The organism is Bradyrhizobium sp. USDA 4461 (genome assembly GCF_054055655.1).
Genome location: NZ_JBSRXM010000001.1, coordinates 1255920 through 1313590, shown reverse-complemented (window position 1 = coordinate 1313590; position 57671 = coordinate 1255920). Strand labels below are relative to the sequence as shown.

General features: G+C 65.5%; 48 protein-coding genes and 1 pseudogene (2 of these 49 cut by a window edge). 27 read left to right on the top strand and 22 right to left on the bottom strand.

What is annotated here, in order from left to right:
• Positions 1–1379: the 3' portion of a PepSY domain-containing protein gene (locus tag ACVINW_RS06215; RefSeq protein ID WP_456750482.1), read on the top strand. Its footprint begins 121 nt before the window's first position; the window shows 1379 of its 1500 coding nt (coding positions 122–1500); its start codon lies off the left edge, out of view; its stop codon occupies positions 1377–1379.
• A gap of 6 nt (positions 1380–1385) precedes the next feature.
• Here the strand turns inward: ACVINW_RS06215 and ACVINW_RS06210 are convergent, their stop codons facing one another.
• Positions 1386–1913, bottom strand: coding sequence for a tetratricopeptide repeat protein (locus ACVINW_RS06210; protein WP_456750481.1), 528 nt, complete (start codon positions 1911–1913; stop codon positions 1386–1388).
• Between the two features lie 22 nt (positions 1914–1935).
• Positions 1936–4248 (bottom strand): type II secretion system secretin GspD, encoded by a 2313-nt coding sequence (gspD, locus tag ACVINW_RS06205; protein ID WP_456750480.1) that lies wholly within the window; start codon positions 4246–4248, stop codon positions 1936–1938.
• A gap of 397 nt (positions 4249–4645) precedes the next feature.
• Here gspD and ACVINW_RS06200 point away from each other — a divergent pair, with 397 nt between their 5' ends.
• Genes ACVINW_RS06200 through ACVINW_RS06155 form a run of 10 tightly spaced genes read left to right on the top strand, consistent with a single transcriptional unit; the run spans position 4646 to position 12862 of the window.
• Positions 4646–6322: a GspE/PulE family protein gene (locus ACVINW_RS06200; RefSeq protein WP_456750479.1), complete on the top strand. Its 1677-nt coding sequence runs from the start codon at positions 4646–4648 to the stop codon at positions 6320–6322.
• 4 nt (positions 6323–6326) lie between these two features.
• Entirely contained in the window at positions 6327–7538 is a 1212-nt protein-coding gene (locus ACVINW_RS06195; protein ID WP_456750478.1) for a type II secretion system F family protein, read from the top strand.
• Between the two features lie 17 nt (positions 7539–7555).
• Positions 7556–8074, top strand: coding sequence for a type II secretion system major pseudopilin GspG (gene gspG / locus ACVINW_RS06190; RefSeq protein ID WP_456750477.1), 519 nt, complete (start codon positions 7556–7558; stop codon positions 8072–8074).
• A gap of 22 nt (positions 8075–8096) precedes the next feature.
• A complete protein-coding gene (locus ACVINW_RS06185; RefSeq protein ID WP_456750476.1) occupies positions 8097–8561 on the top strand; it encodes a pilus assembly FimT family protein in 465 nt (154 codons plus the stop codon).
• The gene (locus ACVINW_RS06180; RefSeq protein ID WP_456750475.1) at positions 8536–8946 is read left to right on the top strand and encodes a prepilin-type N-terminal cleavage/methylation domain-containing protein; all 411 of its coding nucleotides are present in this window, start codon (positions 8536–8538) and stop codon (positions 8944–8946) included. The genes ACVINW_RS06185 and ACVINW_RS06180 overlap by 26 nt, the downstream gene beginning before the upstream one ends.
• Complete coding sequence (locus tag ACVINW_RS06175; RefSeq protein ID WP_456750474.1) at positions 8943–9653, top strand: PulJ/GspJ family protein; 711 nt, start codon at positions 8943–8945, stop codon at positions 9651–9653. Before ACVINW_RS06180 ends, ACVINW_RS06175 begins: the two co-directional genes overlap by 4 nt.
• Complete coding sequence (locus tag ACVINW_RS06170; protein ID WP_456750473.1) at positions 9653–10585, top strand: general secretion pathway protein GspK; 933 nt, start codon at positions 9653–9655, stop codon at positions 10583–10585. The genes ACVINW_RS06175 and ACVINW_RS06170 overlap by 1 nt, the downstream gene beginning before the upstream one ends.
• The gene (locus ACVINW_RS06165; protein WP_456750472.1) at positions 10585–11658 is read left to right on the top strand and encodes a PilN domain-containing protein; all 1074 of its coding nucleotides are present in this window, start codon (positions 10585–10587) and stop codon (positions 11656–11658) included. Before ACVINW_RS06170 ends, ACVINW_RS06165 begins: the two co-directional genes overlap by 1 nt.
• Positions 11655–12218 (top strand): type II secretion system protein GspM, encoded by a 564-nt coding sequence (gene gspM, locus ACVINW_RS06160; protein ID WP_456750471.1) that lies wholly within the window; start codon positions 11655–11657, stop codon positions 12216–12218. The genes ACVINW_RS06165 and gspM overlap by 4 nt, the downstream gene beginning before the upstream one ends.
• Positions 12218–12862, top strand: coding sequence for a hypothetical protein (locus tag ACVINW_RS06155; RefSeq protein WP_456750470.1), 645 nt, complete (start codon positions 12218–12220; stop codon positions 12860–12862). Before gspM ends, ACVINW_RS06155 begins: the two co-directional genes overlap by 1 nt.
• Positions 12863–12869: 7 nt before the next feature.
• Here the strand turns inward: ACVINW_RS06155 and ACVINW_RS06150 are convergent, their stop codons facing one another.
• Entirely contained in the window at positions 12870–13484 is a 615-nt protein-coding gene (locus tag ACVINW_RS06150; protein WP_456750469.1) for a prepilin peptidase, read from the bottom strand.
• 125 nt (positions 13485–13609) lie between these two features.
• Between ACVINW_RS06150 and ACVINW_RS06145 the strand changes: the two genes are divergently transcribed.
• The 4 genes from ACVINW_RS06145 (at position 13610) to ACVINW_RS06130 (ending at position 18854) form a co-directional block, all read left to right on the top strand.
• Positions 13610–14395: an EfeM/EfeO family lipoprotein gene (locus ACVINW_RS06145; protein ID WP_456750468.1), complete on the top strand. Its 786-nt coding sequence runs from the start codon at positions 13610–13612 to the stop codon at positions 14393–14395.
• Positions 14392–15768 (top strand): cytochrome c peroxidase, encoded by a 1377-nt coding sequence (locus ACVINW_RS06140; protein ID WP_456750467.1) that lies wholly within the window; start codon positions 14392–14394, stop codon positions 15766–15768. The genes ACVINW_RS06145 and ACVINW_RS06140 overlap by 4 nt, the downstream gene beginning before the upstream one ends.
• Before the next feature lie 235 nt (positions 15769–16003).
• Positions 16004–18061 carry an alkaline phosphatase family protein gene (locus ACVINW_RS06135; protein WP_456750466.1) on the top strand — a complete coding sequence of 686 codons (2058 nt, stop codon included), beginning with the start codon at positions 16004–16006 and terminating at the stop codon, positions 18059–18061.
• Positions 18062–18182: 121 nt separating this feature from the next.
• Positions 18183–18854: a hypothetical protein gene (locus ACVINW_RS06130; RefSeq protein WP_456750465.1), complete on the top strand. Its 672-nt coding sequence runs from the start codon at positions 18183–18185 to the stop codon at positions 18852–18854.
• 12 nt (positions 18855–18866) lie between these two features.
• Here ACVINW_RS06130 and ACVINW_RS06125 read toward each other — a convergent pair whose 3' ends face one another.
• Positions 18867–20216, bottom strand: coding sequence for a cytochrome c peroxidase (locus ACVINW_RS06125; protein ID WP_456750464.1), 1350 nt, complete (start codon positions 20214–20216; stop codon positions 18867–18869).
• Between the two features lie 384 nt (positions 20217–20600).
• Here ACVINW_RS06125 and ACVINW_RS06120 point away from each other — a divergent pair, with 384 nt between their 5' ends.
• Entirely contained in the window at positions 20601–22370 is a 1770-nt protein-coding gene (locus ACVINW_RS06120; protein WP_456750463.1) for an alkaline phosphatase family protein, read from the top strand.
• A 79-nt stretch (positions 22371–22449) separates the two neighbouring features.
• Here the strand turns inward: ACVINW_RS06120 and ACVINW_RS06115 are convergent, their stop codons facing one another.
• Entirely contained in the window at positions 22450–28710 is a 6261-nt protein-coding gene (locus ACVINW_RS06115; protein ID WP_456750462.1) for a DUF5801 repeats-in-toxin domain-containing protein, read from the bottom strand.
• Between the two features lie 478 nt (positions 28711–29188).
• On the opposite strand from ACVINW_RS06115, the gene ACVINW_RS06110 reads away from it, so the two are divergent.
• Both ACVINW_RS06110 and ACVINW_RS06105 read left to right on the top strand, forming a co-directional pair.
• Positions 29189–29845: a FecR family protein gene (locus ACVINW_RS06110; protein ID WP_456750461.1), complete on the top strand. Its 657-nt coding sequence runs from the start codon at positions 29189–29191 to the stop codon at positions 29843–29845.
• A gap of 74 nt (positions 29846–29919) precedes the next feature.
• Complete coding sequence (locus ACVINW_RS06105) at positions 29920–30786, top strand: tetratricopeptide repeat protein (RefSeq protein ID WP_456750460.1); 867 nt, start codon at positions 29920–29922, stop codon at positions 30784–30786.
• Between the two features lie 47 nt (positions 30787–30833).
• Here the strand turns inward: ACVINW_RS06105 and ACVINW_RS06100 are convergent, their stop codons facing one another.
• The 6 genes and pseudogenes from ACVINW_RS06100 to ACVINW_RS06075 all read right to left on the bottom strand — a co-directional run bounded on the left by ACVINW_RS06100 (position 30834) and on the right by ACVINW_RS06075 (position 36032).
• On the bottom strand, positions 30834–31700 hold the full coding sequence (locus ACVINW_RS06100) for an efflux RND transporter periplasmic adaptor subunit (protein ID WP_456750459.1): 867 nt from the start codon (positions 31698–31700) through the stop codon (positions 30834–30836).
• Positions 31697–31903, bottom strand: a complete 207-nt coding sequence (locus ACVINW_RS06095; protein WP_353699194.1) for a DUF1656 domain-containing protein — start codon at positions 31901–31903, stop codon at positions 31697–31699. Before ACVINW_RS06095 ends, ACVINW_RS06100 begins: the two co-directional genes overlap by 4 nt.
• Positions 31900–33951, bottom strand: coding sequence for an FUSC family protein (locus ACVINW_RS06090; RefSeq protein ID WP_456750458.1), 2052 nt, complete (start codon positions 33949–33951; stop codon positions 31900–31902). The genes ACVINW_RS06095 and ACVINW_RS06090 overlap by 4 nt, the downstream gene beginning before the upstream one ends.
• Before the next feature lie 2 nt (positions 33952–33953).
• A complete protein-coding gene (locus tag ACVINW_RS06085; RefSeq protein WP_456750457.1) occupies positions 33954–34442 on the bottom strand; it encodes a MarR family winged helix-turn-helix transcriptional regulator in 489 nt (162 codons plus the stop codon).
• 85 nt (positions 34443–34527) lie between these two features.
• Positions 34528–35668: pseudogene (locus ACVINW_RS06080) on the bottom strand (MFS transporter).
• 217 nt (positions 35669–35885) lie between these two features.
• The gene (locus ACVINW_RS06075) at positions 35886–36032 is read right to left on the bottom strand and encodes a hypothetical protein (protein WP_456750456.1); all 147 of its coding nucleotides are present in this window, start codon (positions 36030–36032) and stop codon (positions 35886–35888) included.
• A gap of 154 nt (positions 36033–36186) precedes the next feature.
• Here ACVINW_RS06075 and ACVINW_RS06070 point away from each other — a divergent pair, with 154 nt between their 5' ends.
• The gene (locus ACVINW_RS06070; RefSeq protein ID WP_456750455.1) at positions 36187–36399 is read left to right on the top strand and encodes a hypothetical protein; all 213 of its coding nucleotides are present in this window, start codon (positions 36187–36189) and stop codon (positions 36397–36399) included.
• Between the two features lie 48 nt (positions 36400–36447).
• Here the strand turns inward: ACVINW_RS06070 and ACVINW_RS06065 are convergent, their stop codons facing one another.
• On the bottom strand, positions 36448–37719 hold the full coding sequence (locus ACVINW_RS06065) for a GNAT family N-acetyltransferase (RefSeq protein ID WP_456750454.1): 1272 nt from the start codon (positions 37717–37719) through the stop codon (positions 36448–36450).
• A 189-nt stretch (positions 37720–37908) separates the two neighbouring features.
• Positions 37909–38466, bottom strand: a complete 558-nt coding sequence (locus ACVINW_RS06060; RefSeq protein ID WP_139486795.1) for an HNH endonuclease — start codon at positions 38464–38466, stop codon at positions 37909–37911.
• 190 nt (positions 38467–38656) lie between these two features.
• Between ACVINW_RS06060 and ACVINW_RS06055 the strand changes: the two genes are divergently transcribed.
• Entirely contained in the window at positions 38657–40417 is a 1761-nt protein-coding gene (locus ACVINW_RS06055) for a chloride channel protein (protein WP_456750453.1), read from the top strand.
• A gap of 131 nt (positions 40418–40548) precedes the next feature.
• Here the strand turns inward: ACVINW_RS06055 and ACVINW_RS06050 are convergent, their stop codons facing one another.
• From ACVINW_RS06050 to ACVINW_RS06025, 6 genes are all read right to left on the bottom strand, one after another.
• The gene (locus ACVINW_RS06050; RefSeq protein ID WP_456756313.1) at positions 40549–41880 is read right to left on the bottom strand and encodes an IS1182 family transposase; all 1332 of its coding nucleotides are present in this window, start codon (positions 41878–41880) and stop codon (positions 40549–40551) included.
• Between the two features lie 205 nt (positions 41881–42085).
• Complete coding sequence (locus ACVINW_RS06045) at positions 42086–43063, bottom strand: peptidyl-alpha-hydroxyglycine alpha-amidating lyase family protein (RefSeq protein ID WP_456750452.1); 978 nt, start codon at positions 43061–43063, stop codon at positions 42086–42088.
• A gap of 126 nt (positions 43064–43189) precedes the next feature.
• Positions 43190–44977 (bottom strand): flavin-containing monooxygenase, encoded by a 1788-nt coding sequence (locus ACVINW_RS06040; RefSeq protein ID WP_456750451.1) that lies wholly within the window; start codon positions 44975–44977, stop codon positions 43190–43192.
• Between the two features lie 100 nt (positions 44978–45077).
• Positions 45078–46163, bottom strand: coding sequence for a DUF2855 family protein (locus ACVINW_RS06035; protein WP_456750450.1), 1086 nt, complete (start codon positions 46161–46163; stop codon positions 45078–45080).
• A 102-nt stretch (positions 46164–46265) separates the two neighbouring features.
• Complete coding sequence (locus tag ACVINW_RS06030) at positions 46266–47783, bottom strand: acyl-CoA synthetase (protein WP_456750449.1); 1518 nt, start codon at positions 47781–47783, stop codon at positions 46266–46268.
• A 30-nt stretch (positions 47784–47813) separates the two neighbouring features.
• Positions 47814–48785, bottom strand: a complete 972-nt coding sequence (locus tag ACVINW_RS06025) for an NAD(P)H-dependent flavin oxidoreductase (RefSeq protein ID WP_456750448.1) — start codon at positions 48783–48785, stop codon at positions 47814–47816.
• Positions 48786–48961: 176 nt separating this feature from the next.
• Between ACVINW_RS06025 and ACVINW_RS06020 the strand changes: the two genes are divergently transcribed.
• Complete coding sequence (locus ACVINW_RS06020) at positions 48962–49849, top strand: LysR family transcriptional regulator (protein WP_456750447.1); 888 nt, start codon at positions 48962–48964, stop codon at positions 49847–49849.
• A gap of 107 nt (positions 49850–49956) precedes the next feature.
• Here ACVINW_RS06020 and ACVINW_RS06015 read toward each other — a convergent pair whose 3' ends face one another.
• On the bottom strand, positions 49957–51519 hold the full coding sequence (locus ACVINW_RS06015) for a glycoside hydrolase family 17 protein (RefSeq protein ID WP_456756312.1): 1563 nt from the start codon (positions 51517–51519) through the stop codon (positions 49957–49959).
• 169 nt (positions 51520–51688) lie between these two features.
• Entirely contained in the window at positions 51689–52342 is a 654-nt protein-coding gene (locus ACVINW_RS06010) for a DNA-3-methyladenine glycosylase family protein (protein ID WP_456750446.1), read from the bottom strand.
• Between the two features lie 112 nt (positions 52343–52454).
• On the opposite strand from ACVINW_RS06010, the gene ACVINW_RS06005 reads away from it, so the two are divergent.
• From ACVINW_RS06005 to ACVINW_RS05995, 3 genes are all read left to right on the top strand, one after another.
• Positions 52455–53321: a nucleotidyltransferase domain-containing protein gene (locus ACVINW_RS06005; protein ID WP_456750445.1), complete on the top strand. Its 867-nt coding sequence runs from the start codon at positions 52455–52457 to the stop codon at positions 53319–53321.
• Complete coding sequence (gene gluQRS, locus ACVINW_RS06000) at positions 53321–54193, top strand: tRNA glutamyl-Q(34) synthetase GluQRS (protein ID WP_456750444.1); 873 nt, start codon at positions 53321–53323, stop codon at positions 54191–54193. Before ACVINW_RS06005 ends, gluQRS begins: the two co-directional genes overlap by 1 nt.
• Positions 54194–54303: 110 nt before the next feature.
• The gene (locus ACVINW_RS05995) at positions 54304–55617 is read left to right on the top strand and encodes an ATP-binding protein (protein WP_456750443.1); all 1314 of its coding nucleotides are present in this window, start codon (positions 54304–54306) and stop codon (positions 55615–55617) included.
• On the opposite strand, the gene ACVINW_RS05990 is transcribed toward ACVINW_RS05995, so the two are convergent.
• Positions 55544–56488, bottom strand: a complete 945-nt coding sequence (locus ACVINW_RS05990; protein ID WP_456750442.1) for a YihY/virulence factor BrkB family protein — start codon at positions 56486–56488, stop codon at positions 55544–55546. The two genes, ACVINW_RS05995 and ACVINW_RS05990, sit on opposite strands and share 74 nt — an antisense overlap.
• Before the next feature lie 82 nt (positions 56489–56570).
• Here ACVINW_RS05990 and ACVINW_RS05985 point away from each other — a divergent pair, with 82 nt between their 5' ends.
• The 3 genes from ACVINW_RS05985 to ACVINW_RS05975 all read left to right on the top strand — a co-directional run.
• A complete protein-coding gene (locus ACVINW_RS05985) occupies positions 56571–56765 on the top strand; it encodes a twin transmembrane helix small protein (RefSeq protein ID WP_024584739.1) in 195 nt (64 codons plus the stop codon).
• 123 nt (positions 56766–56888) lie between these two features.
• Positions 56889–57461 carry a cob(I)yrinic acid a,c-diamide adenosyltransferase gene (locus ACVINW_RS05980; protein WP_456750441.1) on the top strand — a complete coding sequence of 191 codons (573 nt, stop codon included), beginning with the start codon at positions 56889–56891 and terminating at the stop codon, positions 57459–57461.
• Positions 57462–57578: 117 nt separating this feature from the next.
• Positions 57579–57671, top strand: partial view of an electron transfer flavoprotein subunit beta/FixA family protein gene (locus ACVINW_RS05975; protein ID WP_456750440.1) — the 5' end (the start) only. The gene runs 657 nt beyond the window's last position; the window shows 93 of its 750 coding nt (coding positions 1–93); it begins with the start codon at positions 57579–57581; the stop codon falls past the right edge of the window.

Genomic DNA, 57671 nt, shown 5'->3' with positions numbered 1-57671 from the left:
TGGCGTTTCCGCGCCTCACCGACAGCGAGCGGCTGTCTGCGCTCCCGGTCATTTCGTGGGGCAAGGTGCGAGTCGCACCCGATCGCGCGATGGCGATCGCGGGGATGGAGCGCTATCCCCGCGATCTCCGGCTCTCGATGATGGACGATGTTCCGGTCTATCGCGTGACCGGCTGGAAGGGAGGCTCCGTTACGATCTCGGCGATCGACGGTGCTGTCATCGACCATGTCTCGCCGGATCAGGCACTCGCGGTCGCTCGCCATCATCCGCATGCGGTGCGGCCGCAATTGCTCGATACGGTGACACGCGACCAATGGTCGGTCACCGCACGCTTCGATCCGCTGCGGCCGCTCTATCTGATCGGCCTTGGCGATCCCGATGGCACCGAGCTCTACGTCTCCTCACGCAGCGGCGAGATCGCGCTCGACACCACGCGGCGGGAGCGTGTCTGGAACTGGCTCGGCTCGATCCCGCATTGGATCTATCCGACCGTGCTGCGCAAGGACGGGGCGCTGTGGCGGGATGTCGTGCTGTGGATCTCGGGCGTCTGCCTTGTGGTCGCGGTCACCGGCTTCTGGATCGGCATCCTCCGCCTGCGGCTGACGCGCCGCTACGCCGACGACGCCGTCTCGCCCTATCGCGGCTGGATGACCTGGCATCACGTCGCCGGCCTGATCGGGGGCATCTTCGTCCTGACCTGGATGTTCAGCGGCTGGCTGTCGCTCAATCCCGGCGGCGCGTTCTCCGCTCGCGGCATCACCCGCGAGATCGCGAGGAACTATAGCGGCCACGACGCGCCGGACATCGTGGCCGACTTTCAGTCGACGCCGTCAATACCGGCGGTGGAGGCGCGCTTCGTCTGGATCGGCGGACGCCGGCTGATGCTGCTCAGTGACGGCAACGGCGGCCGGAGCCTCGCCGATCCCGTGACCGGTGCGCCCGCGACGCTCGCGCAGGACGAGATCATCGCCGCAGCGCGCCACGCCATGCCGGGCGCTGTGATGATATCGGCGCGACGGCTCGATGAGCCGGATGCCTATTGGTACACGCTGCACCAGGCGCGCGAGCTTCCCGTGCTGCGCATCGTCTTCGACGATCCCGCCCGCACCTGGCTGCACGTTTCCCCCATCACCGCCGAAATCCTCGATCGCAGCGACGACAGCCGCCGTTCCTATCGCTGGCTGTTCAATGCGCTGCACAGCCTGGATTTTCCGTTGCTGCTGCGCATCTCGCCGGCGCGCGATGTCGTGGTGTGGCTGTTGTCGGCGGTCGGCATGATCATCTCGATCAGCGGCATCGTGATCGGCTGGCGCCGGTTGCGGCGGCCGAAGCTGCAAAGCAGGCGCGTGTCTGCGAGCCCCGCGCGGTCGAGTTCATAGCCGCAGCTACTTGACCGTCAGGTGCACGTCCCGACCGGGCAGTTCGGGGGTCCATTCCAGTGCAAATCGCTGGGCGGCAATGATCTCATAGGTCGAAAGCTTGCCTGCGACCGCATCGCGGAACCGAACATAGGCCTCGCGTTGCCGCCCGCCAGTGCGGGCCGCCGCCAGATTGAGCCATTTGTAGGCCAGCACGTAGTCGTTCGGGACGCCGTGGCCCTTGTCGTACAGCAGGCCGAGCATCGCTTGCGCGAACGGGTCTCCCAGCATCGCGCCGCGATAGTAGCAATCGGCGGCGGCGGCGTAGGCCTGCGGCACGCCGAAGCCATGCTCGTACATAAAGCCGAGCAGGCCGAGGGCTCTTGCATTGCCGCGTTCGGCGGCCGGCGAGAGCTCGCGAAACGCCTGGGCATAATCGCCGCGATGGAAGGCGGCCGTCCCGCGCGCCGCGATGTCGGCGCTCGCGGCTGAAGCGGTCAAGGCCCAAAGCGCGATCGCGGCAGAGGCGCAGTAGCTGGTCCGTTGCGCACACATGCGGAGCATCCTGTCGTCCGGCTCAGTGATAGCTGGTGGTGATCGGTGCATTGGTCGATGTCGTGGCGATGCTGCCACGCAACTTCGATCGCAGCTCCTCGGCCACGACCTGGGCGTCGGTGCCGTTGCGGATGATCTGCGGGCGGATGAAGATGATCAGCTCGGTGCGCTGGGTACCGTTGCTCTGATGTCCGAAGGCATCTCCGAGGCCGGGAATCTGGTCCAGCACCGGAAGCGCATTGCGGGCGCCGCTTTGCTGTTCGCTGATCAGGCCCGCCAGCAGCACGGTCTGGCCGTTGGCCACAGAAATCTGGCTCTTGACCCGCCGTTCCGACACCGTCGGCGTCAGGTTCACCGTGCTGCCGCTGCTCTGGGGAACGTTGCTGATCTCCTGCTCGACATCGAGCCGCACCGTGCCGTTCACGCTGACGCGGGGCGAAACCTTCAGGATGATGCCGGTGTTGCGATAGTCGATGGTGTTGACCACCGTGTTGCTGGTGGTCAGCACCGTCGCGCTGCCGGTCGACACCGGGACGACGTCGCCGACCTGCAAGGTGGCGACCTGGTTGTTGATCACGACCAGCGAGGGATTGGACAGCACCTTGACGCTGGTGACGGCGTGCAGCGCGTCCAGGATCAGGCTTGGCTGCGTCGCGTTTCCGATCAGGAAATTGAAGCCGGGAAAGGCCTGGTTGATGTAGGCATTGGTGAGCGAGCCCGCGGCGCTGACGATCCCGGTGGTCGCATCCGTCGTGGTCGCGGGCGCCGCGGTTGCCTGAGTGCCGAGGATCGAGCCGGTGTTCGGCTTCAGCCCGAGGTTCTGGCTGGTGAGGTAGGTCTGCACGCCATAGGACAGGGTATTGTTGAGCGTGACCTCGGCGATCGTGGCGTCGATCGCGACCTGGAGTTGCGGCTCGTCGATCTGCAGCAAGGTCGCCTCGATGATGCGATAGTTGGCCTGGTCGGCGTAGATCAGCAGATTGTTGTTCACGACGTCGGGCGTGATCCGCACGTCCTGCATGACCGGCTGACCGTTGCCGCCGCTGGCACCGCGGCCGCTATCCAGCGCGGCGTTGTTGCCCTGACCTTGATTGTTGGGATTGTTCGATTGGCCGCCGGCGCCAAATCCCTGGCCGAGACCCTGGCCCGTCGAGCCGGTCCCTGACGTGCCGCGGGATGCGAAGCTGCCCATGCTCGAATTCGAGCCGTTGTTGTTGTTGAGCGACAGGCGGTCGGCGACGCTCGAGCTCGACGAGGTGCCGGAGCCGGGCGCGAGCTGGCTGTCGGCGCTGTCGAGCAGATTGCCGGACGAGCCGCCGAGGAACATGTCGGTCAGGACCCGCGCGATCTGGCGCGCATCGCCGTATTTGACGCGGTAGACATGGACCGTGGTGCGCGCGGTGTCGTTGCGGTCGAGCCGCTTGATCCAGGTCGCGGCCGTATGCAGCATGTCCGGCTTCTTGGTCACGACCAGGATCGCGTTGAGGCGCGCAATCGGCATGAACTTGATGACGTTCTGGCTGAGCCCGTTCTCGCCGGAATCGACGATCTTCTCCAGCTCGGCGATGACGGGCGCCGGCGAGCCGCTCGAGATCGGGAAGATGCCGACCGATTGGCCGCGCATCCAGTCGACGTCGAAGCTGAGGACGGTGTCGACCGCGGTGCGGCGCTCGGCGCCGGTGCCCTGGATCAGCAGCAGGTTGCGGGTCGTGTCGGCGCGGATTGCGCCCGCCCTGGTGGCGAAGCTGTCGGTCAGCTTCAGCAGGGTCTGGGCCGACACATATTGCAGCGGAACCACCGAGATGCCGAAGCCGGGTTCCGGATTGGCCGCCGCGGCATCGACGCGGCCGCCGCCGACGGCGTCGCCGAGCGGCGTCAGACGATAGCCTGCCGTATCCTTGAGCAACACCACGCCGCTGAGGCGGAGCGCATTCTCAAGCACGAAAACCATGTCGGATTTCGGCACCGGGCGGACCGACACCAGGCTCACCGTGCCCTGCACCCGCGGGTCGATGGTGTAGCCGACATGCAGGATGTCGCCGAGCACGACCTTGGCGACGGTCGCCACCGGCGTGCTCTCGAAATTCAGGTCGAAGCCATTGCCATTCGATGCCGGTTGCGGCCGCGCGTCGACCACCGCGGTGACTTCGCTGCCCTCATACATCGCGGCGCGGACGCTGCCGTTCTGGCTGCCCTGTGTCCCTGCCAGCGCGTTCACCTGTTGCGGCTGGCGCGGCAGCAGATCCAGCGAGCGTACCTTGTCGGTGACGTCGAGCTGGGACGCATCGACGCTTTCGCTGACCGTCGCGGAATTGCACGACGCCAACAACCCCATTGACGCCAAGGCAAAAATGGCTGCCAGGCCGCCACGGATCGTCGGGCAGCGGCCCACTGTGCCTACGCGTTGCATGAAGGCCCTTCGCTCTTACTAACTGATATTGCGATTGTCTGCGACGATCGGTCCTACCCCGCAGGGACTCTTAGCGATCGAACATGACAGAAATAAATTGGTTACATGATTGTCGTTCGCGACCCTCCCCACGCCCCGCACCAAAATCGTGCACCGTGTCCGCGATGCCACGTCAAGGTTTCTTGAGTGCGGCGAGCGATCTGACTTCGCACAGCTGTCACACTTCGGATCGATAACCGCAGAACTGCCGGGAGCCGAATGCGGCGGCACGCAGCGGCCCTTGGCACGGACTGATCCGGGATAGTGTGGCGGGATATAGGGAATGGCCAACGACCTGTCCGTTCGGTTCGTGGATTATCTGCGTCAGAACAATCACCTGGCGCCGGTCGACGGATCGGCTGAGCGGACCGGGCCGGGGGCCGACGTCAGGCAGCTGAAGCTGTGGGAGATCACCAGTCTCTCACCGACCGAATTCGCAGACGAGGCCGCGCGTTTCTTCGCGCTCGGCCGTCTGACGCTTCAGGACATGACCTCGGCCGAGCCGCTGGTCGGGTCGTTCTCGCCGCGTTTCCTGCGTGAGACCATGGTCTATCCGTGCCGGACGGCCGGCGGGGTCACCGTGCTCGCGGTGGTCGATCCGACCGACCAGGCGACCTTGCGGGCGGCACAGATCGTGCTTGGCGCCGGCATCGAGGTGAAGGTGGCGTCGTCGGAAGACGTCGCCATCGCGCTGAACAACGCCTCCAGCGCCGAGGAGACCGAAGGCGCCGATCCGGCGGCGGCGCTGCCCCGCGAAGACGACATCGAGAGCCTGCGCGATCTCGCCAGCGGCGCACCGGTGGTGCGCGCGGTCAACGACCTGATCGAGAAGGCCGTCGAGCTCCGCGCCAGCGACATCCATATCGAGCCGTTTTCCGCGGGCCTCATGGTGCGGTTGCGGATCGACGGCCTGCTGCGGCCGGTCGCGGCGCTGTCGGGTGTGCTGCCGCAGGCGGTGGTCTCCCGCATCAAGATCATCGCCAACCTCAATATCGCCGAGCGTCGTTTGCCGCAGGATGGCGCGGCACGGCTGCGGGCCGGGCGGACCGACATCGATATCCGTGTCGCGATCATGCCGACGCAGCATGGCGAGTCCTGTGTCATCCGTATCCTGCCCAAGGATCGCGGCCTGCTGGTCGTCGAGAAGCTCGGGTTTTCGGAGCCCGACGAAGCCAAGCTGCGTCGGCTGTTGAAGCTGCCGCACGGCATGGTCGTGATCACCGGGCCGACCGGCAGCGGCAAGACCACGACCTTGGCGACGATCCTGTCGATCCTCAACGAGCCGAGCCGCAAGATCCTGACGATCGAGGATCCGGTGGAATACGAGCTCCCCGGCGTCAACCAGTCCCAGATCAAGCCGGCGATCGGCCTGACCTTCGCCACCGCGCTGCGTTCCTTCGTCCGCCAGGACCCTGACGTGATCATGGTCGGTGAAATCCGCGATTCCGAGACGGCGCATGTCGCGGTGCATGCGGCGCTGACCGGGCATCTGGTGCTGACGACGCTGCACACCGAGACCGCGGCTGCCGCGGTGCCGCGCCTGCTCGACCTCGGGGTCGAAGGCTATCTGCTGCGTTCGGTGCTGCGCGGCGTCATCGCGCAGCGCCTGGTCCGGCAATTGTGCGAGCGCTGCAAGACGGCGCGGCCGCTGGCCGCCGCCGATTTCACCGAGGATTCCCGGCTCGCGGCGATCGGCTTCAAGGCCGGCGAGATCATTCACGAGCCTTGCGGCTGCGAACGGTGCGGTGGAACCGGTTATCGCGGCCGCCTCGGCGCATTCGAATTGCTCGAGCTGTCCAATGAATTGCGCGAACTGATCGGGGAGCGGACTGACGGGCTGAAGATCGATACCATGGCGATCCGCTCGGGCATGACCACGATGCTCGATGACGGGGTCGCCAAATGCCGCGCCGGATTGACCTCGCCCGCCGAGATCCTCCGCGTCGCGACGGTGCGGTGACGCTGTGCCGAATTATCGCTATCGCGCGTTGACCCAGGCCGGCGAGATCGTGAACGGCACGATCTCCGCCCCGACCGCGGCCGAAGTGGCGCGGCGGATCGAATATCTGAAGCTGCTGCCGATCGAAACCACCGAGGACAGGCGCGCGTCCGGCGCCGCCGGCGGCCGCAGCCTGTTCGGCGGCCCGAGTGCCGCCGAGGTCACCACGTTCACGCGCGATCTCGCGCTATTGCTGAAAGCCGGCGCGCGTCTCGACGATGCGCTGGAGCTGTTATCCGGCGATGCCGACGTCGGGCGGATGCGTCCGGTGGTGGCGAAAATCCGCGCCGCTCTGCTCACCGGCGAGAGCTTTGCCGACGCGGTGGCGGATCATCCGACCCTGTTCCAGCCGATGTACATCGCTCTCGTTCGGGTCGGCGAAATCTCGGGCACGCTGGATTCCGTGCTGGAGATGCTGGGCACCGAACGCGCGCGCTCCGAGCAGATGCGGCGCAAGCTGACCGACGCGATGCAGTACCCGGCCTTCGTGCTGGTCGCGGCGTCAGGCGTGATGCTGTTCTTCCTGCTGTTCGTGCTGCCGCAATTCTCGACCGTGCTGGGCGACTTCGGCGGCAAATCGGATACCGCGCTCGCGAGCTTCATCGCGGTGTCGGACTTCCTGCGCGCCAATGCCACGGCGGCAAGCTTGATCAGTGCGGCGACGATCGCACTTGCGTGGTGGCTGCTGCGGCAGGCCCGGGTGCGCGCCGCGCTGGTCAACGGCATTTCGCGGGTGCCCGGCATCAGCAGTGCCTTCCAGTTCTACCGTGCCAGCCTGTTCTGCCGCAATCTCGGCGTCCTGCTCGGCAGCGGCGTCAATCTCACGGCCGCATTGCGCATCCTGGTCGACATCATGGCGGTGACCGGAAGCGAGGCGAACTGGACGGCCGCCGCCGACCGCGTCCGCCATGGCGGAAAATTATCGGAAGCGCTCGCGGTGGCGGACAGCCTGCCGCCGATGGCGGTCCGCATGCTGCGGCTCGGCGAAGAGACCGGCCAGCTGCCGGTGCTGGCCGGGCGGGTCGCGGAATTCTACGAAGCAAAATTGCAGCGCAGCCTGGACCGGGTCGTCGGCATCGTCGGTCCGCTGGCGATCATCACGATCAGCACCGTGGTCGGCGGCTTGATCGTGTCGGTCATGACAGCGCTGCTCTCGGTCACGCAGCTAGTCGGTTAGAGCAGAGGTCATCGGTCATGATATCGCGCAACAGCATCATCGAGGCATATTCCACGCGGGCGGCACGCGATCGCGCCCGATCGCAAGCGGCAAGTCGTTCGGGCGAGGCGGGCTTCACCCTGGTCGAGATGCTGGTGGTGATCGCGATCATCGGCCTCATCATGGGGTTGATCGGGCCGCGCGTGCTCAACTATCTCAGCGAGTCCAAGGTCAAGACCGCGCGCATCCAGCTGCAGAGCTTCTCCAGCGCGCTCGACCTGTTCTATCTCGACGCCGGACGCTTCCCGTCGACGGCGGAGGGACTTGCCGCGCTGGTCCGGCGTACGCCCGGTGTCGCGGCCTGGAACGGCCCGTATCTGAAGGGCGGCAACGTCCCGAACGATCCGTGGAATCACCCTTATCTCTATCGCTCGCCCGGCGAGCACGGGCCCTATGACATCGTCTCCTATGGCTCCGACGGTCAGGAGGGTGGCAGCGGCACATCGGCCGACATCTCGCTCGAGAAGACCACGGCCTCCAGCAACGACCAGCAGTGACGGATAAGGATGCACGGCAAGCATGAATGACGCGACGCAGCGCGGATTCACCCTGCTCGAGATGGTGTGCGTGCTCGCCATCATCGCGCTGCTTTCGGCCGTGCTGCTTCCGTTCATTCCGCACCAGACCTCGCGGTCGCGGTTGCAGGCCTACGCGCTGCAGGCCGCGACGCTGCTGAAGGCCGACCGCAATGCCGCGATCGAGCGCAGCAGCAGCGTCGCGACGCTGGTCGATGCGCCGAGCCGGGTGATCCACTCCGGCGCGTCGCGCATGATGGTGCGGATCCCCGATGACGTGCGGTTCGACGCCGTGCTGCCGCAGAGCTGTCAGCGCCGCGCGGCACTGTCGACCATCCGCTTCTTCGCCAATGGCGGTTCCTGCGGCGGCTCCATCGCGCTGACGCGGCTCGATGCGGGATATGAGGTCCGCGTCAACTGGCTCACCGGAAGGGTTGAAATCGTTGCTCGCGACGTCACCGCCAACTAACCGCAGGGATGCGGGGTTCACCATCATCGAAGTGCTGGTGGCACTGGCGCTGGTGGCTGTCTCGATCGTTGCGATCGGCGCCGTGATGGGGGCCAAGACGCGCGGCGTAAAGGCCATGGAGCAGCACGTCGCGCTGATGCAGGCGGTGCGTACCTTGATGACAATCGGCATTCCGCCGCGCGCCGAATTGCAGCCGGGCAGCTCGACCGGGCAGGCGGAGGGCTATCGCTGGACCATCGACGTCAGTCCGCTCGGCGGCGAGTGGACCGTGCCCGAGGGCAACGTGCCCTGGGCTCCGGAGCTCGTGCGGATTCGCGTCAAATCGCCGGCCGGTGCATTGTCCGACATTCGCACCGTACGCCTGATGCCGAGGTCTTCGGAATGACCCGCGCCGGCACAGCACAGCGCACGGGTGAGCGCGGCTTCACGCTGATCGAGGCCATCGTCGCGTTGGCGCTGATGGGGCTGCTGTTGTCGGCGCTCGCCAGCATCACGGCGCAATGGCTGCCGAGCTGGAACAAGGGGCTCGACCGGATCCAGCGCAGCGAATTGATTGGGATCGCGCTGGAGCGGATCGGCGTCGACCTCGCCGCGGCAGAATTCGTCGCCGCCAACCGCGATACCCACAAGCCGCTGTTCGACGGATCGGAATTGTCGGTCACCTTCGTGCGGACGTCGGTGGGGCCGAATGCCGGGCCGGGCCTCGACGTGGTGCGCCTCGGCGAGGTCAGGGATCGCGGCGAGTTCGTCACGGTTCGCACGCAGGCGCGCTTCACGCCGCTGGCCGATGGCGTGTCGCTGTCGGAGCAGGTGCATCTCGACAGCCCGGTCGTGCTGCTGCGCGCGCCGTATCGGCTGTCCTTTGCCTATGCCGGGCCTGACCGGGCCTGGAAGGGCGCGTGGAAGGATGCCGAGAAGCTGCCGGCGATGATCCGACTGACCGTGCGTGACGCAGCGAGCCAGCGCGTGCTGTCGGTGTCGACCATCGCCCCGCTCCACGTCCAAATCCCGAGCGACTGCACCAAGCCCGACGGCAATTGCGGCGACAAGCCAAGCTCCGATACTGTTGCCACCGACCAGGGGAAGACGTGATGGGCGCGTCCGGCAACAGCGGCCGATCGCCGGCCGACCGCGGCTTCGTCATCGTCGCGGTGCTCTGGATCCTGCTCGCGCTGTCGTCGCTGGCGATCATCGTCTCGGCCTATCTGGCCGCCTCGGCGCGCGCGCTGGCGGCCAGCGACATCTCGTTGCAGACCGAGGCGCTGGTGTCGGCCGGGCTCGAACTCACCGCCTACCAGCTGACGCTGACCGACGACAAGACGCGGCCGCAATACGGCGCGTTTCATTTCGGGCTCGACGACGCCAGCGTCACTGTCAGCTTCACGTCGGAGGCCGGCCGGCTCGATCTGAACTACGCATCGAAGGAGATGCTGAGCGGGCTGTTCGTCGTGCTCGGGGCCCGGAAGGACGCGGCCAGCGAATATGCCGACCGGATCGTCGGCTGGCGGACCCGGCCCACGCCGGGCAGCGAGAATGTCGAGGCCGCGCGCTACAATGCGCTGGGCTATGCGCCGCGGCAGGGGCTGTTCACCCATGTCAATGAGCTGGCGCTGGTCGCCGGCATCCCCGAAGCCTTTGTCGATCGTGTGCTGCCGTTCGTGACGGTGTTCAACGGCAGCCCGGATGTCGATCCGACCATCGCCGCGCCGGAACTCGCGCTCGCCGTGGACAAGGCATCGGGCAAGCAACCAGACGGCTTCGGCTCGGCTGCTGTTGGGGCGAGCGCTCCTTCGCCGAACGGCGGCCTCCCGGCCGGATCGCAGGCGCCGAGCCCGCAGAGCGCGGCCTCGACGGCGCAGAGCCCATGCTACCGGATCGCCGTGTCGATCCGATTCCGCAACGGTCATCGCACCGATTCCGAGGCGGTGATTGCACTCGGCGACAAGGCCGAGCCCTATCGTGTGTTGTCCTGGCAGAACGACGTCGAACCGCGCGTGACGGTTCTGCCGCGGGGGAGAGGTTGATGGCGATACTTGCCGAAGCACGGCATTGGTTCGAGCAATGGATTGGCGCGGTTGCGACGGCCGTCGACGGCGTCGCGGGCCGGTTCATGCGCCGGCGCAGCGTCGCGCTTGACGAGAATGGCGACGGCAGCTTCACCGCGCGCCTTGCGGCGGCGAAGGACGGCGCGCCGTCGACGCCGGTTTCGTTCCGCCTCGATCATGATGTGCCGCAGCCACCGCTGCCGGCGGAGTGGAAGACCGCGTTCGACGGCAGTCGCATCGAGGTGCGCTTGCGCTCCGATCACATCGTCAGCCGCGTGCTCGATTTCCCGAGCCAGGCCGGCGACTTCCTCGACGGCATGATCCGCGCCCAGGTCGACCGGCTGACGCCATGGACTGCCGCCGATGCGGTGTTCGGCTGGGGCGCGCCGCAGCCGATCGCCAATGACCGCATCGAAGTTGCGTTCGGTGCGACCGCGGCGGCCAAGGTCGATCCGCTGGTCCGGATGGCGCGGCAGCTCGGCGCCGCTTCCGTTGCGGTCTCGGCGCCGGCGGTCGGCAGCGACGGCGCGACGCAGCAGGTGATGCTGCTCGACAAATCGCTGCGCGGCCTGGCCGGACCTCAGGTTCCCCGGCTGTTGCGCATCGGGCTGATCTCGACGGCGGCGGCCGCGGCGGTCTCGCTGCTGCTCAACATCTATCTCGGCGGCTGGCTGCAATCCGAGCAGAAGGACCTGCAGCACCGGATCTCGCAGCGCCGCGCCGCGTTGCGTCTCGATACCAACGGCGATTCGTCCGGGCTCGGGCTGCTCGCCAAGCGCAAGCAGACCACGCCGTCGAGCGTCATGGTTCTGGAGGCGATCTCGCGCGTGCTGCCCGATACGACCTATGTGACGGAGCTCCGCATCGAGAACAACAAGGTGCAGGTGGTCGGACTGACCCAGGATGCGCCATCGCTGATCCGCTTGCTGGAGCAGTCGCCGCAATTCACCCGCGCGACCTTCTTCGCGCCGACGACGCGCGCGGCCAATGAGACGGCGGAGCGGTTCCACGTCGAGGCCAACATCTCAGCCTATTTTGGGTCCGGCTCATGAGCGCAGCATCCCGATCGCTGACCGCCGTCAGCACCTCGCCGCTGGTCGCGAGCGCGAGCTATCTCGGCCTGTTCGTGCTGCCGCTGTTTGTCGTCATCTCGTCGCTCTCTGACATCATCGGCCTGCGCAGCGATGTTGCGGCATCGGCCGGACTGCTGGAACAGCTGGAGGGGCGGTCCAAGGCGAACACCGCGCCCGGCCAGCCCGCGATGCCGACCGGATCGGCCTATCTCGAGGGCGCGACCGTCACGGTTGCCGGCGCCACCTTGCTGCAACGCGTGTCGGGCGCGGTGATCAAGGCCGGCGGGAACGTGCTGTCGACGCAGCTCGACGTTCCGAACGCGCCGGCCAAGGCCGGCTTCATCAGCATGGTCGCGAGCTCCGAGATCGAACAGGCGCAGTTGCAGCAGGTGCTCTACGATCTCGAGGCCGGCATGCCGTTCCTGTTCATCGACCAATTGGTCGTGCAACCCGTCGCCGACGAGGCCGCCAAGGGCGCCGATCCCGGCAAGCTGCGCGTGCTGCTCGGCGTATCCGGACAATGGCGAGGAGCCAAATGATGCGACGCTTTGCAGCGACCATCCTGCTGTTGGCGGTGTCGGCCTCTTCCGCGCCGGCGGCCGTGCCTGACCGGGCCGGCGACGCCCTGGACGCCGGCATGCTCGACGACACCCGTCTGGGTGGACCGGTGCTGAGTTCGCCGCCGTCTTCCGAACCGGTGACATCGGTCCGGGTGGCGCCCGTGCCGGCCCCGGCGCCGCGGCCGCTCAGCGCAAATCCGCTGTGGGGGATTCCGCTCAAGACGCTGTCCAACACGCGCGACCGTCCGGTGTTCTCGCCGTCGCGGCGGCCGCCGCCGGCCGTGGTCGCGGAACCGGAAGTCAGCAAGCCACCGCCGCCACCGCCGCGCAAGGTGGCGGCCGAGCCGCCGCCGCTGTCGCTGGTCGGCACCATCGCCGGCGACGACGAGAGCTTCGGGATATTCCTCGACCAATCGAACAAGACCGCCTTGCGGCTGAAGCTCGGCGACGAGTTCCAGGGATGGAAGCTGCGCACCATCAAGGGGCGCGAAGTCACGATGCAGAAAGACGAGCAGGGGGCGGTGCTCACACTGCCCGAGCCCGGCGGTGACGAGAACGGCGATGCCCGCATCGTTCCGGTCAGCACCGAGAGGATGCCGCTTGCCGCGCGGCGCCAGAAGTGATGGCGCGCTAGGTCGCCAACCCGAGCCAGTTCTGAAGGGCTGGCGTCAGAAGAAGCCCGAGCGCAAGGAACGGACCGAACGGAATCGAGGTCTGGCGCTTCATTTCACGTCCCGCAAGCTGCAGGCCGCCGGCAACGCCAAGGGCCGCGAGCGCCGCGATCAGCAGCAGCGTCGGAATGCCTAAGGCACCGACCCAGATCGTCGCGGCGGCGAGAAACTTGACGTCGCCCAGTCCCAGGCCGTCCACGTGCCGTAGGACGAAGTAAAGCCGCTGCAATAGAAAGAACAGGACGCCGACGAGGACGGCGATCCCAAGCGCGCTGAAGGCGGCTGTCGTGCTGTCCGTGATGACGACGTTCGCCAGCCCGAGCGCCGCGATCGCAAGGTTCAGCCAATTGGGAATGATGCCGTGGCGCAGATCGATCAGCGCCACGGCACAGCAGAGCAGGCAAAGCGCGCCGTAGGATCCGATGAAATAAAGAGCTTCGCGATCGATCTGCATGGTGGCGGGACAAGTGTGACGCGTGCCGGCCCTGTGTTGCAACAATGCGCGCGCGTTGAACAGTGCATTTCTAATCGACCAATCATCCCGCGATGTTTTTTGCGCGATTGTGATCGTCAACAACGATCGCCAAGCAGAAAAGATGCGACAAAAAGTCTGCGCTGTCACAAATCCGCAGTGGATACCGACAATAGTTCGCTCCGCTACGTGCCGCGAGCCCTTCGCGGCCGATGAGTGGGTTGGCTATGTACATGATGCGAGTGGCGGCGTGCCTGGCTTTGCTGGCAGCGTCGGCAGGCGTGCGCGCCGCGAAAGCTGGCGCTCTCGAGGACGGCGCCGAGCGCTATCGGCCGTATCTGATCGAGGGCGTCGCCAGCGCGCTGGCGGGCGCGCGTGCGTTGCGCGAGCGCGCCGCTGCGGCGGATCTGCCCGGTGCGAAGAAGGCCTGGCTGTCGGCGCGCGCCGGCTGGGAGCGCTCGGAAGTATTCACCGCGGGCTTCGTGCCCGAGCTCGATGCGCAGATCGACGCCTGGCCGAACGCAGACACTGGATTCCACGCCATCGAGGCGAAGCTGTTCGGCGCCGGCAGCACCGAGGTAGCCACCGATGCGGCCGGCCTCGTCGAGCACCTCAACGATTTGCACGGCAAGCTCAGGGATATCAAGCTGACGCCGCAAGGGCTGCTGGATGGTACCGTGCGGCTCGCCTATGAGGTCGGCGAGAGCAAGGCGGATGGCGGCGAGTCGCGCATCAGCGGCACCTCGCTGGACGACATGCGCAACAACATCGCCGGCATCGACTTCGCCTACCACACGATCTTCTCCGCCGCGCTCAACACCGTCGACGGCAAGCTCGACGAGATGGTGACCAACCGGATCGAGCAGCTCGAGGCGATCGTCGCGACGCCCGATCTGCCGCATGTCAACATCGCCGATCTGCGCCAGACCAGCGAGGAACTGGTCGTCGCATTGCAGAGCGCGTCGGCCAAGCTCGGGCTGCAGCGCCCGACCCTGGAGGCCCAGGCGCGATGAGATCGCTTCACCAGCGTCTGGCCACGCTGCTCTCCGCTGCCTTCGCCCTTGCGCTGCTCGGACGCGCGGCGGCGTTTCCGGTCGACGGTGACAAGACCGTGCTGCCGGTTGCGACCGAGCTGAACGAGGATGCGCTCGACAAGCCGCGCGAGGTGTTCCAGTCGGAGCGGACCGGAGCCAAGTCGTATCTGGTCAATCTCGGCGATCTCGCGTTCAATTCGCCCGGGCTGCTCGGCGAGGTGGCGCGGCAGGCCGGCGTGAGCTGTGGCACTTGCCACGTCAATGGCGCGAACAACGCCAAGTTCTTCATGCCGAAGATGTCGAGCCGGCCCGGCACGTTCGATACCACGGGTGCACTGTTCAATCCGAAGGCCAACAACCTGGCGTTCGATCCGGTGCGGATCCCGAGCCTGCGCGGCGCCCGCTATCTGGCGCCCTACGGCGCCGATGGCCGCTTCGCCTCGCTGCGCGACTTCGTCCACAACGTCATCACCAACGAGTTCGCGGGTCCCGAGCCGTCGCCGGCGACGCTCGATGCCATCGTGGCGTATCTCCACGACATCGACTTCCTGCCCAATCCGAGCCTCGGTCCCGCCGGGCGGCTGGCCGGCAGGATCACCGACGCGGAGCGTCGCGGCGAAGCGTTGTTCGCAAAGCCGTTCCCGCACGATGCGGCGCTGAGCTGTGCGGGGTGCCACGTTCCTTCGTCCGGATTCGTCGATCACCAGCAGCATGACGTCGGGTCGGGCGGCCTGTTCAAGACGCCGACGCTGCGCAACGCCGACTTCAACGCGCCGTATTTCCACGACGGCCGCTTCGACAATTACAACCAGGTCGTCGATTATTTCGACCGGACCTTTCAGCTTGAGCTCTCGGCGCAGGACAAGGGCGACCTCGTCGCCTATCTCACGGCGATCGGCGATGGCGTGCAGCCCTACGAGCGCGACGGAGCCGGTGCGACGCTGAAGGAGATCAACGATTTCTCGTCGGTGCTCGCGACCGCGATTCCTGCCGGCGACAAGGACGTCGTCGCGCTTGCGGTCGACACGATCGGGCGCGAACTGCGCGAGTTGACCGAGCAATATCCCGACCGCAAGAATACCAGCGTATCCGGCGGCGAGCAGCAGCGCGTGCTCGCGCGCAACGGTCTCAAGGAGCTCGTGCTGACGCTGCGGCGCATCGAGATGGCGGTTGCTGCAGGACGCAACGCCGATGCGGCGAACGAGTTCAGGAATTATCGCAATCTGATGGCCGCTGCGGTGCCGGCGCTCCTGGCGAGCGCCGAGCCGTGGTCGCTGTTCAATCAAGACGTGCATGACCAGCATTATGCTGCGCTTCGCCAGGTGATGCGCTCCAGGCATGTTGCGCACTGATTGCGCTGCACTTGCAGTGCATTCGCGATCCGCATCGTTGCGCGGATCGCTCGATCAATTTCGATCATCCGTTGAAGTGCAGGATCGTGCAGCTGCGCGCGCTGCAGATGTCTCCACAGAAAATCTTTGAACGGTTCGAAATTTCTCGCGCGCTTTCACGTAAGCGAAAATCATGCGTCATACTGCCGCACTAAGCAGGGTGCGTTGCTAACCGCAAAACACCCTGAGGTCGACAATGAGTTTGAATTACAAAAAGCACTGGCGAACCAGCACCGCGCTCTGCATCGCGTCAACGGTGCTCGTCGCAACAGCCGCATATGCCGCGCACTATCCGGGCGGTCGCAGTGATTGGGACAAGCGTTCGCATCACACCAATCAGGCGCACGAAGAGGGCAATCGTGCGAAGCATGAGGACCATGGCCATCATGGCGACGGCGATCACGGCGTGAAGACCGCGTCGCCGATCAAGCACGTCATCATTCTGATCGGCGAGAACCGCGGCCTCGATCACACGTTCGGTGTCTACAAGCCGAAGGGCAAGGGGCAGACCATCTCCAACCTGTTGTCGAAGGGCATCGTCAACGAGGATGGAACGCCGGGACCGAACTTCGCGCAGGCGCAGCAGTATTCGGTCGCGGGCCAGACCGCCTACTATATCGGCGCGCCTGTCATCTCGAAGTCGCTCTACAACGCGACCAATTTGATGCCGCAGCCGAACACCAACGGCACGCCGACCGCGCAGAGCGACACGTCGCCTCCGTTCAAGACGATCGCCGAGGCCAGCGTCGAGAAGGACATGGACCCGGCCGATCTCGATATCCTCACCACCGGCTTCAGCGGCCTGCCGACCGGTGTGCTTGATACCCGCGTTCCCGGCGCCGGCGGCCTGAACGGACCGTTCCCGCTGCAGGGCGAGCAGATCAGCGACGACGATTACACCGGCGATTCGACGCATCGCTTCTACCAGGACTGGCAGCAGGAAGATTGCAGCGCCGCCAACGCCACCAAGAAGAACAATTCGGGCTGCTTGAACGATTTGTTCCCGTTCGTGATGGCGACCTACTCGTCGTCCAACAAGAGCATGGCCAACTCGATGGGCTTCTATAATGCCCAGCAGGGTCAGGCTCCGGTCCTGAAGATGCTGGCCGACCGCTTTACCCTGAGCGACAACTTCCACCAGTCGTTCCACGGCGGCACCGGCGCGAACCACTTCATGCTCGGCACCGGCGACGCGGAGTTCTGGAGCGACGGCAAGGGCAACCCGGTGACGCCGCCGGCCGCCCTGATCGCCAACCCGAACCCGGTCGCGGGCTCGGTCAACCGCTACACCGTCGACGGCAATTGGAGCAATTGCTCCGATATCTTCCAACCCGGCGTGAAGCCGATCGTCACCTACCTCAACAACCTGCCGTACGCGGCGGAGCCGAACTGCAAGCCGAACCACTACTACATGCTCAACAACGTCAATCCGGGCTATCTGCCGAACGGTGCGCTGTCGGGTGGCAACAACGTGCCGCCGTCGTCGGTTCGCACGATCGGCGATGCGCTGATGGAGAAGAACATCTCCTGGGCGTTCTATGGTGGTGCGTTCAACGACGCCGTGGCGCTTTCCAACGCCGCGGTTGCGGCCAATCCGTCGAACCCGAACCTCAGCGCCGCTGCGGTCGCCGATCCGGCGCACGCGCTCGGCGTGGCCTACTGCCAGATCTGCAATCCGTTCCAGTATGCGACCTCGATCATGGCCAACCCGGCCGTGCGTCAGGCTCACATGAAGGATACTGCCGATCTGATCACGGCGATCCAGGGCAACACGCTGCCTGCGGTGTCATTCGGCAAGCCGGACGGTCTGCTCGACGGTCATCCGCAGAGCTCGAAGGTTGATCTGTTCGAGGCCTATGTCCTGAACGTGCTCAACGCGCTGGAGAACAACCCGGAGCTGAAGGCGGAAACCGCTGTCTTCATCACCTGGGACGAGGCCGGCGGCTATTGGGACTCGGGCTACACGCAGTCGATCGACTTCTTCGGCGACGGACCGCGTATTCCGACCCTGATCCTTTCGCCCTATTCGACCGGCGGCAAGGTCAACCACAACTACGCCGACCACGTGTCGCTGCTGAAGTTCATCGAGCGCAACTGGGGTCTCGAGCCGCTGACGAACCGCAGCCGCGACAATTTGCCGAACCCGAGCTACGCGAAGAACAACGAGTACGTTCCGACCAACAGCCCGGCGCTGTCTGATCTGTTCGACGCGTTCGACTTCAGCAAGCCGGTCACGTTGTCCTACACCGAGTGATCGAGCGCTCGTCCACAACGAGCACTTGATCCGAGCCTAGGCCGGCGCCGATCGAACCGATGGTTCGGTCGGCGCCGTCATGTTCTGCCCATCGACCACCCAATCGACCGGAAAACGTCAGATGAAGCGTCACGCGAAGCCGAGAGCGGCAGCCGGCCTGCTTGCGATGTCCATTCTGGCGAATGCCGCGACGCAGGCCGTGGCGCAGCAGTTTTCCGCCGACCTCGTTGCCAGGAAAGACGATGCGGCAACCACCGTGGGAGCTTTGCGGGTGCTGGACGGACGGGTGCGACTGGAGACCAGCGCGCTGCCGGACGGCTTCTTCCTCATCGATGCGGCCAAGCCGGCGGCGGTTTTCGTCCGTCCCGGCGCGCATGTTTTCATGGACGCGAGGCAGTCCAGCCCGTTGACAGGGATGTTCGTTGCGGTCGATCCGGACGATCCCTGCCGGCAATGGCAGGCGATCGCGCAACTGGCTGCGTCGGTCGATCCCGCCGCGTGGCATTGCCAACGCGACGGTGCGGAAGCAGTCAGCGGCCGCAACACGGAGATCTATCGGATCACGGCGCCATCCGGTGCCGGCTTTGTCGGCTGGATCGACCGCGCACGCCGGTTTCCGGTGCGGATCAGGACCGCGGATGGGACCGTGATCGCCGCCGAGCACATCCGCGACGAGCCGCAGCCGGCGCAGGCCTTCGAAATCCCGGCAGGTCTGCGCAAGTTCGATCCGCAGGCGCTGATCCGCAGGATCCAGCAGAGCGATGTGTGGGTCGCGCCGCCGGCCTCGCAGTGAGCATGCGCTGCGTCACTGCGATTGCTGGCTGGTCGCCGGCAGCAACCGGCCGAGTGCGGAGTAGTGCGACTGATGCACGTTGCCGTTGAACAGCGACCAGGGCTCGGCCTTTTTCAGGACGACGGGAACGTCGAAATTCACCAGCTGGGCAAACCTGCGATATTCGGCCATCGCTTCGTCGGTATGGCCGGCCGTGACCTCGAGATCGATGCGGCGCAGGGTGAGGACGAGATCCTTGAGGATCGCACGCGCCGCCAGCCGCTCGTCCTTGCCGCCGACCGTCGCGTTCCTGATGTCGGGGATATGCTCGGTCAATTCGCGCAGCTCGGCGCCAACCCCGGTCACGGCCAATGACACCACCGCGGTATCGGCGGCCGCGATCGCGACCTCGAGCACGCTCGAGAGCTCGAGCACTTCCTTCATCCGGAGCACGACGCCGTCCTTGTCGAAGGGGCGTTCGCCGTCGCCGACCGCATTCAGATAGGCCACGAGGTCCTGCGTGTCCTGGGCCGACAGCTCGAGGTCGAACACCCGGTCGAAATGCTCGACCACCTGCTCGTAAGTGTCGTAGCGGCCGTCGTGGAAGTAGGGCGCATTGAAATTGGCGTTCAGCAAAGTGGGGGTCTTGACCAGTCCGCCAGAGCCTATGTCGTGACGCAGCTGGTCGCTGAAGGTGCTCGCGGGGATATGACAGCCGGCGCAGCTCAGCTCGGCCTGCTTCGGGAACGGCTTGAAGAACAACTGCTCGCCGCGCCGTTCCTCGACACTGGCCTGCGCGCCGAGCCTGCCGCCGGGCGCAAGCTTTGGATTGGGCAGGAAATCGATGTCGTTGATATAGGCGACAAGGCCGTCGAGGACCTGGTCGCTCGGCCTCGGGCCGGAAAATTCATTGACGATGACATTATATACGAACTCGCGCAGCGAGGTGATGCGCCCGTCGTGCCCGTAGGGGGCGAGGAAGCGGGCGCCCCGCAGGCTCGGAATCCTGACCGGATCGAGGATGCTGTTGAATGTCTTCGCGTTGAAGATCAGGCTTGTGGTGTCGAACGTGCCCGGGCGGGAGGATGCGCCCGGAACGAACAGTTTCGGGTTCGATGCGCCGTTGACGTGGCAGGTGCCGCAGCTCATCTCGGCCTGGCGCGCCTTGCCGCCCAGGATGGCGGGCGAGTTGAAGGCGAGATCGCCGAGATTGACCAGATAGGACTTTCGCCCGCCCATCGCTTCCGAATCAAACAGCTCGCGCGGCCGCGCCAGCGCGTCTTCGGACAATTCGGTGCCGGCCGGCAGCACGGTCTGGTCGCCGCCGAGCGGGAAGGCTATCGCGCGCAACGGAAGCAGGGCAACGACGAGTGCCAGCAACACGATACGTGCCGGTCTCGCGCGATCGGCGGACGTGTCGCGACATCTTCCGAACTCGGACGCCAGAATATCCCAAGCCATTGCGAGATGATGCCCTCCGTCACAATGCATATGCGCCGCCGCGCGTCGGAAGATGTCACGCGTGTGGCAGTTTCCTGTCGGCAGGATCAATGACCGTCTGATTGGATAGACGATTGTTGATTGCGATTTGATGACGGCAACCAAGCAGAAACCGATCTGCACATCTCATCCGGCAAAAACTTTATCGGCGCGAAAGCGCTCCAATGATGCGTTTGTGTGGGCGTCGAAAAACGGTCATCCCAGCGAAATGTGTTTTGCATAGCGTGTAATTCCATTTCTATTTCTTTCTGAAATCAGGAGAGCACTATGCGGCTTTGGGGAGCCATTCCGGCGCTCGCGATTGTTGCTGGCGCCGTTGCCATCTCGCCGGTGGCAAACGCTGAGAATTTGGTCGAAAAGATCGTTGATGAGTTCAAGCACGAGGTGCGGGACGAATTGCGTAATCTGCGCGACCGCGGCCATGAAGGTGTGCATCAGTACAAGCACATCGTCGTCATCTACCAGGAAAACCACAGCTTCGATAACCTCTACGGGCACTGGGGCGATGTCGGCCGTGACCGGATCAACGGCACCTCCGACGCCGACCAGGCCCATACGCTGCAGGTCCGGCAGGACAATCAGACCGTCTATGCCTGTCTGTTGCAGAACGACGTCAACCTGACCTCGCCGTCGCCGCAGCCGACCACCTGCACCGACAACACCGGCTCGGTCGCGATCCTCAGCGCCTTCAAGAACAAGCCGTTCGAGATCAACGAGTTCATCCCGACCTCGGCGACCACCTGTCCGAAACCGCTCGGCGCTTTCGCGGCGCACGGCTTCCTCAACGGCAGCGGCGCGCCCGGCGGCTGCACCGAGGACATCGTGCACCGCTTCTACAGCGAGCAGTATCAGCTCAATGGCGGCCGGCAGAACCGCTACATGACCGGCAGCGATGCTGCGGGCCTGGTGATGGGCTATTACGACACCAAGAAGCTGCCGATCTACACCTATCTCCACGGCCACGGCGCGCCGAACTACGTCATTGCCGACAGCTTCTTCCAGGGTGCGTTCGGCGGTTCGTTCCTCAACCACCAGTTCCTGGTCGCGGCCGCGGCGCCGCAGTTCGTCGGCGCCTTGAACGACGGCAGCGCCAACGACTTCCACTCGATCGTCGACGCCAACGGCATGCCGACCAGCACGCCGCTCTATACCCCGCTCTCGACCGTGAAAGATGCGCAGCTGACCGCCAAGTGCAACCAGACCGGTCTGCCGGCCGGCCTCGCCTGCGGCGACTACGCGGTCAACACCACGCAGCCGACCTATCAGCCCTATTCGCCGGGTACCCCCGACATCAAGCGCCTGCCGCCGCTGCACACGCCGAATATCGGCGATCGGCTGTCGGCCAAGCATGTTGATTGGGCCTGGTATTCCGGCGGCTGGTCGAACGCCAACGGCGACGTCGGTGCCTCCGGCTGGACCAACGGCAACGGAACCACCTGCACCGATCCGAACCATGTCTCCACCGCAGTGTTCCCGAACTGCCCCGACGTGGACTTTCAGTATCACCATCAGGCGTTCAACTACTTCGCCAACTATGCGCCAGGCACGCAGGCCCGCCGGGACCACCTGAAGGACGAGGCGGAGTTCATTCAGGCGGCCAAGAACGGCCGGCTCAAGCAGGTCAGCTTCATCAAGCCGATAGGCGAGGAGAACGAGCATCCCGGCTACACCAGCGAGTCCGAAGGCAGCCAGCATCTGGTCGATCTCGTCAAGGCGATCGTCGAGGGGCCTGACGGCAAGGACACGCTGATCGTCATCACCTATGACGAGTTCGGGGGCCAGTGGGATCACGTCCCGCCGCCGCCGCACAACCGTCACGGCGCCGAAGCCAGGGCTGCGGACCAGTGGGGCCCGGGCACCCGCATTCCGGCGCTGCTGATCGCCAAGCGCTTCAACAAGTCGGGCGTCGCGCATGAGGACTTCGACACCACGTCGATCCTCAGGATGCTCGAGAAGCGCTTCGATCTGGAGCCGCTGGTGACGCGTCCCACGCGCAGCCTCTCGGCCGCGCTGAAGGCCGGCGAAGGCTGGCACTGATACGAGACCAGTCTCGAGACAAAATCCCGGCCCGCGCCAACGTTTGGCGCGGGCCAGAACCTTCACCAGGCTTCAGGGCCTACAAAATCAGATCGTGCTGCACGTGCGTAATCGGGTCTGAAATGATGCTGCTGCCCATGGCAGCAAAGATCGGCGCGGGGGCCGCGGTCGTGACGCCCAGAATATCGACCTGAAGGTTGGTCGCAGCCGAATCGCCGTCCCTGTCGGTGGCGAGCACGTCGAACAGCAGATCGGTGCTCGGAATGGTCGTCTTCTCGTTATAGGTGATGTTGTTGATCGTGAAGGTGGCGTTGCCGCTTGCCGCCTGATTGTAGTCGATCTGGACCTGATTGAACTCCTTGCCGACATAGAGCGTGTAGGTCGATGTCGCGCCGTCGAAGGTCGACGTGTTGATCAGCGAGCTGTCCGACGTTTGCTGCACGAAGACGGTGGTGTTGCCGCTATGTGGCTTTGGAATGTCGATGCTGAAGTCGTGTACGTCGGAGCTGCCGTCGAGCACCTTGAAGACCACGCCCGCCGTGCCGTTGCCTTGCCACTGGGTCAGCATGAAGCTGATCTGCGGCTGCTCGTTGGAGAATGCGAGGTTCAACTGCTCATTGGGATCCATGCTCAGCCCGGTATCGCCGACCGCAATGCCATTGCTCGACGCCTTGACATCGATCGGATGACCGCTGTTGTCGGATCCCGTGATGACGAGCTCGCCATCCGGAGCCGTCAGAGACGGCGTGCCGCCGCCCGAGGCGCCGAACGTGGAGCCCGCTACGGTCACCTGCTTCAGCACATCGACACTCTCGAGATTAAAGGAGAAGGTCCCGTCCGGATCGATCAGCAGCTTGAAGTAGGGATCGGCCAGCGTGCCGCCGGAGTCCGAAAGGTAGGCGTCCATTTCGACGCCGCCGCTCACCACATGGGTCGTATAGTAGAAACTATAGTCATCGCCGTTTCCGGTGACATGCACCGAGGTGATGCCGCCGCCGAGGCTTGAGGTGGCCAGATTGTAGCCGGTGGCGCCGACCGCGCCGTTGTGGACCGCAACGGACATTCCGGCGTCGCCATCCGCGCCAAAATTGATGCTGTAAGTGCCGTTGACGGTCTGGTTGTCCTGAGCGGCGATGTCGGTGTCCGGGAAGCCGCCAATCGACGGGCCGTCGTCGGCGATCGTCAGCTGCTTGCCGAGATCGAAGCTCGCGCTCTGGAAGTCGCCGTCCTTGTCGGTGACGGTCGCAACCAAGTTGACGGTTCCGGCGTTCAGCGCGACGGCCTCGCCGATGTCGGGGGCGGTGCCGAGCGGTTGCGTCACCGGGCGATACTCGGTGAAGGTCACGGAACCCGTCGCCGGGTCAATTTCGATGGTGAATGCCAGCGTACCGGTGGTCGAGCCGACATGCCCTTCGATCGTGTCGCCGTTCAAAACCAGTATGTCGGCGAGACCGGTGTGCGAGTCGATCAGGCCGGAGGCGGTGCCGTTGCCGCCGGTGATCGTCAATGCGTAGCCGACGGATGCACCATCCGCGCCTTGAACGGAGGAGAATGCCGTCGAGAAGTCGGCTGACGTCGCCGTCAGCGACGCGTTCGGCGCCGAACCGGCCGTGTTGTCGTCGAACGCCGTGGCCGTCAGGTGCATCTCGCTCAGCGTCAGCGACGGCGTGGTCCCGCTCAGCATGATGCTCGGGCCGTCGTCAGTGATGGTCAGCTGCTTGCCAAGATCGAGGCTCGCGCTCTGGAAGTCGCCGTCCGTGTCGGTGATCGTCGCCGTCAGGCTGACGATGCCGCCGCCGAGCGTGACGCCTTCGCCGTTGTCCGGGTTGGTCCCGAGCGGCTGTGTCACCGCGCGGTACTCGGTGAAGGTGACGAACCCGGCGGCCGGATCGATCGCGATGGTGAAGGCCAGGGCGCCGGTTGTGGTGCCGACGCGGCCCTCGATCGTGTTGCCGTTCAGAACCAGCACATCGGCGAGGCCGGTGTGCGAATCGATCAGGCCGGACGCGGTCCCGTTGCCGCCGGTGATTTTCAGCGCGTAGCTGATGGTCGCGCCGTCGGCGCCTTGAACCGAGGTGAAAGCGGTCGAGAAGTCGGCTGCTGTCGTGGTCTGCGCCGCATTCGGCGCCGAGCCCGCGATGTTGTCGTCGAATGTGGTCGCCGTCAGGTGCGTCTCGCTCAGCGACAACGCTGGGATCGTCCCGCTCAGCCTGATGCTCGGACCGTCGTCGGTGATCGTCAACTGCTTGCCGAGGTCAAGGCTCGCGCTCTGGAAGTCACCATCCTTGTCGGTGATGGTGGCCGTCAGGCTGACGATCCCGCCGGCGAGCGTGACGCCTTCGCCGTGATCCGGATCGGTGCCAAGCGGCTGTGTCACTGCCCGGTACTCGGTGAAGGTGACGCGCCCGGTCATCGGATCAACCGTGATGGTGAACGCCAGCGCGCCAGTGGAGGCGCCGACATGGCCCTCGATAGTGTTGCCGTTCAGGACCAGCACGTCGGCGAGGCCGGTGTGCGAATCGACCAGGCCCGACGCGGTGCCGTTACCGCCTGCGATCGCCAGCGCGTAGCTGATGGTCGCGCCATCGGCGCCCTGGACCGAGCTAAAGGCCGTCGAGAAGTCGGCTGCTGTCGTGGTCTGCGCCGCATTCGGCGCCGAGCCCGCGATGTTGTCGTCGAATGTCGTCGCCGTGAGGTGAGTCTCGCTCAGCGACAGCGCTGGCGTCGTACCCGATGTCCTGATGCTCGGGCCGTCGTCGGTGATCGTGAGTTGCTTGCCGAGATCCAGGCTCGCGCTCTGCGCATTGCCGTCGTTGTCGGTGATCGTCGCCACCAGGTTCACGATTCCGAAGCTGAAACCGATGGCTTCGCCGGTATCCAGGCTGCTGGCGAGCGGCTGCACCACCGCGCGGTATTCGGTGAACGTCACGCGTCCCGTCGCCGGATTGACCGTGATGGTGAATGCCAGCGTGCCGGTGGTTGTGCCGACGTGGCCTTCGATGGTGTTGCCGTTCAGGACCAGCACGTCGGCAAGGCCGGTATGCGAGTCGATCAGGCCCGAGGCGGTCTCGTTGCCGCCGGTGATGGTCAGCGTGTAGCCGATGGTCGCGCCATTCGCGCCCTGAACCGAGCTGAACGCCGTCGAGAAGTCGGCAAACGTCGTCGTCAGCGCCGCGTTCGGCGCCGAGCCTGCGATATTGTCGTCGAACGCGGTCGCGGTCAGATGTGTCTCGCTGAGCGTCAGCGAGGGGGTGGTGCCATTGGTCGCGATGCTCGGGTTGTCGCCCGTGATCGTGAGCTGCTGGCCAAGATCGATGTGGGCGATCTGGAAATCGCCATCCTTGTCGGTGATCGTGGCGACCAGGCTTACAATGCCCGCGCCCAACGTGACGCCGCCCTCGGAGCTGGTGCCGGACTGCTTCACCGCGCGGTACTCGGTGAAGGTGACCCGGCCCGTCATCGGATCAAGTGCGATGCTGAACGCCAAGGTGCCGGTGGTCGTGCCGACATGGCCCTCGATGGTGTTGCCGTTCAGGACCAGCACGTCGGCCAGCCCGGTGTGTGAATCGATCAGACCCGACGCCGCGCCGTTGCCGCCCGCGATTGTCAGCGAATAGCGGATTGCGGCACTGTCCGCGCCCTGGACCGAGGTGAAGGCCGTCGAGAAATCGGCAGAGATCGTCGTCAGCGACAGATCCGGAGCCGAACCCGGGATGTTGTCATCCAGCGCCGTTGCAGTCAGATGCGATTCGCTCAGCGTCAGCGATGGCGTCGTCCCGCTGGTGGCAATCGTCGGGCCGTCGTCGCTGATGCTCAGCCGGCTGCCGAGATCGAGGCTCGCGCTTTGGAAGTCGCCATCCCTGTCGGTGATGGTTGCAATCAGGCTGACCACTCCGGCAGATAGCCCGATGGCCTCGCCGCCGTCCGGGTCGGTGCCGAACGGCTGTTTCACCGGCCGGTACTCGGTAAAAGTCACCCGCCCGGTCGCCGGATCGAGCGTGATGGCGAATGCCAGCGTGCCGGCGGTGCCGCCGACCCGGCCTTCGATCGTGTTGCCGTTCAGGACCAGCACGTCGGCAAGGCCGGTGTGCGAATCGATCAGGCCCGAGGCGGCGCCGTTGCCGCCGGCGATCGCCAGCGCATACTGGATCGTTGCGCCGTCCGCGCCCTGAACCGAACTGAACGCGGTCGAGAAGTCGGCTGACGTCGTCGTCAGCGACGCGTTGGGTACCGAGCCTGCGATGCCGTCATCCAGCACCGTCGCCGTCAGATGTGTCTCACTCAGCGTCAGCGACGGAGCCGTGGGATTGGTCCTGATGCTCGGCCCATCGTCGGTGATGGTCAATCTGCTGCCGAGATCGAGCGTCACATCCTGGAATTCGCCGTTCGTCGCGACGATCCCGATCAGGGTGACGACCCCCGTCGCAAGCGTCACGCCTTCGCCGCTGTCCGGGCTGGTGCCGAGCGGCTGTGTCACCGCACGGAATTCGGTGAAGGTCACGCGTCCCGTGACCGGATCGAGCGCGATGGTGAATGCCAGCGTGCCGTCGATTGCGCCGACGCGGCCTTCGATGGTGTTGCCGTTCAGAACCAGCAGGTCGGCGAGGCCGGTGTGCGAATCGATCAGTCCGGATGCGGTGCCGTTGCCCCCGGTGATCGTCAGCGCGTAGCTGAGGGTCGTGCCGGTCAAGCCGCTTGCGGTGACGAATGCAGCCGAGAAGTCGGCCGAAACCGTCGTCAGTGCCGCATTCGGCGCCGAGCCCGCGATGTTGTCGTCCAGCGCGGTCGCAGTCAGATGCGTCTCGCTCAGCGTCAGCGACGGCGCCGTCCCGGCCCCGATCAGCGGGCCGTGAATGGTGATCGTGATGACCTGCGGGGTGCCGCCGATCGTGGTGACCGTGAAGCTGTCGGTCAGCACATCACCTACCCCGAGGGCCTGAATCGTGCTGTTGTCGTTGTCGAGCGTGTAGGTCCACACGCCGCCCGTCGTGATGGTGAACGAGCCATAGCCGCCCGCGCTTGTCGTGGGCGTGCTCACCGTCGCGAAAGTGTTGGCGGGATCGTCGACATCGGTATCGGTCAGGAGGCCGTTTGCGATGAGCAGGCTGGGCGAGGCACCGTTGACGCCGACCGCGCCGACCACCGAACCATTGATGACGCCGGAAATGATGGACGCGTCATCGACGCCGACGATCGTGATGTTGAAGCTCTCGCTGGAGATGAGCGTGCCGTCCGAAACCGTGATGACGAAGCTCTGGATCGCGTTGACCTTCAGCGCATTGATCGCATCGTTGTTGGGAACGAAGGTATAAGCGCCGCTCGCGCTGTTGAGGTAGAACGTGCCAAAGGTGCCGACGCTCGAGACGTCGTAGGTCTGCGCGCCCCGCACCATGTTGCTGGCGACGCCGCCGACGACGCCGAAGGTGATTGCGCCGCCGTTGGTGGTGGAGGCGGAGAAGGTCCCGTGCGCGGTGCTGAAATCGTCGAATACCGACGTATCGACCTCGGTCGGCGCCACGCCGAGGTTCAGCTTCGGCGGCTGTGGCGGCGGGTGGTAGATGATGACGTAGGGGAGGACAGTTCCGGGGAGCGGCCCGAGCTGGTTTGGTATCGGCGAGGGGTCCGGGTCGGAAAAATTTATCGGTTGCAGCAGCGGCGACCCATCGTAAGCGGGCATGCCGGAGCCCTTTGCCCACACTCCCTTCGCGTAACCGGCAAGCGCCTCCTGTTGCGCGTTGCGCAAATCCTCCATGTGGGCAGGGCTGTTCGAGACCTGGCTCACGCCGACCGACGAGCCTCTTGTGGTCAGGATGACCGTGACCCCGGGGTCGTCGACGACGATATGCCGCGGGTTCGCCTCTTTCGTCACCAGCTCGAACACGCCGTGGTGCATGTCCTTGTAGGTGATGGTGTCGTCGTCCAGGAAGGTGACGTTGGGCTCGGCGGCCCGGGCGTCCTTCAAGAGCGAGAAGGTCAGCGCGGCGAACGACAGCAGGCCGAAGCCGCTTGCCCTGACGGTGCCAATCGGCGTGTCCGCGGTCAGGATGCCCGACCCGGCCAGCCGGCTGCCGATCAAGCGGAAGATGCTTCTGGTTTTGGCAAACAGGCCCCGATGCGAACTGCTGCCGGAGTCCTGCGCGAAGTCGCCCAATTCCAGCCGGGTGCCCGCTGGCAGATAGAGCATTGCCCCATCGTTCAAGCGGATGTCGACCCGTCCGCCTGCCGCGACCTCGATGATGTCGCCCTGGCAAACCGGATCGCCGGCCATGGCCAAAACGGCGATGTCGCGCGCACGCACAATGGTGCCGCGACCGATCACCGTATCGACAACGCCAACCACTCGGGGCAGCTGGCCTAAAACGGCCGAGCTCGCGCCCCCGAACGCTACGCCGGACGCGACTAACATTGGCTTTTCGCCTGCTGAACGGTTCAGGCGGTAGGTGCTGCCGTCGTTTTCTTGGTCTGGCTTGCGCTCCCTACGAGGTGAAAAAACCTCGCACCCGCAGCCATAGGCTTGCCCGCCGAAACGTCCTGATTGAAACCAAATTCGGTAGTGAAAAATCGGCTTCCAATGCGGCGGGGAGCCATCGCGGAAACGACAGACCTGCTGTCCATTATCCCGAGTGCAGCCCCACTGAATTTAGTGTATATTTACCAAGTAAATTGTCCACTTATTAATTTTTAATCGAGCCACACCAGGCCCTTAGGCCTGTTTTTGCGACAACTCGTTTGGCAGTAAAGGTCCTGCGGTCCCGGCCTGGCGGTCCAGATCGTCCATCGCGCCGTGACACGGCAAGATCTTCTCAACGGAGGGGATCGTGCGTATCCATTTGATTGTGCAATTGCTTGCAAGCTTCGTTTTGGCGTTCGTGATGCTGACGCCGGGTCCGATGCTGGCGCAAACCGAGCGCGCCCAACCTGCGGTTCAAACGTCCTCGGCGAACTTCATCGGGACGGTGGTGACGGCCACGGGCTCGGTCACGATCGAGCATCCGAGTGCTGTCGTCGTGCAGGCCGCTCTGTCGGATCAGCCGTCGCAGGCCAAGGTTGGCGACCGCATCTATATGGGCGACGTGGTGCAGACCGGGGCCGACGGACGGGTCGGAATCAACTTCACCGACGGCACCTCGTTCAATCTGTCGAGCAACGCCAAGATGGCCATGACCGAGTTCGTCTACGACCCGAACGGCAAGTCGAATTCGACGCTGTTCAAATTGGCCAATGGCACCTTCACCTTTGTCGCCGGCAACATCGCCAAGACAGGCGACATGAAGATCGACACGCCTGCGGCGACGATGGGAATTCGAGGCACCACGCCACGCATCGAAATTTCCGACGATGGAACGGTCAGGTTCGCGACGCTCGTGGAAGAGGGCAAGAGCAAGCTCGTGAGAAAGCCCGCGACACGCGTGACGCCGCAACCCGAACAAAACACCTACCACAGGTTCAATCCCGGTATTTGTCGAGGGTGCTAGGCAAGCAAGGCGTCGGTCTTGTGCGGCTACTCACGGAAATCGGCGGCTCCGCGTCATCAAGACCGGAGCCAGACATGAAGCCTCGTGCGGGTACCGCCGCGGGGGGCGGCTTGGTGGCGCTGCTGCTCCTGCTGTTGCTCGTATCGCCGACGGCCGCGCAGAGTCCGAAGCCAAAGGGCAACTATCTGCAGAATATCGAGTTGTGCAGCGGCCACGATCGCAAGGCGGTCGACGCGCGCATCGTTGCCTGTACGGCGCTGATCGACGCAGCCGAGGACATGACGCCGGTTGGCCTCGCGATCGCCTACAACGATCGCGGCAGCGCCTATGCGTCCAAGGGGGAATACGACCGCGCCATCCGGGATTTCGATCATTCGATCGAGCTCAATCCGAGCTACATCAAGCCGTTCAACAACCGCGGCGTGGCCTATTTGGGGAAGCGCGACTACGATCGCGCGACCAGCGCCTTCGATCAGGCCATCAAGCTCAACCCGAACTACGGCGAGGCCTTCGCCAACCGCGCCGGCGCCTATCTGAAGAAGCATGACTATGCCCGCGCAGCCCAGGACTATGATCAGGCCATTCGTCTCGAGCCGAACCTGGACGGCGTGTGGAACGGACGCTGCTGGAGCCGGGCCATCCTCGGCGCGTTGCAGCAAGCGCTGGAAGATTGCAACAAGGCGCTGCAATCGGGACCGGCCAACGCTGCCACTTATGACTCGCGCGGCCTGGTCTATCTGAAGACCGGCGCGCTGGGCGCGGCGATCGACGACTACAGTTCGGCGCTTCGCGTCGATCCGAAGCTCGCCAGCGCACTCTATGGACGCGGGCTCGCGAAGCTGAAGCAGGGCGACAAGGCCGGCGGCAATAGCGACATCGCAGCCGCCAAGGCAATTCAAGCCGGCATCGGCGACGAGTTCAGGCGTTACGGCGTGCAGTAGACGCGCTTGGCGACGGAAGCCACCGCAAGCATGCGCGGCCCGGCCGGCTAGTCCATGATCTCGACCGTCGCCGAACGGCCGGCGACCAGCGCAATGCGATCCGGCAGCTGGTCGAGCGCGATGCGGACGGGCACGCGCTGCGCCAGCCGAACCCAGGTAAAGGTCGGATTGACGTTGGCGAGCAGGTTCGCGCCCTGGCCGCGGTCGCGATCCTCGATGCCGGCCGCAATGCTCTCGACATGTCCGGTGAGCCGGACCGGCTCGCCCATCAGCCGGACCTGCGCCTTGTCGCCGACGTGAATGCGCGCCAGCTTGGTCTCCTCGAAATAGCCTTCGACATGCAGCGTGTCGCTGTCGACCAGCGCCATCACGCCCTTGCCCGCGGAGACGTAGACGCCGGGCCGCAGATCCATGTTGGTGATGGTGCCGTTGACCGACGCGCGCACTTCGCTGCGATCGAGGTTGAGCTGCGCCACGGCGCGATCGGCGACCGCCTGGTCGTAGGCGGCCTTGGCCTGGAGCTGCGTGGCCAGCACCTGCTCCTGCTTCTGCTGCGACACCGCATCCGTTGTCAGCGAGCTGTAGCGTTTGAGATCGGATTCGGCCTGATCCAGCGTCGCGCGATGTCCGGCGACTGCGGCATCGGCCTGCTGCAACGCCAGGGCAAAACGCGCGCGATCGATCCGGAACAGGATATCGCCGCGATGCACCGGCTGGTTGTCCTTGACCAGCACGTCGGTGACGAAGCCGGATACGTCGGGAGCAACCTGAACCACATCGGCGCGCACCCTGCCGTCGCGGGTCCACGGCGATTCCATATAATAGATCCAGAGCGCGCGAGCGACGGCCAGCGCAGCGACGAGCGCGACCGCAGTCAGCGCCACCCGGCCGAGCCAGGCGAAATTCCCCTTCATGGCAGAAACTCCGAGAGATAAACGACGACGCCCAACAGGCATACGTACAGTGCGAAATTGAACAGCGCGCGGTGCCAAACCAGCCGGTACAGCCCGAAGCGCTGCATGATCCGGCTCACCACCGCGCTCAGCGCATAGGCAACGATGAGCCACAGCAGCAGCGCCGGAACCAGGACACCGTAGATGTCGAGCTCATATCTCATGCCGCAAAACTCTCCTCGGGCTGCGATCGATACGCGGGCGCATCCGGAAACAGGCCGCGCCGGATGCCGACGAGGCCGAGCAGCGCATCGTCCCGTGCGCGCTCATTGGGATCCTTGACGACCGCGGTCAGCGCCGCATCGATGCATGATAGAAGTTCGTCCGGCAGTGGCTGGTCCGCATGGGCGCGAAACGCCGCCGCGAGGTTGTCCAGCATGTCGTCGACGGCGTCCACGGTCGATGCGGCGAGACCATAACGGGCGCGCCTGAGGTCGATGATGTTGAGCCCGATGCGCAGCTGAACCAGGCTGTCGGCATCACGGCGGTCGCTCTCGGAGATGAATGCGATGCGCTGGACCAAGAGCCCGAGCCGATGCAGCATCAGGCCGGCAAACTGCGCGCGATCGCCGCGGCCGCGCCGCTCGGCCGCATCCGCGAGCGTCTGCCAGCTCGAAATCATCAGCCGCTTGGCGATCCATTCGGCGCCGACGCCGCGCGCGATCCGCGTCACGATCTCGGCGATGACGACGCCGAGGAAGAAGGCGACGGAGGTGTTGGCGAAACTGGCAAAATCCGCGCTGTAGGTCGATTGCAGCGCGAGCAGCGTCGCGGTGTTGGCGGCGAGCGCCATGCCGATCGGCGCGGTTTTCGGCCGCGCGATCAGGAAACCGTACAACAGGAAGGTCGGCGCCAGCGCGGCGATCAGGACCTCGACATGGGAGATGCCCGGCACCAGCGCGAACTGATAGATCGCGACGACGACGATCGCGACCAGCGAAAACAAGCCGAAGGCCCGGATGCTGCGCGCCGGTTCATCCTGCGCGGCGAAGAAGGAGCAGGCGACCGCCGCCATCATCGGTGCCGAGGCGCCGTCGGCCCAGCCGGTCGCAATCCACAGGCCGCAGCAGATCAGGATCGCCGCCGCGGCGCCTGTGGCCGACCACAGCGCCATGCCGTGGTCGCGATGACGGACCGGTGCTGCCCCCGACTCCGGATGGAACGCCAGCGGGACGGTCGAGATATCCCGGCCCGCGGCAATCGCATCGCCCACCGCGCGGCAATCGGCCGAGATGTCGACAAGCTCGCGCAGCCGCAGCAGCAGGCTGATCGTGATGATGCGCTCGCGCGGCGCGAGCCCGTCGAGTGCGGATTGCCGCTCGGCGATCGCAACCCTGATCGGTTCGCTGGATTGCCGCTGGCGGTCCTCGTCCACGATCCATTCGGCGAGATTGCCGAGCAGGCGCCGCAGCTCCGGCTGCCTTTGCAGCGCCGCCTCGCCGAGCGCGACAAGCCGGTCCTCGATCGAAGTGATGATCGGCAACAGCATCAGCATGCGCAGCCGGACTTCACGCAGGCCGCGCACGAGGCCGGCGTCGGCCAGCCGGTCATAGGCGAGATGGGTGGTCAGCGTGTCGAGCTCGACGATGTCGGTCGCAAGGCGCAGGCGTTCGGCCCGGCGGGTCTCGCTGCTGCCGCGATCAAGCAGCACATCGCGGGACAGGCGGCGCGCATCCGACAGCCAGCTCCGGACCCGGCCGCCGACGGCCGGTGCGACGCTGCGGGGAAACACCACGGTCGAGACCAGGCTCGCGCAGATGATGCCGAGCGAAATCTCTTCGACCCGCGCCAGCGCGATATCGAAGATGCTGCCCGGCGCGGACACCGACGGAAAGCCGATCAATGCGACGGTGTATCCGGCCAGCATGAAGACATAGCTGCGCGGCGTGCCGTCGAGCAGCGACAGATACAGGCAGAGCCCGACCCAGAGCGCGATCGCGAGGCACAAGAGCTCCGGCGCATCGATCAGGTTCGGCAGCAGCGCGACCGTCATGCTGGCGCCGACCAGGGTGCCAATGACGCGGAAGAACGCTTTCGAGCTGGTCGCGCCGGCCAGCGGCTGCGAGGTGATATAGACCGTCGCCATCGCCCAATAGGGACGCGGCAGATCGATCATCAACGCGATGACGAGCGCCAGCATCGACGCGGCGAACGTCTTCAACGCGAAGATGAGGTTCGCGTGGCGGACCAGGAACGGCTCATCCGCGCGCATGGCTATTTCGCCTCGTGGGCAGTTGCGGCCGCAGTCGTCTTGGCGTCCTGCAAGCGGCTCGCGCGCTGCTCGATGCGCAGGAGCACCTCGAAGGTTACCGCAAGTTCCTCGCTGCCGATATCCTTCAGCAGGCTCGACCGCACGCGGCGCAGCACCCTGTTGGTTTCCTCGACCTTGGCGTGGCCGGTTGGGGTGAGATGCAGCGTCTTGGCGCGCCGATCGGTCGGGTCCTCGCGACGCTCGACCAGGCCTTCGGACTGCAGCAGATCGATCAACCGCACCAGCGACGGCCCCTCGATCCCCAACTCGTCGGCCAGCACGCCCTGGCGGACGTTCGCGCCCTGCCGCGACAGCACCAGGAGCGGAATCGCCGTCGCGTAGGACAGGCCGTGCTCAGATAGCGCCTGATCCGACTCGCGGCGCCAGATCCGCCCGAGCCTGGTGATCAGGCGGCCGATCTCGGCGTGGATATGGGATTGCGACGGCGGCATGAAAAATTAGATAGGATACGAACTATTAGGATACAACGATAGGGTTCCGCTCGGTGCGGGTGTTCACGCAAATGCGATCACGGCGTCAGTATTTCTGCACGGTCGACCGGAACGCCGTCCAGATCGCGACCGACAGAAGGCCCAACCCGCCGAGCACGAGGAAGGCTGGGCCATATCCGACCCATTGCGCGATCCAGCCGCCAAGCGCCGGGCTCAGTGAGGCGCCGACGCCTTGAATCGTAATGACCGCTCCCTGTCCAAGGTTGACGCGGCCGGTTCCGCTGAGCGAGCGCGCCACCATTCCCGGCACCGCGACGCTCTGCAGACCGGCACCGATGCCGTCGAGGACCTGCACAGGGAGAACGCCCCACCAGCCCGAAAGGAAGAAGGCGAGCGCGCCGCGCGCCGGCAAGGCCAGGAACGACAGCAACAGGACGGACCAATAGTTCCGCCGCTCGGCTGCGTGCATGCCGGCGATCGATGCGAGGATCATCACCGCCTGCGCAACCACGATCGTCGTCGCGACGAAGCTCGGACCATTGGCGTGATTGCCGGCGACCGCGGCAAGGCCGTAAAGCGGCACGATCGCAGCGTTGCCGAGGTGAAACGCAGCCAATGCGACCGCGAGCACCAGCAGCGGCCTGTGCTTGACCAACACCGAGAAGCCGCTGGGCTGGCTGTCCGGATCGTCTTCCTTACCGCGTGCCGCGTGGTGATTAATGCTGTCGGGCGGGATCATCAGGACACAAGCAATCGTGATCGCGCCGAACAGAGCGGCGAGGACGAAGACCGCCACATAGCCGTACTGCCAGCCGAGATAACCCGATGCCGCGGCACCGACCAGGTTGCCGGCGTGGTTGAACGCCTGATTGCGGCCGTTCTGCCGGTTGAACCCGCGCTGCTTGACGATGCCGAGCGTGATGCCGGTGACCGCCGGAACGATCGCGGCACCCGCGATCGATGTCGCGACCTGCGACAGGGCGACGGCCCAGAAGTTTTGCGACATCAGGATGACCGTGGATCCCAGCACGACCGCCACGCCCGGGACGATCACCCAGGCCCGCTTGTGGTTCGTGGTATCGATGCAGCCGCCGATCGGCGTCGTGATCAGCATGCCGGCGACGTTACCGAGCGTCAGCGCGGGTCCCGATCAGGCCGCTGGTCCAGCCATGCAGCTGAAGGAAGACGCCGACGAACGGTCCGATCCCCGACTGCATGTCTGCCATGAAGAAGTTCACGGCCAGCAGCGGCCAAAGGCGGGCAGGCGCAGAGGATTTCTTTGCGTTGCGATCGGGCATGTTCCATGAACGCGCGGGAACGCCGAACGGGCTGGTCATGAATTGATAATTTCTGCGCAACCGGCAGCGCCGCAATCTGCATGGCGACAGGCTGCTTGCTCCCCGGCCGCTGCGAGGCGGCGTCGGACAGACGGTGCCGGCCCGCTTACCGCATCAGCGTGTAGGCGAGCACGACGACCACGAGCGCGATGATCGCAGACGTGATGATCATGCCGTAGGGGCGCGCCCGGATCGCCTGCGTCGTCTCGGCGGTCCTTGCGGGAGCTGGTTCAGCGGGACCTTCTCGGACCATCCTTGGCGTCCTGCTCGTCACAACACATTCCGACGCGGCCGGTGCAGCTTCGTTCCTAGCGAGCGAGGGCCGAACCGGAGCGCATAGGAACTTCGCTCCGAGGGCGTTGTTGAGGCCCTGTTCGGAGGCGCGCAGCTTGCGCAAGGAGAAGACGATGGGATTGGCTCAATACGCGGTGATTCCGGCCGGCGAGGAATGGGGCGTCCTGCATGACGGCAATCTCAACGCCGGGTACGCCACCAAGGAAGCTGCATTCGAGTCGGCCGCGGCTGCCGCGTCCCTGGCAATCAGGCTGGGGCACGAGGTCCACGTCAGCGTTCCCGGACGCGAAGAGGGCGAGGCGGCTCTCACCAAGCAGCCGGCTTAGCCGCGAACGGCGCTTGCAGTCTGCATCGTCGCGCTGCGGCGCCCGACCTCAGCCGAAGTCGTGCATCAATCGGCTCCAGTCCTCGCCGGCGAGGCCGCCGACATAGATGTCGCCGCGTATAATGGCCTCGTTGACTTCCGGAATACGCGTCAACGCCATGGCGAAGGCGCGGTGCCGGAACACCAGCCCGCGCTGCAGCCCGAGCCCTGCCATCAGTGCCGGTTGCGCGCGGCCGCGGGCTTCGGCATGGCCGGTGTCCTCGAGGTGGCGGAACATCGCACACAGCACGCCAACCTCCTGGTCGGGACGCGACAGGATGTTGAGAACATGCGCGGTGCGCCCCGGGGCCGCATAGTAGACAAAACAGCCGATCGGCGTGCCGGACTGGTCTTCGACCGCACGGATCGTGAATGAGCCGAGTGTGGTGTTCTGCGCCGCCAGGCCGACCAGCCAGCCCAGCTCATCCGCCGACCAAAGCGGGCGGACGGCGTAGTGGGCAATGAACTCCGGCGCGCGCGTGAGGAAGTCCGCGACAGACATTTCCCGCACCTTGAGGCCGGCGGGCCCCTCGGTGTCGCCGTCGCCGCGCAGGCGGCTCAGCAGCGCGTCGACGGGACGCGCGAGCGTTGCCAGGCGCCGATCGAGGCCGCGCAAGACGCGCGGCGAAAGACGTCCGACGAACGCTGCCACCGGACGGAAGGTGCGCACCCATTCCAGGTTCTGCAGCGGAATCGTTTTCCCGCCGATCGCCAGCAGCGACTTGGCGCTGGTCGGCGATGCACTGTCGCAGAACGAAAGACCAGCCCTTTTCGGCCGCAGACCAAGATTGAGCTGGGCCGCACCGGCGGAGTCCCGGTTTGTCATGAAGACGCCGAGCAGCCGACCCGGGATGACGTTGCCGCAGGCCATGAAGTGCATCGGGATCGCGAGCAGCGCGCTCGAGATGCGGCCATCCTGCTGTTGATAGATTTGCGTGCCCGCCGCTTCGCTGTAGGACGGTGATCCCAGGGTCAACGCATGCAGATAGCCTTTGAGATCCGCGCTGGCGGGTTTGTCGATGCCCCTGAAGACCTTGAGGAAGAGACCCGCGACCGCGGCAACGTCTGCCGTGGTCATCGGCCTGGCGGCGCCCTTGCGTGACGTTTGCGGGGCGGCCTGGGCGGTCGGTTCGGACTGCTGCCGCGGATGATCCGGCACGATCGACAGACTGTCGCGCGGATGGATGAGCCGGACCGCCGTATCGGACGTTACGCTAAGCATGATTCGCCATCTCGTCTCCTGCCGCCCAATTGCGACAGCACCGTCGGACGACAGAATCAATGCCAGCCGACAAGCTCGGGTCGGTCGACATCACGCGAGCATGACAATTTCAGAACTGCTCCGCGCAGGCGTGCGTCCTTGCTTCGACTCTCCAGCGAGACCTGTGAGCCGTCAACAAATTCAGCTTGTGGAGGTTAATTCGTTAACCTTGCGGCCCGTCGCGGCACAGCCGCACCGCCGAGACCGAGATTACGGATCGAGCTCAGTATCCCAATAGAGATAATCGAGCCAGCTCTCGTGCAGATAGTTCGGCGGGAACAGCCGGCCGTTGCGATGGAGCTGATGCACGGTGGGTGCATAGGGCGTCTGCTTCGGAAACATCTTGGCCTGCTGCGGCGTCAGATTGCCCTTGCGCAAATTGCAGGGCGAGCAGGCGGCGACGACGTTCTCCCAGGTGGTCTGGCCACCCTTGCTGCGGGGAATGATGTGATCGAAGGTGAGGTCGTCGGCCGACAGGCAATATTGGCAACTGAATCGGTCGCGAAGGAAGACGTTGAACCGGGTGAAGGCGGGGTGGGTGGTCGGCTTGACGAAGGATTTGAGGGATACGACGCTCGGCAGCTGGATTTCGAAGGAAGGACTTCGTACCGCGCGGTCGTAATATTCGACGATGTTGACACGATCGAGGAACACCGCCTTGATCGCGTCCTGCCAGGACCAGAGCGACAGCGGGTAATAACTCAGCGGCCGGAAGTCCGCATTCAACACCAGCACCGGCCAACCGCCTTGCGAGACATGTGCGTTCAAATAACGCTCCTGACTCCCATTAGCTGCGAAGCAGCATGCACTCACATACTACAGGCAGCGTGACGGGATTGTGAAGAGCAATGAGCGGCTTATCCGCCAGCCCCTGCCATGTTCCTGCCCCGATTGCCTCCTGCCCGCGAGGCCCGTAAAGGGAGCCGCAAGCCCCCTCGGCCAGTGACGGACCCTGCCGATGACCACGACATCACGCTATCTCGAGGCGCCGCGCCGGTTGCGCGCATTCGTGCGTGCGCACGAGACGAGCCTCGTGGTGCTGGCGGTGCTGATCGGCGCCATCGGCGGCCTCGTGGTGGCGGTCATGAGCGGCCTCGTCACGGTGCTGCATTCGGTGCTGTTCAATCTGCCGCTGGGTGACCGGCTGTCGAGCCAGCCCAGCATCGATCCCGTGCGCGCACTGCTGGTTCCCACGGTTGGCGGCTTGCTGCTGGGATTTGCGTTCCTGCTGCTGCTCCGGGTCCGGCCGGCCCGCGAGATCGACCCGATCGAGGCCAATGCGCTCTATGGCGGGCGGATGTCGTTCCGCGGCAGCGTGATCGTGGCGCTGCAGACGATCTGGTCGAGCGGCGTCGGCGGCTCGGTCGGGCTCGAGGCCGGCTACACCCAATTGTCCAGCGGCTTGGCCGCCTCGCTCGGCCGCGGCTTCCACCTCCGCCGCAACGACCAGCGAATCATGGTCGGCTGCGGCGCGGCGGCGGCGATCGCCGGGGCCTTCAGCGCGCCGCTAGCCGGCGCCTTCTACGCTTTCGAACTTGTGATCGGCGGTTACACGCCGGCCAGCCTGACCCCGGTCGGCGTGGCGGCGGTGACCGGCTACTTCGTGGCCCATGCCTTCGAGCCGCTGCCGCTCGGGGTCGGCGTCGGAACCGTCGGCGACGTGCTCGGGCGCGATCTCGCGATTGCCGCGCTGCTCGGCATGGTCGCGGCGCTGACCGGGATCGCGATCATGCGCGGGGTGACGCTGAGCGAGGCGCTGCTGACGAAGACCCGCCTCTGGCAGCCGCTGCGGCCGGCGCTCGGCGGGCTTGCCGTCGGCGCGATGGCGCTGCTGACGCCGCAGGTGATGTCGTCGGGCCATGGCGCGCTGCGCTTCGCCGGCATCGTGGCGATGCCGCTTGCCTTCATCGCCGGCGTGTTCGTGCTGAAGGCGATCGCCTCGATCGTCTCGCTCGGCTCCGGCTTCCGCGGCGGGTTGTTCTTCGCCACGCTGTTCATGGGCGCGCTCGGCGGCCGGCTGTTCGCGGCCGGCGTCGACATCGTGTGGCCGGGGCTCAACCTCGATCCCAACGCCTATGCGGTGATCGGCATGAGCGCGCTGTCGGCCTCGGTGATCGGCGGTCCCTTGACGATGTCGTTCATCGCGCTGGAATCCACCGGCAATCTCTGGCTCACCACCGCAGTGCTGGTCGCGGTCATCATCTCGACCACGATCACGCGCGAATTGTTCGGCTATTCGTTCGCGACCTGGCGGCTGCATCTGCGCGGCGAGACCATCCGCAGCGCCGCCGACATCGGCTGGATTCGCGATCTCACGGTCGGCAAGATGATGCGGCAGGACATGACGACGGTGAGCGCCGCCATGCCGATCGAGGCGTTCCGCGAGGAATTTCCGCCGGGCTCGAAGACCCAGGTGGTCGCGATCGACGGCGAGGGACGCTATGCCGGGCTGGCGCTGGTTGCCGAGGCGCATGCGCCCGATCTCGAGGCCCACAAGGGACTGGTCGGCATCCTGCGCTACGCCGACGTGGTGCTGCATCCCGGCATGAACGTGCAGGAGGCGATCGCGGTGTTCGACGCCGCCGAAGCCGAATCGCTCGCCGTGGTCGAAGGCGATGGCGCCCGGCGGCCGATCGGCCTGCTCACCGAAGCGCATGCGATGCGGCGCTACGCGGAAGAATCCGAGCAGCGCCGCCGCGAGGTGATCGGCGAGATTTGATTTTCGCGGGTGCGCTTTTTCGACCCGTCATCCTGAGAGCTTGTGACGGATTCGGCTCCTGCGGAGTTTTTGGCGGCTGTTCGTCGCAGCAATTGGCAGGTTTGAGTTCGAGTTCGGCGATGACCCGTTGTTTAGGCTCTGGAGAGGCGGTTGCCTTGCAGGATGTTGTTGACGAGGGCGTACCAGAGCACGACGGCACGGACCTTTTCGATGCCGCGCACGGTCAATTGCCGCAGGTCCCAATTGCGCCAGCGGGCATGGATGCACTCGCAGATCGACCGGGACCTGTATCGGGCCTTGCCCTCTTCGCTCGCCATTCGCGCACGCCAGGCCAACACCCCCGGACCGTCGCCGCGCCGCGGTAGATAGGGATCGGTACCGTGCTTGGATTGAGTGGGCGGACAAAAGATATCGATGCCCTCGGCATAGGCCCATTCGATGTCCTCGGCACTGCCAAAGCCGCCATCGACGAGATGGTCCTTGGGCAACCCTCCGGGCCGCGCACGCTGCCGCTCCAGCATGGGACGCATCAGGCCGCGATCGGATCCGATGTTGCAAATTCTGGTGTCGACGACGATCTGCTCGCCGGCCACGCTCGTCACCTGCACGTTGTAGGCGGGGCGGAAGCCGCCGTTCGCCATCTTCATGACCCGTGCATAGGCGTCCGTCGTGGAGGCCCGCGGCTCCTTCGGCGTCTTGCCGTTGCCGCGACTTTCTTCGCGCTCCTTGCGCTGCTGCTTGATCTCGGCGAGCGCCGTCTGCGCCGCCTTCACCCGCGCGCTGCGTTCCCGCGCGGCCCGCTCCTTGGCTGCCCGGGCACGCTTATTGCTGGCGTCCGAGCGTGTGTCGACCTCGCGCTTGAGGTCTTCCACCACGGCCTCAGCCTGCGCCAAATGCTTATCCAGCGTCGCCTCGCGCCGGAACGAGGCCGCCCCGGCGCTGGCCCGGACCCGCATGCCATCCTGCGCCAAGGTCTCCAGATCGACGAGACCGGCCTTTGCCAACGCTGCCAGATGCTCACTGAGCAGTCGGTCAAGCAGATCGGCGTTGCCGACCCGGAAGTCCGCCAGCAGGTGATAGTTCACCGACACCCCGCCGCACAGCCAGCGATAGGCATCGTGGCTCTCGCACAGCCGCTCCAACGCCCGCGCGCTGCCAACGCCTTCGCTGGCGGCATAGAGCCACAGCGCCAGCAAAAGCCGGGGCGAGGTCGCGGGGTGACCGGGACGATCGCCGCGAGCCTTGATCCGGTCCTCCAACTCACTCAGATCAAGCTCTTCGACATAAGACCAGATCAGCCGCACCGGATGGTCTTCCCCGATCAGGCTCTCAATATCAACCGCTCGCAGCGCAATCTGGTCGCGCTGGGGCTCACGCAGCCGCGGAGCGCCGGGCAAGCCCGCTTCGACTGATGGCTTCGCCTGCTCCGGCAGGTCCCCAAACAACTCATCGGCAGCCAACATCACCTCCCGCGAATCCATCATCGCCAGAGAATCACACCGCGCCGGCTTTCGGCTATAATGCTCGCTGAAACCCCAAAAAAATCACACCCTCTGAGGTGCGCGCTCTTGCGCGCCTCGAAGGATGCACGGGCACCAGCCGGGCCGTCGACCCTTCGAGGCTCGCTCCGCTCGCACCTCAGGGTGACGGGATTAAAGCGGAGCTTCGCTACGCCGTCACCCGCTCCAGCTTCTGCAGGCACCGCGTCACGCGCACCGCGGCGGGCATCTCGGTGTCCGGAAAACTGGTCGTCCAGTCGGTGACGCCGACCTCGCCGACATAGATGTCGCCGCGGGAATCCAGCGCGAGGCCGTGCGGCGCCAGGAATTTTCCGGTCTCGACGCCGGGGCCGCGCTCGCCGCCGAGCCGGGCGATGTGCCTGCCGGTGTGATCGACGATCGACAGCCGCGGGCCGAGATTGGGCACCTTGCGGTTGACGGCCATGCCGGGCCCGAGCTCGCCGATCACGAAATTCGGCTGCTTGCCGCCGCCGCAACGGCACAGCGCGCAAGGCCGGTGCAGGTTGTTCCACTGGGTCTCGTATCTGCCGTTGCCGTCGAACACCTGGACGCGGTGGTTCTCGCGATCGGCGACGTAGACGAAGCCGTCGGCGTCGGTGGCGATGTTGTGCACGATGTTGAACTGGCCGGGATCGGTGCCGGGCTCGCCCCAGCTTTTGATCAGCCTGCCGTCCGGCGTGTATTTGTGGACGCAGGCATTGCCGTAGCCGTCGGAGACGTAGATCTCGCCGTTCGGCGACAGCGCCGTATGGGTGCAGCGGTGGAACGGCTCGCCGCTCATGAACGGCGCCGGCTTGTGCGGGATGCCGATCGTCAGCAGCACCTTGCCGTCGGTGGTGCATTTGCGCACGGTATGGTCGCCGTCATCGGTGCAATAGAGGTTGTCCTCGGCGTCGATATGCAGGCCGTGAGCGCGCGAGAACACGCCTTCGCCCCAGCTCCTGATGAAGTTTCCTTCGCGGTCGAGCACCACCATCGGATGGTCGCCGCGGTTGAAGACATAGACGCGGTCCTTGCTGTCGACGGCGACGGAGGCGACGTCGGTCAGGCTCCAGCCGTCGGGCAGCTTCGCGAAATTCTCCACCACGCGGTAGCGGTGCTCGCCGGCGCCGAGGATGGTTGGCATTTTATGTTCCTCTCTCTCGTCATTCCGGGATGCGCGAAGCGCAGGCCCGGAATCCATTTATCTACAGAGCTTGCGGCCCGATGGATTCCGGGCTCGCGCTGCGCGCGCCCCGGAATGACGGTGTGGTTAGGTCAACTTCGCCACCGGCCCGACATCGCGCGGCAGCAGGCCCTCTTCGATGGCCTTGATCTGCAGCGCGAGGTAGCGCGAGTTGATGCGGCATTGCGCGAGGCTGCCGGCGATGAACCACAGGCCGGGCTGCGGCGTGCGGGTGTACATGTTGCGCAGCTCCTGACCGTCGCCAAAGCCCCAGATCGGACCGATTCGCGCGGCCATCGCCGCGCCGAACAGCTTCTTCACCAGCTCTTCCTGCGGCCGGTAGCCGGTCGCGAGCACGATCAGATCGGCTTCCACGGTTTCGCCGGTCTTCAGCCGCGCGCCGTCGGCCACGAAGGTCTCGATGTCGGCAAATTGCTTCAGGGCGATCGCGCCGCTCGCGACGAGATCGGAGCAGCCGACGTTGAAGTAGTAGCCGCCGCCGCGGGTCAGGTATTTGAACTGCCAGCCGGTGCCGCCGTCGCCGAAATCGAGCTTGAAGCCCTTGCGCGCCAGGCCGTCGAGCAGCGTCTTGTCAAGCTGCTTGGATTGCTCGGTCATCAGCACGTGGCTGCGCTTGGCGAGTGTCAGCGGCATCGAGGTCGCGATCAGGTCATTGTCCTCGAGCGAGCCTTCGTTATAGGCGGCATAGGCCAGCTGCGCCGACGGTTCGATATTGGTGACGAGGGTCGAGGAGCGCTGCACCAGCGTCACGTCGGCGCCGGAGGAATGCAGGTCCTGCGCAATGTCGTGGCCGCTGTTGCCGGTGCCGATCACCAGCGCACGCTTGCCGGTCCAGGTCTCGCCGTCTTCGTAACGGCTGGAATGCATGACCCTGCCGGAGAAATTCTTCAGGCCGGGGATCTCGGGCAGATTGGGGATGCCGCTGACGCCGGTTGCCATCACGACATGGCGCGGCTGCATTGTCCGCGTCGTTCCGTCGGCGCGGCGCAGCTCGACGGTCCAGCGTCCGTGTGCGTCGTCGTAGCTGCCGCCGAGAAATTCCGTGCCGGTCCAGAAGTTCAGCTCCATGGCGTCGACATAGGATTCGAACCAGTTGGCGAGCTTGTCCTTCGGGATGTAGGTCGGCCAGTTCGGCGGGAACGGCATGTAGGGCAGATGATTGACCTGCACCTGGTTGTGCAGGGTCAGCGCGTGATAGCGCTTGCGCCAATTGTCGCCGACCCGCGCCTCGCGGTCGACGATCAGCGCGTCGATCTTGAGTGCTTGCAGCCGCGCGGCGATCGCAAGCCCGGCCTGTCCGCCGCCGACCACCAGCACAGCGGGATCGCGGCCGGCATACTCGACGGACGCCTTGCGCAAATCGAGCCAGTTGGGGCCGCGGAAGTCGCGCGAATAGGCCTGTCCGCGCGGTCGTGTGTAGCCCTGCTGCTCCTCGAACCCCTTCAGCTCCTCGAGCGCGGTCAGCAAGGTCCAGGCCTTCAGCCGGTCGCTATCGGCGGCATCTGGGATCAGCCGCACGATGCCGTGGCCGCGGCCAATGGCGGTCTCGAACTTGAAGATCGCCTCGATCGCATCCGTGCCGGCGCGCGTGACCCGGCGCGGCGCCGCGCGCTCGGCATCGATGCGAAAATGATGCGGCGTGCTGCGCCGCGCATGCGCCGGCAGTTCCTCGATGATGGCGAAGGCGCGGTTGATGGTCTGGATGTTCCAGCTCAGCGCCAGCACGTCGCGCCAGTAGCTGTCGGGATGGAACAGCGGCTTCACCAGCACATCGTCGGGGCCGGCCAGCGCATCCTCGAACTGCACGAGCCAATTGTCGGCGGCGACCGAGATATCGTCCGTCTTGTCGAGCATTGAGTGTTTCCCGCCATCGGCCGCCTTGATGCGGCGCTCCTATTGCCGCAAAGCCTATACCGATCCGAAGCCACGCTGAAAGGGCGTGACGGGATGGCGCCTATTCGGCGAGCGACAGGATCAGGCCTTGATCCGGCGGGACGCGGCCTTGCAGGGTATCGAGATAAGCCTCGCGCACCGCAGCCGGACCGCGCCGCTCGACGACATCGAGCCAATCGGGCAGATGCGGCACGAGTTCGGCCCAGGCGGCGCCAAAGCGCTGCTCGATGCCGCCGGGCCCCCATTCCTTGGCGCGCCTGCGGATCTGGTCGGGCGCGAAGAACCACACCGGCTTGGCACCGGGCAGCGTCGGCTCGTCCGGCTCGCTCGCGCGATGGGTGAGGCCGACCCGGCCGGAATAGACCATCTGCGCACCGAAGTGCCGGTGCAGGCTCTCGCGCAGCGCGCTGTTGCCGGCCATGTCGACATAGGCGACGGATTCGGCCGGAGGGATCGCGGCGCCCCGGTCATAGGTGACGACCTTATCATAGCAGCCGAGCGAACTGACGAAATCGACATTGCCCTTTGAGGTCAGCCCGATCACGCGGATGCCCCGCTTGTGCAGCAGGTGCGCGAGCCCGAATGCGGTCTTGCTCGAGGCCGAGGACAGGATGACGCGGCGCGCGCCGTAGAATTCATTCTCGGCGAGCGCGTCGTCGACCAGGAACGACAGCATGAACAGCGGCAGCATCAGCGCGCGGAAGTCGCCCTGCCGGCCGGCATAGGTCGGGTCGGTGGAGACGCGGGCATAGTTGTTGTAGACCGGCGCGACCTCCTGCCGGTGGGCGGCGCCGTCACGCAGGCCGCGCTTGCTGACGTCGGCCGCCTCGATCACCAGATGGGTCGCCATCGGGAAATAGCCGAACAGCGTCTCGCCGACGGCGATCATGGGGTGTTTCGAGGCCAGCACCTCGCCAAAACCCCACACCGGGATGATGCCGTAGTCCTTGGGGGCCGGAAACAGCTGCCAGTATTTCAGCTGCTCGCCGATCACGGCGTAGGTGATGTTGTTGGCGGTGAAGGCGAAGCGGGTAACCTTCACCAGCAGCGCGTCGGCCGGCAGCGCCGCGGTCTCTGGCAACTGCGTCTCGATCAACTTCCATTGCTGCAGATCGTTGCGGATGACGATGAAGTCGGTCGAGTTCATGGCGAAGGTCCCAGCTTCGGATGCGGGCGCATCGTTGCGTCGATTGCCGGTGTTTTGCAACAGCAACTAAGTTTCAAACGCCGTTCGCCTGGCCGTCACCGTTCAGCGAAGCTGTCCTTCGCGGTAGAGATCGCGCAGCTTGCGCTTGAAGATCTTGCCGGTGGCCTCGCGCGGCAGCGCGTCCATGAAGCGGATGTCGCGCGGCACCTTGAAGTTGGCGAGCTTGCCGCGCAGGAAATCCTGGATCGCCGCAGCCGACAGCGTGCTGCCGGCTTCCGGCTCGACGCAGGCGAACAGCCGCTCGCCATATTCGTCGTCGGGAACGCCGAACACCGCGCAGTCGCGCACCCCGTCCATGCCGATCAGGGTGTTCTCGATCTCGGCGGGATAGATGTTGACGCCGCCCGAGATCACCATGTCGCGCTTACGGTCGCACAGGAACAGATAGCCGTCGGCGTCGAGATAGCCGACATCGCCGACGCTGATCAGGCCGTCGCGGTCGGCCTCGGTGCGCGCCTTGGCGTTGCCGTGGTAATCGAAATCCGAGATCAATGTTTGACGCATAAAGATTTCGCCGGGCTCGCCGACATCGCATGGCGTCCCGTCGGGCCGGAAGGTCTTGACGATGCCGCCCTCGATGGCGCGACCGACCGTGCCGGGCTTGGCCAGCGCTTCGGCCGACGAATGCCACACCGGGATGCCGGTCTCGGTGGAGCCGAGATATTCGTTGATCACGGGTCCCCACCACTCGATCATCGCGCGCTTGACGTCGATCGGGCAGGGCGCCGCGCCATGCACGATGAAGCGCAGCGACGACAGGTCGTAGCGGCGTCGCGTCTCCTCCGGCAGCCGCAGCAGCCGCACGAACATCGTCGGCACCATATGCATATGCGTGACATGGTGGCGCTCGATCAGTTGCAGCAGGTCCTCGGGATCGAAGCGCGGCTCGAGCACGATCGCGCAGCCGCTGCGGAACGCGAGCATGCCGTAGGAGTGCGGGGCCGAATGGTACATCGGGCCGTTCATCAGGACCACCTGGTCTTCATTCGGCTTGACGCCGTAGGTGAGGGCGCCGACGCGCGCGGCGGCCGCCTGCTGCTCCGGCCGCATCGGCTTGCGCTTGACGCCCTTCGGCAGTCCTGTCGTGCCCGAGGTGTAGAACATCGGCGCCGCGCCGATCGGCGCGTCGGTGAGCGGCTGATGCGTCTCGCGCCAGATATCCCAATCGGTCATGCCGTCGGGCACGGTTGTGAGCGCGGGAGCCACGCCATAGGCCGCGGCGATCTCCGGCGGCGTCGTCACCACCAATAGCCTGATTCCAGCAGGCAGTCCGTCGCGGATCTGCGGCAGCAGGTCGGCGTGGCAGACCAGCGTGTCGGCGCCGCTGTCGGTGAGGATGTAGGCGACCTCGTCGGCCTTCAGATGCCAGTTGATCGGCACCACCGGGCTGCCGAGCGCAGCGGAGGCCGCGACCACCTCGAACAGCGCGAAATCGTTGCGCAGCATCATGCCGACCGGCTTGCCGCCCTGCACGCCGAGTGCGCGGAAGCCGGTGGCGGCCCGCGCGATGCGGGCGTGGATGTCGGCGTAGCTGATCTGTCGGTCGCCGCTGATGATCATAATAGCTCTCTCCAGGCGGTCGTCCGGACCTCAGGCGCTGGCCTGAAGGAACTGGCTGCGCGCCGCATTAAACTCCGCCTTCAGCCGCGCCACCAGCTCGGCGACCGGCGGAGCGTCGACGATCTGGCCGATGCCCTGCCCCGAGCCCCAGATGTCGCGCCAGGCCTTGACCTTCATGTTGCCGCCGGAGCCGAAATTCATCTTGGACTTGTCGGCGACCGGCAGATTGGCCGGATCGAGACCTGCCGCGGCGATCGACGGTCCGAGGTAGTTGCCGTGCACGCCGGTGAACAGGTTCGAATAGACGATGTCGTGCGCGGCGTATTCAGTCAGCGCCTGCTTGTACTTGAGGTCGGCATTGGCTTCCTCGGTCGCGATGAAGCGGGTGCCGATATAGGCAAGGTCGGCGCCGAGCGCGAGCGCGGACGCGATGCTCCAGCCGTCGGAGATCGCGCCCGACAGCAGGATCGTGCCCTTGAACCATTGCTTGACCTCGCGCACCAGCGCGAACGGCGACAGCGTGCCGGCATGGCCGCCGGCGCCGGCGCAGACCAGGATCAGGCCGTCGACGCCCTGCTCGGCGGCCTTGCGGGCGTGCTTCACATTGATGACGTCGTGGAACACCACGCCGCCATAGGAATGCGCGGCCTCGACGATCTCGGACGGCGGGCGCAGCGAGGTGATGATGACGGGCACCTTGTGCTTCACGCAGGTTTCCATGTCGCGCATCAGCCGGTCGTTGGAGGCGTGGCAGATCTGGTTGACCGCGTAGGGCGCGACCTTCTTCTCGGGATGCAGCGCCTGGTACTCGCCGAGCTCGTTCTCGATCTGCGTCAGCCACTCGCCGAGCTTCTCGGCCGGGCGGGCGTTCAGTGCCGGGAACGAGCCGACGATGCCGGCCTTGCACTGCGCGATCACAAGCTCGGGACCCGAGACGATGAACAGCGGGGAGCCGACGACCGGCAGTTCGAGCTTGTTGGCGAGCGACGCGGGCAGCGGCATTGTTCGGGTCCTCCATGGGTGGACCGCTCGGCCGGTGGCCAAAGCGGTTCGCGATTTGTTGTGATGGCTTGGAGCGGCGGCGCTCTTGCGTCGCAATATAGGGCTGGACGGTTGCGCGATGGCGTTCAATATTGAACAGTCAGTTGCCCAGAAATGAACATAGGCGGACGAGCGGCATGGACTGGGAGCTTTGCAAGACCTTCGTCGCGGTGGCGGAGACGCGCAGTTTCGCCGCCGCGGCGCGGCGGCTGCGCATCAGCCATCCGACCGTCGGCCGCAACGTCGCGGCGCTCGAGAAGCAGCTCGGGACCCGGCTGTTCGCGCGGTCCAATGACGGCTTGTCGCTGACCTCGCATGGCCGCAAGTTCCGCGAGCACACGGAGGTGATGGCCGCAGCCGCCTTGCGCGCGGAAGCCTCGGCGTCCGCCTCCGGCGAGCAGGCCCGTGGCGTGGTCAAGCTGTCGATCGGCGCGACGCTTGCCGCGCACTGGCTGATGCCGCGGCTCGGGCCGTTCCTGCACGATCATCCCAATATCCAACTCGAGATCATCACCCATCCGTTTCCGGCCAGCGTGCGCCGCCGCGAGGCCGATGTGGTGCTGCGGCCGGTCGATGCAGGGGATGAGAACCTGATCGGGCGCAGGATCGGCCGGCTCGGCGCCGGCTTCTATGCCTCACGCCTCTATGCGGCCGGGCGCAAGCTTCCGGAGCGGCCGGATGAGTGGAAGGGCCACAGCGTGATCGGGTTTGCCGACCAGGCCTCGAATGTGCGGCTGGCGCGGTGGAGCGATGTCATCACGCGGCAGGGCACGCTGGTGATGCGCTGTTCCTCGCAGGGCGACATGCTGGCGGCGGCGCGGGCCGGGCTCGGGATCTGCGCGCTGTCCTGCCTGGTCGGGGCCGACTATCCCGATCTGGTCCGGGTCGCGCCGCAGAAGCTCGCGAGCCTCTCCGATCTGTGGCTGCTCGCCCATCCCGATCTGGTGGAATTGCCGTCGGTGCGCGCGGTGATCGGCTTCGTCACCGACAGCGCGCGGGAAGATCGCGTCAGGCTGCGCGGCTAGAGCGTTTTCGAGCGAAGTGGATACCGGTTCGCGTTAAGAAAACGCGTCAAAACAAGAATCTAGAGCGCCGTTCCGATTCAATTCGGAATGGCGCTCTAGGCACCGTCTCAGGCGCGCGCCCGCCACAGCGTTCCCGCAAGCAGGATGAAGACAGCGCAAGTCCACATCGCCTGCCAGTTCTCAAATCCTTCGTTGAGGAGCGTATAGATGGCGGCTCCGACAAAGATGCCGGCGAAGATCGATTCGGCCAGCGGCCGGACTCCCTTGGTCGGCGGATTGAGCAGCGTCATCGCCGCAAACGGCACCGCCGCCATGGTGAGTGGCGCAAACGGAAAATCGATGAAGCGCGGGTCGAACACCAGACCGATCGCGGCCGCCGTGCCGACCACGACGGTGACGATCAGGGCCAATCCGTGCAAGGTCACCAGCACCGTCTCGGTGTGGTAGCCCTTCGGCCCCAGCAACTCCTGGAAGCTGGGCGGTGCGCGGCCCGATATCAGGGCGTTGGCGGCGAACAGCGGCGACGCCGTCGCCGCCACCAGAAGCGAGCCCCAGATAAGCCAGCCTCCCGTTCCGGTGCTTTCGTAGATCATTCGCTGGGCGGCGACCCCAAACAGGATTCCGGCGGTGGTCGCCGATACGCCGACCGCAAGCCATGGTGCGAATTCGGGCGTCCTCGGCTTGCGGCGCAAGCTCAGCCATGCCGCGCCGAACACCAGGATCGCCAGCGCCATTCCGCCGGCCATCTGCAATTTCCAGGACGGAAAGTTGCTGATCGGCACGCCGGCCGGATATTTCAGCGTGCGCTGTTCGGAATCGAACAGGCCCCAGGATCCGCCAATGGTGCCCTCGATCTCGCGCTTCCAGCCTTCATCATAGGCCTCGAACAGGTTGACGCGGAAATGCTCGCGGCGAGCCAGATCGAGCACCTCCGAGACCACTCGTGCCTGATTGATGCGCGACGGCAGCGCGGATTCGCGCATGCGTCCCTCGCTCGGCCAGCCGACTTCGCCGATGAAGATTTCCTTGCCCGGAAAAACCGCCGCGACCTGCCGGCGCATCTCGTCGGCATGCGCGGCGGCATGTTCCGCGGCGATTGGAACATTCTCCCAATAGGGCAGGATGTGAATGGTGACGAAGTCGACGGCATCGGCGAGTTCGCGATTGCTCAGCCAGAACTCCCAGACGTCGGCATAGGTGACGGGGACGGCGACCTGCGCCTTGATCGCGCGGATCGTGGCGGCAAGGTCGGATGCCGACATTTCCTTGCGCAACAAAACCTCGTTGCCGACCACGAGTGCGATGATCGTGTCCGGATATTGCCTGGCGAGGCGGATCGCCGTCTCGACCTGCGTCGCGTTCTTCTTGCGGTCCCGGTCGAGGAAAATGCCCTGAATGACTTTCAGTCCGGCCTTGGCTGCTAACCCGGGAATCTGATCGAGACCGAGATCGGTCGCATAGGTCCGGATGCAGTAGGAAATCTTGGCAAGCTGAGCGAGGTCCTCCGCGATCTGCTGCGGCGAGACCTGCGTCGCCGGCGAAAGTGATGTCTGATTGTTTCGGAACGGCGCGTACGAGATGCACTGCACCTTGTCGTTCGGATCGATCGGCGCCCGCGCGAGGCTCACCGGGATGCCCAGCCACCACCACGCGGCGGCGATGGCACCCAGCGAGATCGCGAGCAGCGTCAGCGGGATACGGGGAGAAACCAGGTCCGTCCTCCTTGCCGGAAGGATGTGCTGGGCGTGCTAAATGGGCGGGGCCGGCAAATTGAAAAAGTATCTGTCGGCTGATGCTATATCACGCGATCGCGTGTCGGTATGTTTTTCTTGATGACAGCTACTTCGCGGCGGCGATCACGCCCTCGCGGTTCTTCAGCACGCGATAATACGCCCACCACAGATGGGCGGCCGCGCCGCGTAGCGGACGCCACGGCTCGGCAAGCGGCGCCATCTGCTTCGGCGTCGGCCGCTGCTTCAACCCGAGCCCGACCTTGATCGCCTCCTGCACGGCAAGGTCGCCAGCCGGCCATGCGTCGCCATGGCCGAGACAGAACAGCAGATAGACGTCGGCGGTCCACGGGCCGATCCCGGGCAGCGCGGTCAGCGTGTTGTGCGCGGCATCGGCTTCTTCGTTGGCGAGCACGTCGAGGTTCAGCCGCTCTTCTGCGAGTTCGCGCGCGATGTGCTTCAACGTCTTGATCTTGGCCGTCGACAGCCCGAGGCGGCCGAGCCGGTCGGCGCGCGCCTTGCGGATCGCATCATGGTGAAACGGGTCGAACGCCTTGCTGACGCGCCCCCAGATCGCCGCCGCACTTGCGGTCGAGAGCTGCTGGCCGCAGATGATCGCGGCAAGCCCGGCAAACCCGGGCTCACGCTGCCGGATCGCCGGCATGCCGGTGGCTTCGAGAATCGGGCGCAGCCGCCGATCCTGGTCGACCAGTTTCTGGACCGCGTCGTCGAGGTCGGCCTGGGTTTCGAGATGAATCAGCATTGCGGGATCGACTTCCTCAGGCGGGCGCTCGCAACAGCTCGGGCTCCACGCCCTGTGGACGGTTCAGGGGATTTCAGAGTATGACAACATTACTTGATTTCGGAAGTGCTCGATGAGTTTGAGAAGCATTCCTGCCGACATGGACGCAGGAAAGGTCGCGGCGATCGATGCGATGCTCGACGGCATCGCGGATGAACACCGGGTTTTCTTGCCACTGGCCGTCGAGAGTGGAAGCCGGGCGTGGGGCTTTTCGTCACCCGATAGCGATTACGATTGCCGCTTCGTTTATGTCCGCCGCGCCATCGATCATATTACGCCCTGGATCGTACGCGATGTGATCGAGCTTCCGCTCGAAGGCGATCTGGACGTGAATGGCTGGGATTTGCGCAAGGCGCTTCAACTGCTGCTGAAAGGCAACGCGGTCATCATCGAGTGGCTCTGTTCTCCGGTGGTCTATCGCGGTCAGGTCTGGTTCCGCGACAGCTTTCTCGAATTTGCGCGGCATGCGGCGAGCCGGGAAGCGATCTGCCGCCACTACCTGCACCTGGGCGAACGGCAGCGCAGGGTCTATTTCGGCGACGAGAGCAGCATTCCGCAGAAAAAGGTGTTCTATGCGCTCCGGCCGGCGGCGGCGCTGCGCTGGTTGCGGATGCATCCGACCGAGGCTGTGGCACCGATGCATTTCCCGACGCTGATGGCAGAGTGCGCGCCTCCGGCGGAGTTGGCGGAGGAGGTCGGCGACCTGATGGCCCGCAAGGCCGTCACGCACGAACTGGGCGCCACGCCCCTGTCGCCTGCAGTTGCGGCCTTCATCGATTCGGAGTTCGACATTGCACGTAATGCGTTCCAGAACGGCACGGCAGAAATATCTGAGGAGATGATGCTGGAGGCTGGACGGTTCTACCGAATGGTCGTCGAGAGGCTGGAACGGGAGACGGGATCCCCATCCGAGGTGTTTCGTCACACCGGCTCGGTCTGATGCCGCCTCCCGTTTTCCGTTTCGCGCCGAGTCCGAACGGCCACCTGCATCTCGGCCACGCCTATTCGGCGCTGCTCAACCATGACCTCGCGCGGCAGACCGGCGGGCGCTTTCTGCTGCGGATCGAGGACATCGACGCGACGCGCTGCCGACCGGAATTCGAGCAGGCGATCTACGAGGACCTCGCCTGGCTCGGCCTCGCTTGGGAGACCCCGGTGCGGCGGCAATCGGAGCATTTCGCCGCCTATCGCGCGGCGATCGACCGCCTGGCGGTCCAGGGGCTGGTCTATCCGAGCTTCGAGAGCCGTGCCGAGATCGCGCGGCTGGTCGCCGAACGTGAGGCCAGTGGCGCCTGGCCGCGCGATCCGGATGGCGCGCCGCTCTATCCGGGCACGGCCAGATCGCTGCCGGCGGCGGAACGCGACCGGCTGACCTGGCAGGGCGCGCCGTTCGCGCTGCGGCTCGACATAGCCGTGGCCGGCGCGAAAGCCTGTGACCTGTGCTGGCACGAGGCGGGCGAAGGGCCGGACGGCGAGCGCGGCGACGTTGTGGCCCGGCCTAAGGCCTGGGGCGACGTAATCCTGGCGCGCAAGGAGACCCCGACCAGCTACCATCTCTCCGTCGTGGTCGACGATGCCCTGCAGGGTGTGACCGATGTGGTCAGGGGCGTTGACCTGTTCTGGTCGACCAGCGTGCATCGGCTGTTGCAGCAGTTGCTCGGCCTGCCTATGCCCGCCTACCGGCACCATCGCCTGATCCGGGATGCCGCCGGCCAGAAACTGTCGAAATCGACCCGGGCGACCGGACTGCGCGAATTGCGGGCGGAGGGAGCGAGCCCGGCCGACATTCGCCGTCTGGTCGGCCTGCCGTAAAGCGGCTGGTGACGATCATCGCGCATTGCGGTGATGGACCGCAAACGCTGCCGTGACTCCGGCCTGCCTGGCATGCCATGTTGTCGTCCGGGGCGGGGATCACGGAAACCATGGCGTCAAAATCGCGCGCACGGCGCAGCAAGCGGCCATCCAACAGGCCGCCGCCGAAGACCCGCGCCGCCAAAACGCGCGCGGCCGAAACCGGCGCCAAAACCGGCGCCGCGAAGGCGGCAACCAAGCCACGGCATAAGCGAGCGGCGCCAAAGCCGGCCCCGAAGACCACTCCCGGCATGGTCGAGACCGCGCTTGCCGCCTTTGCCCATGAGGTCCGGACGCCGCTGACCGGCATCCTCGCGATCAGCAATCTGCTCGCGACGTCGGAACTCGGCGAGCGCGAGCGGCGCTGGGTCGACACCATCAAGGCCGGCGCCGAGCATCTGGCGAGCCTTGCCACCCTGTTCGTCGATGCTGCCCGCAGCGAGGGGCCGGGGCTTGAGATCCGGCAGGACTTCTTCGACCTGCGCACGCTGGCGCGCCATGCCGGGGATTCGCTGGCCGGCCGCGCCGCAGCCAAGGGGCTGCAGGCCTCCGTCGTGATCTCCGACCGGCTGCCGGCGTTTGCGGTCGGCGATCCCGTCCGGCTGCGCGCGGCGCTGGAGAACCTGATCGACAACGCCGTCAAGTTCACCGAGCAGGGCAGCGTCGAGCTCAACGTCGCGCCGGTGCGCGCGGCCAGGGGAAAGGACAGCGGCAGAATCGGCGTTGCCTTTGCAATTTCCGACAGCGGCATCGGCCTGACCCTGTCGGAGGTCAAGCGCCTGTTCCGGCCGTTCTCCCAGGCCAATGTCTCGATCGCGGCGCGGTTCGGCGGTGCCGGGCTCGGCCTGTCCTCGGTCAAGCAGCTCGCGCGGGCCATGGGCGGCGACATCGTCGCGGCGCAGCGCGCCGGCGGCGGCACCGTCTTCACGCTCAGCGTGGCGCTGGTCTCGGCCGAAGGGCCGGCCGGTGCTGCGTCGAGCGAAGGCGCTGCGGTGCTGATGTCGCAGGGGTTGCGGCTGCTCAGCGTCGAGGACAATCCGTTCGGCCGCGTCGTGCTCAACACGATCCTGACCGAGCTCGGCCACCAGGCCGAATTCATCGGTCAGGGCGAGGCTGCGCCCGACCGGCTCGGACAGGGTGAGTTCGACGCCGTGCTGATGGACATGGTGCTGCCCGGCATCGGCGGTGTCGAAACCATCAAGCGCATCCGTGCGCTGCCGCCGCCGCACGGCGATATCGTGATCGTCGGGATTTCCGGCCGTGCCGAAGACGAAGCCGCGGCGCGCGCCGCCGGCGCCGACGCCTTCCTGGTCAAGCCTGTTTCTCCGCGGGCGCTCGCGACTGCGCTGCATGAAGCGACACGCCGCGCGGCAGCCGCGACTTGATGATCGCGGCGTTCAATTCGCCGCCGAACACGAAGATCGCGGCGATGAAATACATGAACACCAGCGCGATCACCACCGAGGCAAGCCCCGCATACATGGTCACGTAATTGTTGGCGAAGCGCGCCAGGTACATGCCGAAGCCGATGCCCGAGATCAGCGACGCCACCATCGTGAAGATGATGCCGGGCAGGATCTGCGTGAAGCTGCGGCGCCCCGCCGGAAGCCAGGCATGCAGGATGAACAGCGCAACCACCAGCGCCAGGATCGTGATGCCGTAACGGGCGGTGTTGAGCAGGCTCTCGTTGGATTCGACGAAGAACGGGATATAGCGCCGCGCCGCCTCGATGATCAGCGGCCCGAGCACGATCAGGAACGCCATCGCGAGCGAGGTGAACGCCGCGACCAGCGTATAGCCGATCGACTCCAGCCGCAGCCAGTACCAGCGCCGCGGCTCGATCACGGCATAGGCGCGGTTCAGCGCCACCCGCAGCGCCTCGACGCCGTTGGAGGCGAAGTAGACCGCGAGCACCGCGCCGATGGTCAGGATGTCGCCGCGGGTGTTGGTCAGCACGTCGTGGATCTGGCCGGACAACGCGCCGGCGACCTGATCCGGCCAGACCTGGAGCAGTAGCCCGACCGCCTGGTCGGCGAGCTGCTTGGAGCCGACGAAGCCGGCCAGCGACGTCAGCACGATCAGGAACGGAAACAGCGCCATCAGGGTCGACAGCGCGATATGGCTCGCGATCGCCCAGCCGTCATCGGCGAGGAACGTGTAAAAGGCATCCATCACGACGTGGGTGACGTAACGAAGCTGCTTCACATTCCACCCGGCATTATCGACGACCGCTCGGTCCGAGAACGGACCCAGCATCTGATACTACGCCTTGAAAAGCCAGTTGGTTGCATGGCGTAGCTGTGTGGAAGTCCGCGTCCTGCGGTGTTATGTACCGCAGATGACATCCGTCCTCAGCACGATCATTCTTCCCATCGCCGTCGGCGCCGTAGCCCTGGTGCTCCTGCTCGGCCTCATCAACATGATGAAGGGCGGCTCGCCGAACACGTCGCAGAAGCTGATGCGGCTGCGCGTGCTGTTGCAGTTCGTCGCCATCGTCATCGCGATGCTCGCGGTGTGGGCGATGGGACGATAGCTGAGGTACACTTTTCACCTCTCCCACCCAACTCGGGTTTATCCGAGTTGGGCATGCAAAATTGTCGAAGTCGGATATATCCGACTTCGATGGGAGGGGTGAACTCGAACACTGGAGCCGGCCATGGTCGTTCTCAATCGAATCTATACGCGCACCGGCGATGACGGCACCACCGCGCTCGGCTCCGGCGAGCGGCGGCCGAAATACGATCTGCGCGTGGCCGCCTACGGCACCGTCGACGAGACCAATGCCGCGATCGGCGTAGTCCGATTGCATCTCGCCGAAAGCCCCGAGGTCGATGCGATGCTCGGCCGCATCCAGAACGACCTGTTCGATCTCGGCGCCGATCTGGCGGTGCCGGAGCGCGAGGGCAAGGCCGAGCGCCTGCGCGTGCTGGCAAGCCAGGTCGAGCGGCTCGAACGCGACATCGACGGCCTCAACGACCAGCTGGCGCCGCTGACCTCGTTCGTGCTGCCCGGCGGGACGGCTGCGTCGGCCTATCTGCACCTCGCCCGAACGATATGTCGCCGCGCGGAACGCATGATGGTGGAACTCGCCGCCCGGCCCGACGAGCCGGTCAATGCAGCTGGCATTCAGTATATGAACCGGCTGTCGGATTTCCTGTTCGTTGCCAGCCGCTTCCAGAACAACAAGGGGGCGGGGGACGTGTTGTGGGTGCCGGGTCAGAACCGCTAAACTGGTTCAAAACCGGGTGACGGTTTTTTGGCTTTGGCGCGTTGACCGGGGGAAACGGGACCTTTAGGTTCCGCGCCAGCCAACCGAAACCCATAAAATCAAAGCGAAAGAGGATCGATGAAGGTTCTTGTGCCGGTAAAGCGGGTCGTCGACTACAACGTCAAGGTCCGCGTCAAGAGTGACGGGACGGGCGTGGAGCTCGCCAACGTC

Coding starts and splice junctions, on each gene's coding strand:
- ACVINW_RS06165 (WP_456750472.1), top strand. CDS start 10,585: ATGGCGATACTTGCCGAAGCACGGCATTGGTTCGAGCAATGGATTGGC.
- ACVINW_RS05995 (WP_456750443.1), top strand. CDS start 54,304: ATGGCGTCAAAATCGCGCGCACGGCGCAGCAAGCGGCCATCCAACAGG.
- ACVINW_RS05990 (WP_456750442.1), bottom strand. CDS start 56,488: ATGCTGGGTCCGTTCTCGGACCGAGCGGTCGTCGATAATGCCGGGTGG.
- ACVINW_RS06050 (WP_456756313.1), bottom strand. CDS start 41,880: ATGTTGGCTGCCGATGAGTTGTTTGGGGACCTGCCGGAGCAGGCGAAG.
- ACVINW_RS06175 (WP_456750474.1), top strand. CDS start 8,943: ATGACCCGCGCCGGCACAGCACAGCGCACGGGTGAGCGCGGCTTCACG.
- ACVINW_RS06155 (WP_456750470.1), top strand. CDS start 12,218: ATGCGACGCTTTGCAGCGACCATCCTGCTGTTGGCGGTGTCGGCCTCT.
- ACVINW_RS06095 (WP_353699194.1), bottom strand. CDS start 31,903: ATGAGATATGAGCTCGACATCTACGGTGTCCTGGTTCCGGCGCTGCTG.
- gspG (WP_456750477.1), top strand. CDS start 7,556: ATGATATCGCGCAACAGCATCATCGAGGCATATTCCACGCGGGCGGCA.
- ACVINW_RS06005 (WP_456750445.1), top strand. CDS start 52,455: ATGAGTTTGAGAAGCATTCCTGCCGACATGGACGCAGGAAAGGTCGCG.
- ACVINW_RS06090 (WP_456750458.1), bottom strand. CDS start 33,951: ATGCGCGCGGATGAGCCGTTCCTGGTCCGCCACGCGAACCTCATCTTC.
- ACVINW_RS06200 (WP_456750479.1), top strand. CDS start 4,646: ATGGCCAACGACCTGTCCGTTCGGTTCGTGGATTATCTGCGTCAGAAC.
- ACVINW_RS06185 (WP_456750476.1), top strand. CDS start 8,097: ATGAATGACGCGACGCAGCGCGGATTCACCCTGCTCGAGATGGTGTGC.
- ACVINW_RS06020 (WP_456750447.1), top strand. CDS start 48,962: ATGGACTGGGAGCTTTGCAAGACCTTCGTCGCGGTGGCGGAGACGCGC.
- ACVINW_RS06085 (WP_456750457.1), bottom strand. CDS start 34,442: ATGCCGCCGTCGCAATCCCATATCCACGCCGAGATCGGCCGCCTGATC.
- ACVINW_RS06040 (WP_456750451.1), bottom strand. CDS start 44,977: ATGCTCGACAAGACGGACGATATCTCGGTCGCCGCCGACAATTGGCTC.
- ACVINW_RS06075 (WP_456750456.1), bottom strand. CDS start 36,032: ATGGTCCGAGAAGGTCCCGCTGAACCAGCTCCCGCAAGGACCGCCGAG.
- ACVINW_RS06045 (WP_456750452.1), bottom strand. CDS start 43,063: ATGCCAACCATCCTCGGCGCCGGCGAGCACCGCTACCGCGTGGTGGAG.
- ACVINW_RS05985 (WP_024584739.1), top strand. CDS start 56,571: ATGACATCCGTCCTCAGCACGATCATTCTTCCCATCGCCGTCGGCGCC.
- ACVINW_RS06135 (WP_456750466.1), top strand. CDS start 16,004: ATGAGTTTGAATTACAAAAAGCACTGGCGAACCAGCACCGCGCTCTGC.
- ACVINW_RS06145 (WP_456750468.1), top strand. CDS start 13,610: ATGTACATGATGCGAGTGGCGGCGTGCCTGGCTTTGCTGGCAGCGTCG.
- gspM (WP_456750471.1), top strand. CDS start 11,655: ATGAGCGCAGCATCCCGATCGCTGACCGCCGTCAGCACCTCGCCGCTG.
- ACVINW_RS06025 (WP_456750448.1), bottom strand. CDS start 48,785: ATGCCGCTGCCCGCGTCGCTCGCCAACAAGCTCGAACTGCCGGTCGTC.
- ACVINW_RS06120 (WP_456750463.1), top strand. CDS start 20,601: ATGCGGCTTTGGGGAGCCATTCCGGCGCTCGCGATTGTTGCTGGCGCC.
- ACVINW_RS06130 (WP_456750465.1), top strand. CDS start 18,183: ATGAAGCGTCACGCGAAGCCGAGAGCGGCAGCCGGCCTGCTTGCGATG.
- ACVINW_RS06030 (WP_456750449.1), bottom strand. CDS start 47,783: ATGATCATCAGCGGCGACCGACAGATCAGCTACGCCGACATCCACGCC.
- ACVINW_RS06170 (WP_456750473.1), top strand. CDS start 9,653: ATGGGCGCGTCCGGCAACAGCGGCCGATCGCCGGCCGACCGCGGCTTC.
- ACVINW_RS06010 (WP_456750446.1), bottom strand. CDS start 52,342: ATGCTGATTCATCTCGAAACCCAGGCCGACCTCGACGACGCGGTCCAG.
- ACVINW_RS06105 (WP_456750460.1), top strand. CDS start 29,920: ATGAAGCCTCGTGCGGGTACCGCCGCGGGGGGCGGCTTGGTGGCGCTG.
- ACVINW_RS05980 (WP_456750441.1), top strand. CDS start 56,889: ATGGTCGTTCTCAATCGAATCTATACGCGCACCGGCGATGACGGCACC.
- ACVINW_RS06210 (WP_456750481.1), bottom strand. CDS start 1,913: ATGTGTGCGCAACGGACCAGCTACTGCGCCTCTGCCGCGATCGCGCTT.
- ACVINW_RS06055 (WP_456750453.1), top strand. CDS start 38,657: ATGACCACGACATCACGCTATCTCGAGGCGCCGCGCCGGTTGCGCGCA.
- ACVINW_RS06140 (WP_456750467.1), top strand. CDS start 14,392: ATGAGATCGCTTCACCAGCGTCTGGCCACGCTGCTCTCCGCTGCCTTC.
- gspD (WP_456750480.1), bottom strand. CDS start 4,248: ATGGGGTTGTTGGCGTCGTGCAATTCCGCGACGGTCAGCGAAAGCGTC.
- gluQRS (WP_456750444.1), top strand. CDS start 53,321: ATGCCGCCTCCCGTTTTCCGTTTCGCGCCGAGTCCGAACGGCCACCTG.
- ACVINW_RS06070 (WP_456750455.1), top strand. CDS start 36,187: ATGGGATTGGCTCAATACGCGGTGATTCCGGCCGGCGAGGAATGGGGC.
- ACVINW_RS06100 (WP_456750459.1), bottom strand. CDS start 31,700: ATGAAGGGGAATTTCGCCTGGCTCGGCCGGGTGGCGCTGACTGCGGTC.
- ACVINW_RS06035 (WP_456750450.1), bottom strand. CDS start 46,163: ATGAACTCGACCGACTTCATCGTCATCCGCAACGATCTGCAGCAATGG.